The following is a 54,932-nucleotide window of genomic DNA, read 5'->3' on the forward strand; positions in this document are numbered from 1 at the left end:
ACCTCCGAACGTTGGCGAAGCGCGACAGACTAGGCCCCGGGGCGGCACGGGACAAGGCTATAGACCCTCGCCGCACCCCGTCGCGGCCTGGGGGCCGCTCCTACGGCGACTGGTCCGCCGGATGAACAAGGCCGCCCCCACCATCGCCAGTGCCAGCCCGATCGCCAGCCAGTTGCCGACCCACACGAAGGGGGTGGCTCCGGCGCGCGGCTGGACCGGGCCGCTGTAGACCCCGCGCACGAAGGGCGGGATCTGCCCGATCACCCGGCCGCGCCAGTCGATGATGGCGGAGATGCCGGTGTTGGTGGCCCGCACCAGGTCGCGGCCGGTCTCCAGCGCGCGCATTCGGGCCATTTCCAGGTGCTGGTGGGGGGCGAGCGAGTCACCGAACCAGGCGTCGTTACTCACGCTGATCAGGAACTGGGCCTCCGGCAGGGCCTGTGCGACCTCGCCCGGGAATATGTCTTCATAGCAGATAGAGGCCCCGGCGGTGTAACCGCCCACCTTGAGCAGTGGGCGCGCCGCCTTGCCTGCACTGAAATCGGACATCGGGATCTCGAACATCTTCACCAGCGGTCCCAGCCACGCCTTGAATGGCAGGAATTCACCGAAAGGTACCAGGTGACGCTTGGTGTAGAGGTCCTCGCGGCTGCCGATGGCGAGCAGTCCGTTGTAATAGGCGCGGGTCGTGGGGTCCAGGACCGGGATGCCGAGTACCATCTCAAAGCCCTTGGCCCGCGCTATCTCGGCCATGGGGTCGATCATCTCCTCGCGGACCTGGTCCAGGAAATCGGGGACGGCCGTCTCCGGCCAGACGATCAGCTTGGCGTCTGGGTGTTCCTTGGTGAGGTCCCAATAGGCCTGCACGATCCCGATCTTGGCCTCCGGGTCCCATTTGACCGACTGCGGGATGTTGGCCTGGAGCACGGCGGCCTTGAAGGGCGCGCCGTTGGCCTGGGTCCAGACGACCGGTTGCAGCGCCGTCCCGCCGAGCCAGATGATGGCGAGCCCCGTGCCCGCCGCCAGACGGCCGCGGCCGGGCCAGCGGATCAAGCCCCACAGGAGTCCGCCGGAGACGGCGGTCAGGAGGCTCAAGCCGTAGACGCCGCCGATGGGCGCGTAGCCGGAGAGCGGCCCGTCGATCTGGGAGTAACCGAGCTTGAGCCAGGCAAAGCCGGTAAAGAGCCAGCCGCGCAGCCACTCAAAGAGCACATAAAGTCCCGGCAGCAGGAACACCGGACCGGTCCAGGAGGGCGTGGGTTGCAGCCATCGGGCCAGCCAGCCGGCCAGGGCGTAATAGCTCGCCATCCACACGACGAAGGTGGCCATCAGTAGATCCGCCGCCCAGGCGTCCATGTTGCCGTACTGGCTCAGGCTGATGCGGATCCAGGCGATGCCAAAGCCCATCAGGCCCAGGCCAAAGGCCCAGCCGCGCCGCAGGCCGGCACCGGGCGAACCGGTGGCCAGGGACTGCGTCAACAGGGCCAGGGCGATGACCGCAAGCGGAAAGTACGAGAAGGGTGCAAAACCCAGGACCGTGAGCGCACCGGCCACGAGTGCGAGCAACGCGGGCAGGGCAGGGCGCAGGCGTAGGCCCAGACGGGAGAGGCTCGGATGCATGGGAGGATCGCCGTGACGCTGACTGGATAGGGGTGGGCGCCGTTCTAACAGTCCAGGGCGTCGCGGTCAATTCCGATCGGTGCCTGCGGGAGCGGCGTCCCGCCGCGACACGCCCGCGCGTCAGCGGCTAGCCGGCTTGCGTATACTCGCGCCCAAACCCGCCAACCTAACCCGCCCTGGGCCGCGAGCGCCGCCCCATGATCAGACACCTGCTGCTCTTTTTCTTTCTGTTCGGCCAGGCACCGCTGCTGTTCGCGCAGCTGTCGCAGCTGTCGCAGCTGTCGCTGCTGCCGGCGATCACTGAGTCTCAGCCGGAGGTCGCTGCGCCGTTGAAGGACATCAAGGCGGAGCGCGCGCGCGTCGCCGCGCATATCGAGGAGGCCACGAAACAGCTCACCGAGGCGAATCAGGCCCTCGCGGCGTCCGACGTGCAGCGCAACGCGGATGACGAGCAAGCGCTGCAAGAGCGGGTCAACCTCCTGCAGGCGCGCGTTCAGGTGGGTCGACGCCACCTCAAGATCGTCGATGAGGCACAGGCGGTGCGGGAAGAAAAGACCCAGCTCCAAGAGGAGTTCAACAGTTGGACCGGCTTTGCGACCCCGCCGCCATACCCGCTCGATGTGGTCGAGGCATTGGGGAGGCAACTGAAGGCGCGGCAGGCCGCCACCCAGACGGATGAGCTGCGGCGGTCTTCGTTTGCTTATGCGCAGGCCCGCACGGTCGCGCAGTTGGCGAGTGATCAGAAAGCCTTTCGTCAGACCCTCGAAGCACTGGAATCGGCCGGCACCGACGAGGTGAAACAGGACGCCCGCAAGAAGCACGCATTGCGCCAGATCGCATTGAGTCTGAGTGCGGAAGGTGTGGCCTTTGTGCAATCGAGCGAGCAAGCCCTCACCGAGAAGCTGGGCCTTGACCGCCTGCGCGAGGAATTCATACGAAAAAAGCTGACGGTGGCGCTGCCGCAGGTGCAATTGACCCCTGGTGAAGTGCAGACGAAGCTCGACGCGCTGGGCCAGGAGTTGCGTGGTGTCAATGACGACCTGACCAAGACCAGCGCCGCCGAGGCCCTGGCCAGCCGGCAATTGGAATCAGTCCGGGCGCGCCTGGAAGGACAGAAAGAGACGGGCGGCGTCGATCCATTACTGACGCTTGAGCAGCAGCTCATACAGGCGCAACGCGATGCGGTGCACGCCACCCTGGATGATGTGAATCTGCATATCGGCTACCTCCAGTTGCAGCAGATCGCCTGGAGAGACCGCTTGGAGCTGCATCAACACTGGGATTTCGCGAAGGCCAGGACCCAGTTGGCCGACCTCGCAGCCGTGCTGCCGACGCTCGAGCAAGGCATTGCCAGTCTGGAGCTCGCCCGCACCGCGTCCGACGGTTTCGAGGTCGAGCCCCGGTTCGCGATTGCGGAACTCGCCGCATCGCGCGATGCCCTGGTCAGCGCGATGAATGAACGCCGCGTGCAGTTGGGTCAAACCCTGCGCAGCGCACTGCAACTGCGCGATTTTCTGACGTTATGGCAGGACGAGATCAAGGTCCGTGTCGGCGAAACGGGGGCGGCCGCCGAGGCGCGCGGGTGGACCGATGTCGTGGTTGAGTACCTGCAGCGGTTATGGTCGTTTGAGCTCCTCTCCATCGAAGATACGCTCGTGGTGGACGGCGAGCGCGTGAGTGAGAAGCGACCCGTGACCATTGGTAAGGTGAGCGAGGCGCTCCTGATCCTGACGGTCGGTTTGCTGCTCGCTTCCGGATTGGCGCGGGTCATCAGTCGGATTCTGCTGCCCTTCGGGGCGGAAAAATGGCGGCGGCGCCTGCTCATTCAGAAGCTGCTGCGGGTGGGCATGACGCTGGCGGTCGTCGTCCTGGCCTTGGTCACGGTCAAGATACCGCTGGCGGTGTTCGCTTTTCTCGGTGGCGCCATTGCGCTGGGGATCGGTTTCGGCGCGAAGAATCTCCTCAATAATTTTATCAGCGGTTTCATTATCCTGGGGGAGGGTACCATCCGCGTCGGTGACCGGATCGAGATCGAAGGCACCCAAGGGATCGTGGCCAGGATCGGGGAGCGCTCCACCCGGGTGCGCCGTCTGGATGGGGTGGACATGCTGATTCCCAACAGCCATTTCCTCGAGAATCGGGTGACCAATATGACGCTCGCGGATCAACGCGCCCGGGTCACCATTGCGGTGGGTGTAGCCTATGGCTCGCCGACCCGCCAGGTTCACGCACTGCTGCTGGAAATCGCCAAGTCGCACCCCTTGGTGGTGGCCGATCCGGTGCCCGCCGTCGTCTTCGAGGATTTCGGAGATAGCGCGCTCATCTTCCGCGTCTATGTCTGGATCGATTTTGGCGCTCAGGATGATTACCGGGCGGTGGTGACCGAGTTGCGCCATACCATCAGTGAACGCTTCGCGCAGGAGGGCCATGAAATCGCTTTCCCGCAGCGCGATGTACATCTGGATGCCAAGAGTCCCATCCGGGTTCAGGTGCTTGCTCAGGCCGAATCAGACCAGGACGATCCGGCATGCAAAACTTAGCGCTGGTCCGTGTTCATGATGTTGAGTGCGACGCCGGTCGTGCGTTGCGTCAGTGCTGGCGCGTCAGTGACCAGGAGCGTGGTGCCTGGAACCAGGCTGTCATAGAGTGCTTTGGCGAAGCGTGGTGGCAGGTGAATGCGGAAAATTCGTAACATGGATATTAAACCTAAGCGACAGTGATTGTCGATTTTCATTCTGGATGCCAAGCGTCCCATGCTTGTGCCAGTGCCGAGCCCGTTGCCGGCCTCGGTGTCAGCAGCGCGGCATAGGGAAAGGAGTCATTGCCGACTTCCACCAGGTTGGCGAACAGTGTCCTTAGGTTGCCGGTGACGATCATGCCGACCACGGGTTCGGCGACTTCGCCGTGGCGAATCAGGTGCCGTTGAGGCCCTCGGAGAACTCGCCGGTGGTCGGGTCGGCGTTACCGCCGGCCCAGCTGGTGACCAGGATACCGTCGCCGACCGCGCGCAGGATCTCAGTCAGTCCGCGGTTGCCGAGTTAGACGATCTGATTGGAGGGCTGGCCGGTCGTGATCGGCGGCCTTGATCATCATTCCGGCCAAGCGGTCGGTCCGCACAGCGGATCCTAAGGTTTGCGCCGCGCCCCTAGGGTCCGCTGTGGGGACCAACGACTTCGCGGCTAGCGCGGTGGCCGGGATTATGACCGAGGCCCGCCGGCCCGGACCGCCAAAGGCAGGTCAGTACAGAATATGGATGGACTGACTGGGGAGCTGATAGATCACCCCCTTGGACCCCAGACCGGATTTCCGAATGACCTTCTCCTTGGTCCCATCGTTGATGTAGGTCCCAGGTTTGTTGCCGACCGGCGAGAACGAAAACTCGCCGGAGTCGGCCAGCACGATATGGACGGCCCCCTGGCGTTGGGTATAGGAGCAGCGTTGCTCATAGCTCAGTGTCTTGCCGGTATAGATTTGGCAGCGGTAGGGTAAATTGGCATTGCTCCCACCGCTAGGGGCCGGCGTATGGCTGGTGGTCGTCGCGGGCTTGTTCATCGCGTTGATCGCCATCCCCCCACCGATCAAGGCGGCGGCACCCAGCGCCGCTGTCTGCGTGGTGGTCAGACCCTTGGGCTTGGGACCGTTATACTCGGCGGTGGTCACATGGCGGTTCTTGACCTCGCAGCTCCAGGGGTGCCGGTCGCCGTCCACCTTGGTGCTGCCTTGCACCTTATAATGATGCTCGGCGTTGTCCATCACATGCGTGGCCGTTGCATCGCGCAGGTCGGTGAGCTTGTACTCGCTGCGGATGCGGTTCTCGCAGTCGCTAATGGCCTCCTTGTCGCCATAGGCGAAGGCGATACCAGGGGCAGCGACCGCCAGTGCGATTAAGGTGGCGAGCGGGGTGCGGATGGTATTGATGTGCTGCATCGTCGAGTCACTCCAGATGGATAGGCGTTGAGACGGATTGAAAGCAGTTCAAGAAAACGAGAGGGCAATCGGGCTACGGCTGATGGGTCGCCTCGCGCAGGTAACGCCCGGCGACCCACCCCTTGGCGCGTGCATCGTTCGGCCGCGCGATCTGGCACCACCGTTGCCCGCGCGCCATCTTGCAGCCGAGGTTGCGCATGACCGTGCCGTTGGCGAGTTCGGCCACCACGCGGCCCTTGGGCGAGGGGCCGGCTCGCAGGTTCAAGGTGTCGCCGCGCGCCACACCCGTGACCTCCCAGAAGTCCGGCCCACCGGCCAGCCCATCGGCAAAGTCACCGGCCTGTGCCACGACCGGCACGGCGGCCGTCATCCAAACGAGGAGCAGGAGCCCCAATTTTTTCATGTTGCTGATTCTCCGATAGCCCTGGTGATGGCGTTGCGGGACGGCGGAACCTTGCCGGGGCGGGGCAGCGTTGTGTTCGACGGGCGCTGCGCTCGACCCTGCGCTCGCCGATAATATCTTCGCACTGGGTTTTGCGGTAGAGCCAGCAGCCACTCCGGCCGAGGGCGCCAAAAAAAAACAGGGTTCCGTTGGCGTCTATAGCACGCACGGGCCCGCCAGTTTTCCTCAGCTGGATTAGGGCTAAGCAGCCAGGTCGGGGTCCTGCCATCCCAGGCTGGACCCCGCGTGGGGCGTCGGGTGACCGGTGCAGGGACTTCGCCCTTCGGGGCCTTGGCCCAAGAACCTGCCGGAGAGACTATGCGAGGGCAACCTGTACAGGCGGCGCCACAGGAATCGCTCCCGTTTAGGTTGGCGGGGATAGAACAGCGGCGGATACTTACGTTGCGCCGCGCTGGAAAAAGTTCTTGCAGCGCTTAAGTCGTCGGAGTGGGGGGTATGTAACTTGCTGTTCTTAAATGGCTCAGGCGTCAATATTAGCCCGTCCTGCGATCAGTTGGGCTGGCTCGGTTTAGTACCTCCTTGAACATCTTCAGCAACGGCAAGAACGTTTCCAATACCTCGCTGAGAGTTTTCATCAACCACAAGCACTTTTCATGGAGGATTAAGAAATGCCATGCGATCGATAATGGAAGGCAGAAAAAGACCTCACAGACCAATATATCTTGCCGGCCTTGATCATTGTTCCGGCCAACCGGTCCGCCTGCAACTGGAGGTCGAGGCTTTAGCCGGTGGCGGTTTCCCGCATACCCAAGAGAAATCAGTGGCGCTTGCGTGCCCACCGGCTAAAGCCTCGACCTCCAGTTGCCGGACCGATGACCAAGGCCATCTTGCCCTTAGACATGCTAGCGGAATATGCTATACCTATTGGTGATACAGGCTCGTACCGTGCCGGGTTGATACCTGAGCAATGCCTAACGGAGGATAATCATGTCTTCACAAGGCTATTTTCCACCCGCCGAGCCAAAGCGGGTCGACTGGCTCGGTGTCTACGGGACCAAGCTGCCGAAATTTGCCCCGCTCATCGGCATCGGCCCGGAGGAGGTCGCCACCACGAAGGCCATGCGGCGTCCGGAGTCGGTTACTTGACTCCGGCCGTATTCGTATCCTCAATGGCAGCGCTCTGGCCATCATTTGCACCAGGGGTGCGGTTCCTAAATGCTGAAGCTATGGACTCCAGGCACTAACTCGGCCTTGATCATCGTCCCGGTCACCGGCGCTCCCGGCGCAGAGCGCCTGACACATGCGTGACACCGCCGCAGCGGTGTCACGAGAGCACTCCAGGCGCTAACCCCTGGCCGGATGGCCGCCATCGGCCTTGGCCGAAGCGGCGCTCAGCGCCCGGCGCAGGTCGCCTTCCAGGCGCTCCAGTTCCTGGCTGGCCAGGGCGCGGGCGCGCTTGCCCTCGTCGGCAATCTTCAGACCCTCCTCAATGGTCGCAATCAGGGTCTGATTGGCCTGGCGGACCACTTCGATATCGAATACGCCGCGCTCGATCTCGCGGCGTGCCTGTGTGTTGGCGGTCTTGAGGTTCTCGGCGTTGGCGCGCAGCAGGTCGTTAGTGAGATCGGTGGCCGCGCGCAGGGTGTCGGCGGCCTGCCCGGAGCGGTAGATGGTGACCGCTTGGGCCAATTGTTGGCGCCACAGTGGCACGGTGTTGACCAGGGTGGAGTTGATCTTGTTGATCAGGCCCTTGTCGTTCTCCTGCACGAGCCGGATGCTGGGCAGGCCCTGCATGGTCACCTGACGGGTCAGCTTCAGGTCGTGGACACGGCGCTCCAGGTCGTCGCGGGCGCCACGCAGGTCCCGCAACTGCTGAGCCATGACCATGTCGCCGCTGGACTCCACCCGCGCCGTCTGGGCCGGGATGATCGACGCGTCGACCTCGCGCAGTTTCGCCTCACCGGCGGCGATGTACTGCTCCAGTGCGCGGAAATAGTCGAGGTTGGCCTGGTAGAGCCGGTCGAGTGCGGTGACATCGGTCAGTAGCTGGGTCTTGTGACGCTCCAGGGTCCGGCCGATGACCTCGATCTGGTCGCGCACCGCCTCGTATTCCTCCAGAAAGCGGGCGATCGGTCGGCCCTGGCCCATGAGCCGGGAGAGTAGCCCGGGTTTGCGGTTGGGATTCAGCGCGGCGACGTCGAAGCCCTTGAGCGTGGTGACCATCTCGCTCAGGGCCGCGCCGGCGGGGCCGACGTCCTTGGCACGCACCCCCTCCAGCATCCGATCCGAGACCTGCGTCAACTGCTCCTGGGCCTTGGCGCCGAAGAACAGCACCGACTGGCTGTCGGTGAGGTCGAGTTCCTTGAGCAGCGCAGTGACCGCAGGGTCCAATTCGGTGCCGGCGGCTGGGGTCAGGGTGGTGGGACTGGTCTGCACCAAGTCGGTGTGTTCGGTCACGTCAGGGTCTCCGGGATGGGTTGCGATGTTCTTTGCTAAGAGCGATTTCCCGACGAATGGCTATCAAAGGAGCGGGGACGTCTAACCCCGACTCTGTGCCCTCATGTCGCTCAGGGAAATCGCCTAGACGATGCCTTCGCGTTCCAGCTGCTTCTTGAGCACCTCGATCTGGATGTCCAGGTCCAGAACGTCGGTCTCCAGCAGGCGCTGGCGCTGCTCCTCGAAGACCTCCTCCACCGTCACCAGGACGTTGCGGAAATTCTGCTCCAGTTCGCGGGACTCGGCGCGGCGGTGGGTGCTGGCATAACCCGCGGCGACCTGCTGGACGCCTTCGAGATACACGTTTAGAAACTTACGTGCCCGGTAGAGGTCGGTCGGTCGGTCCGCAATCTGGTCGAGGATGCCGCGCCCCTGGGCACCAAGGCGCGTGAGCCGCGCCTTGAGTTCAGGATTGGTCAGGGATTGCGCGGTCTGCTCCAGGTCGAGGAGCCGGCCCTCGGCCTCGGCCAGGGCCTCGGCCACCCGGCGCGAGGGTTCATCACCGCTGCGCAAGCTGCGCGGCCGTCCCAGGGGCTCCAAACCGTAGGCCAGATGGAACCCGATGGCAGACACCGCCGCGAAGGCAAGGCTGATGCCCGGTCCGTGACCGGCGGCGAAGTGTGCGGTGACACCGGCGCCTATGGCCGTCAGCACCCCGCCCAAAGTCTTGAGCGGCCAGCGAGCCAGGCGGGCAAAGCGCGGCTGAGGTCCGGCATAGTCGGCGCGGATGCCGCGTTTGGTCAGCCAGGCGGCGGCCATGAAGAGCGCAAACCCGCCGGCATCCGCCAGGAAGCTGTCGAGGTGCCCGCGCCCCAGGGCGATCACGGCACCCAGCAGCAGTGGCGCGGGCAGGACCCACAATAGGGCGCCTTTGCGCCGCGGGACCTGCCCGGGCCGGGGCTGCAACAGGGTCCGGAGACGGCCCGGCAGGGGGATCGACCGGTGCGCCGATGCCGCCAACGGCGATGCGCCCGGCCGCGCGGCGCCGATCAATGAACGCACGAGCGGCGGCAGGTCGTGCAGACGCAAGTTCCGGGATGGTTCAGGGGGAATGGTCACCGCGCGATCCTCGTGCGACTCAGTGGCCGAACAGGGCCTGGCAGGAAACCAGGCCGACGCTCGCCACCAGCAGGACGGTGCCCAGGAGGCGCCAACCGAACGCGCGTCGTGGTGTCTGGTCGGGGATGGGTTGCAGGTTGGACATGATGTCGCTCTGGGCAAAGAAATATCAGATGGTTAGGTTGATGGCGCGGGGCAGCATCGGGCGGGCCTTGATCGTCGCTTCGGCCACCGGAGGTCGAGGCTTTAGCCGGTCCGGCGCGCAGGCGCCACTCATTTCTCTTGCATAGGCAGGGAACCGCCACCGGCTAAAGCCTCGACCTCCAGTTGCCGACGGATCGTCGCTGACCGGGACGATGACCAAGGCTGTCGGCGGTGCGGGTGCCAATGCCCCCGAATAGTGGGGGTGGTGCGGCCCCAATCCAATACGCGCAGGCGCAGGCCGGGGGATCTGCTGTTTGGCCGACAAAATGTCGCCGCTTCCCCGCGCGCTCTTCCCGTTTCCCGCCGTCGGGGGTACCCTCCCGTTTCGCGCGCCGCAGTGCCCACGACCAGCGTATCCATTTCCGGAGGCTCTCAGTTTGAACATCGACGCATTCAATGCCGAATTCGGGATCGACGGCACCCTGCGCATCGTGGCGGGGCGCGGCGGTCTCGCGATGATCGAGGTCTACAATCGCCTGGCTAACGCCACGATCTCGCCCTATGCGGGACAGGTCTTGTCGTACTGCCCGGTGGCGGCGGCCGATGACCTGTTGTTCGTCAGCGAACGGGCCTTTTTTGCGCCCGGCAAGGGGATCAAGGGCGGGGTGCCGATCTGCTGGCCCTGGTTCGGTGCGGGAGGGCAGGGTGGACCCGCCCATGGGTTCGCACGCCAGCTTCCCTGGTCCATCCTGGCCACCGCCAGCCTGCCGAGCGGGGCGACCCGGGTCACCCTGGGCCTGGCGGACGACGCGGATACTCAGGGTCTCTGGCCCTATCACTTCAACCTGTTGGTTGAGATCACCGTGGGCGCCACCCTCACCGTGGAGTTGATCAGCCGCAACGCCGGCGACCAGGCCTTCCAGATCACCCAGGGCCTGCACACCTATTTTCGGGTCGGCGATGCCACCCGGGTGCGGGTCCTGGGATTGGACGGCTGCACCTATATCGACAAGGCCGCCGGGGCCAATGACGCCATCGTTACGCAGCGGGGGCCGGTGACGGTGGCCGCCGAGGTCAATCGGATCTATGAGTCGGTGCCCGCGGTCCTGACGATCGAAGACCCGGTGATGGAGCGCCGCATCCGCATCACGAACCGCCACAGCGCCACCTGCGTGGTGTGGAACCCCTGGGTCGAGACCGCCCGCGCCATGGCCGACCTGGACGACCGGGACTATCGCATCATGCTGTGTGTGGAGACCGTCAACACCGCCTCCGAGGTGATCGGCGTGCCGGGCGGCGGCGAGGCGCGCCTGGCGGCCGAGTACGCCATCGAGCCCCTGTGACGGCCACGGTAACCGCCGCGCTGCACGCCCTGACGCAGGCGCCTGAGCGCTGCTGGCAGGTGTGGCTGGCATGGGCGCAGGCGCAGGGCCGGGCGGTGCCGCTCGCGGCCGACCTGGCGGCCATCCGGGCGCGGGTGTGGGAGGGCAGCGAGTATGTTGCCCAGGCGGCCGCCCGCCATCCAGCGGACTTCGCCGCGCTCCTTGACTCCGGCGACCTGGGGCACGCCGATCGTCCCGGAGCTCTTGCCTGCCGGCTGGACGCGGCGTTGGCCGGCGTCACGGACGAGCCCGCCCTGCACCGCGTCCTGCGGTCTGTGCGCCGCCGCGAGATGACCCGCATCATCTGGCGCGACCTCGGGGGGCTGGCGGGGCTCGAAGAGACCCTGGAAGACCTCTCTGAACTGGCCGACTGCTGCGTGCGCGCCGCCCTGGACCGCCTCCACGCCTGGACCAGTGCGGAACTGGGCATCCCGCGCGACGACCTGGGGCGCGAGCAGCGCCTGCTGGTCATCGGCATGGGCAAGCTCGGGGCGCGGGAGCTCAACCTCTCATCGGATATCGACCTGATCTTCGCCTTCCCCGCCCCGGGCCAGGTGGTGGGTGGGCCGCGCCCGCTCGACAATCAGCAGTTTTTCATGCGTCTGGCCCAGCGTCTGGTGCAGGCACTCAATGCCCAGACCGCCGACGGCTTCGTCTTCCGCGTCGATACCCGATTGCGGCCCTTCGGTGACTCGGGGCCACTGGTCGCGAGCTTCGACGCGCTGGAGGACTATTACCAATCCCAGGCGCGGGACTGGGAGCGCTACGCCATGATCAAGGCGCGGGTGCTGACTGGTGAGCCGGAAGACCGCGCGGTCCTTCAGGCGCTGCTGCGGCCCTTCGTCTATCGCCGCTATCTGGACTTCGGCGCCATCGACTCCCTGCGCGAGATGAAGCAGATGATCGCCAAGGAGCTCTACACCAAGGGCATGGACGCCAATATCAAGCTCGGCCCCGGCGGTATCCGGGAGATCGAATTCATCGGCCAGGCGCTCCAGTTGGTGCGCGGCGGGCGCGACCCGGCGCTCCAGGTCCGCCCGATCCGGCAGGTGCTGGCCCTGCTTGAGGCGCGCGACTTGCTGCCGCCCGCGGCGCTGCCGGCGCTGGACGACGCCTATTGCTTCCTGCGCCAGGTGGAGAACCGCATCCAGGCTCATAAGGATAAACAGACCCACCTGCTGCCGTCTGACGACCTGGGTCGGCTGCGGCTGGCGCGCTCCATGGGTTGTGCCGACTGGAACGTCTTTGCGCCGTTGCTGGACGGGCATCGGTGGCGCGTCCAAGCGCTGTTCGATCAGGTCTTCACCGCCCGTGCGGCGCAGCCCGCGGGTCAGGACCAGGACCTGGTGGCGCTCTGGCAAGGGACCCTGGACGTGGAGCGTGCCCGGGAGATCCTCCTTGCACACCGCTTCACCGACCCCGGGACGGCGGTGGCGCGCCTGGCCGCCTTCCGCGAGGCCAGTGCCCGCAAAGGCCTGAGCGCCAAGGGCGCGGAGCGACTCCATCAGGTGCTGCCCCAGGCGCTCCAGGTGATCGCTGACAGCGAATCTCCGGATTTGGCCCTGGAGCGGGTGCTCAAGGTGCTGGAGTCGGTGGTGCGGCGCACCGCCTATCTGGCGATGCTGATCGAGCGGCCCATGGCCCTGGCCCAACTCGCCCGACTCACCGGCATGAGCCCCTGGATCGCGGAGCAGATCGCCCGCCAACCCCTGCTGCTCGATGAGCTGATCGACCCGGGTCGGCTCTATGCCCTGCGGCAACGCGCCGATCTTGAGACTGAACTGGATGCATTGCTTGCCCCCATCGACCCGGAGGACCTGGAGCAGCAGATGGAGCGGTTGCGCCAGTTTGCCCACGGCAATGTGCTGCGGGTGGCCGCCGCGGATCTCACCGGTGGCGTGCCACTGATGAAGATCAGCGACTACCTGACCGAGATTGCCGAGGTCGCGGTCGGGCGTACCCTGGCCCTGACCTTCGCCCACCTGAGCGAGCGCCACGGCCGGCCCGCCGGGCTCACCGGCACGGACACCGGGGTGCTGGTCCTGGGCTATGGCAAGCTGGGCGGGCTGGAGCTGGGCTATGGGTCCGATCTGGACCTGGTGTTTCTCCACGGCGCCGACCAACCCGCGGCCGAGACTGCCGGCCCCAAGGCCATCAGCGCCGAGCAGTTCTACAACCGGCTCGGCCAGCGCCTGATCCACATGATGACCACCCACACGCCCTCGGGCATCCTCTACGAGCTGGACATGCGCCTGCGCCCGGACGGCAACAAGGGCATGCTGGTGCGCTCCATTGGCGCCTTTGCGGACTATCAGTCGAACGCGGCCTGGACCTGGGAGCACCAGGCACTGATCCGCGCCCGACCCGTCGCTGGGGACGCCGCGTTGGCGGAGCGTTTCGCCGTGATCCGCCGCGCTACCATCTGCCGCCCGCGCGACCCGCAGCGGTTGCGCGAGGAGGTGCGCGCCATGCGCACCCGGATGCGCGAGACCCTGGACAAGAGCGGGCACGGGCGTTTCGACCTCAAACAGGGGCGCGGCGGTATTGCCGATATCGAGTTTATGGTTCAATACTCTGTCCTGCGCTGGGCGGCCGAGCACCCGGACCTGGCGGTGTGGACGGACAACATCCGTCAGCTCGAGACCCTGGCCCGCCTGGACCTGCTGCCCGGCGCGGCGGCGGTGGACCTCACGGAGGCCTACAAGCGGCTCCGTGGTGCCTATCACCGCAGTGCCCTACAGGATCAGCCCAAGACCGTGGCGGACGTTGAGCTGCTCCCGGAGCGCGAGCGGGTCCGTACACTCTGGCGGGAATTGATGGGGGACTAGAGTCCCTGGCGAATCATTTTTAGATCAATCAGGGCGGGGCACCAGGCCCCGCCCTTCGGAGTAACACATGGCAACGATGGCGGACCGTGACGGTCTGATTTGGCTGGACGGCGAGATGGTGCCCTGGCGCGAGGCCAAGGTCCATGTCCTCACCCACTCCCTGCACTATGGCATGGGCGTCTTCGAGGGGGTCCGCGCCTACCAGACCGAGCGTGGCGCGGCCATCTTCCGCCTGAAGGAACATACTGACCGGCTGTTCAACTCTGCGCATATCTTCGGTATGCCCATCCCCTGGGATCGGGAAGCGCTCGCCGCCGCCCAGTGCGCGGTGGTGCGCGAGAACACGCTCGCCTCGGCCTACATCCGCCCACTGTGCTTCTATGGCGCCGAGGGCATGGGCATCCGCGCGGACAACCTCAGAGTCCACTGCATGGTCGCCGCCTGGGAGTGGGGTTCCTACCTGGGCGAGGACAACATGAAGAACGGTATCCGTATCCGGGTCTCGTCCTTCACCCGCCACCATGTGAATGTCACTATGTGTCGGGCCAAGGCCACCGGCAGCTATACCAACTCCATGCTGGCCCTGCAGGAGGCCGTGCGCGACGGCTATGACGAGGCCCTACTGCTCGACGCCGCCGGCTATGTGATGGAAGGCAGCGGTGAGAACGTCTTTATCGTGCGCGACGGCGTCCTGCACACACCCGATCTGACCTCTGCCCTGGACGGCGTGACGCGGCGCACCGTCATGGCACTGTGTGATGAGCTGGGTCTCAAGGTGGTGGAGCGGCGCATCACCCGCGATGAGGTCTATATTGCCGACGAGGCCTTCTTCACCGGCACCGCCGCCGAGGTGACGCCGATCCGCGAGGTCGATGGTCGCACCATCGGCAAGGGCGGGCGCGGCCCCATCACCGAGCGGCTCCAGGCGCTCTATTTCGACCAGGTCCACGGCCGCCGGGACACCCATCCGGAGTGGCTGACGCTCGCCTGACACTATGCGCTCGCGCGACATCGCTCAATCGGTGTCACGCCAGTGGTCGGCGCGATGATCGAGGCCCACACCAGCACCAGACAACGGAGGCCCCATGTCTCAGACCCCAGTCCCGACTCCGGTCAGGACCGATTCACCCGGCGCCATTCCGGTCAGCCGCGCCGCCCTGCCGCTCGCCTGTCCGGGCAGGGGCGAGACTCTCTGGAATATGCACCCCCGGGTCTATCTGCCAATCGCGGATGAGCCCGATGGCGAGGCGATGTGCCCTTATTGTGGGGCGCGCTATCGGCTGAGCGATTGAGCAGATTGCACGCGCGGCCCGCCGGTTGGCAGGCCAGCGTTGCGGGGCCTATTGCAACAGATCAGCGGCGTCAGTCGCTTTCGTCTTGCGGCTGGCAGTCCCGCGGTGGGTGGATGCTCGCACTGGGTTAAGCCGTGGCTCGGAGTTTAACCAGGGCTGCATCGACTTGATGACGCATCGGCGTCGGTCATGTTCCCACTCTGGCGTGATGGCGATGGCCTGTTGCCGTGTCCAGTACCGTGTCGTTGCGTGATAATACAGCAGGGACAGCACCAGGAAGGCCCCGAACTGCAGGTATTCGGGTACGTGCAACCACCGTGCAGCGGCGCCCACGGCGCCCGTGATCAGGGCGATCGCCAGCAGGATCGCGGTCACCTTGGCATCCGACAGGCCGGTCGTGAGCAGCAGATGATGCAGGTGCTGGCGGTCGGCGGCGAATGCACTGCGTCCGGCGCGCAGACGCCGGATCATTACCGCCACCGTATCCAGCAGCGGCAGGGCCAGAATCCAGATGGCCGTGATTGGGGCCATCACGGCCCGCTCGCCTTGGGAGAGATCGACCAGGAACCAACTCAGCGCAAAGCCCAGTAGCGTACTGCCGGCGTCGCCCATGAAGACGCTGGCCCGTTGCCGCCAGGGATGACGCAGGTTCCAGGCCAGGAACCCGGCCAGGACCGCGGCCAGTGCCAGTAGCGTGATGGCGGCCTTGAGATCCGGCACCGGCGCGGTGAGACAGAGGACCGCCAGCCAGCCGGCGGCGATCAGGGCCAGCCCACCGGCCAGGCCGTCGAGTCCGTCGACCAGGTTGAAGGCGTTGATGATTCCCACCATTCCAAACAGGGTGAACGGCAGCGCGAAACTGGCCAGCGCGATGGCGCCATAGCCCATCAGATCACCCAGGTTGGTTAACCACCGGTCGCCCCAGACCATGGCCAACAGGACCACGGCGGCCTGCAACACCAGCCGGATCGACGGGCGGATGTGGCGCAGGTCATCGTAGGCGCCGATCAGGGCGAGCGCGACCATACCGGTCAGCAGGGCCAGATAGCCCGCGGGTTTGTCCGGCAGCAGCCACAGGGTCCCGCAGAAGGCGGCGCACATGGCAACCCCGCCGACCAGCGGCACCGGGTGGGAATGGTGTTTGCGGGTGGTGGGTTGGTCCACCCAGCCTAAGGCCCGCGCTGGTGTGATCAGCAGACCGGTCAGGACGGTACTGAACATAAAGGCGTACAGCAGCGTCCAATAGATACTCATGGCGCTCATTTAACCAGCTTCGCGTGTGTCTTCAAGTTCTGGGCGGCCTTAGACAGCGTCTTGGTCGCTCCGTTTATGGCGAGGTCGGTGGTCCGCCTGAGGGGAACTGGGGCGTGACCTCGCGGCCTTCGGGTCCGCTGGGAGGACCGCTCGCCTGGCCGGAGCGATGATCAAAGCCGTCCTTGGGTCTCATGATGAGGTCCGGACAGGGCATTTTTCTTGTGCGCTAGTTTACTACGTAATCAATATGTTAAGCCAGCTTAACAATGTGACGGACCGCGCATCCTGCAAACAATTGCTGATCGTTCCTGGCCGCCGTCGCCGGTGCATCGGGCGCGCCGGCACGCGGCTGGATCGGCGCCGCTGCCCTAACCCGGCGATCAGTGCACCTGGACCTGCCGGATGACAAACTGTACCCGTTGCCAGGCCACGGCCCGCATATCGAGGCGCGTGAGCTGACCGAGCAGCGGCTGCGCGGCATCAAGCCGCCGGGCGATGTCGGCATTGAGCTGGCGCGGAACATAGCCGATGCGCTCGCCACGCCAGCACAGGGCCACCGCCGCAGGATCGTGCGGATTGTCCGGTTCACGCACTAATTCCAGTGCATCGCCCACGCCCATGATGGGTTCCAACTCGGGTCCGGCGTGGTATTCATAACCGGCGACGAAATCGCGCAGCAACTCCCCTGGGGCGGCGTCCGGGCGCAGTTGCGTCAGCACCGCCGTGAGTTCGCGCTCGCTGGCCGGGTCGAGCCGCCGCGGCGGATGATGGCGGCGATAGATGCGGCCGGCTGCGAACGACGCGGCCAGGGCGGTGCGTACCTCGGTGCGCCCGGGCGCATTGAGTGCGTCCTGGACGGACAGTGCGAACGCCATCATCGCCTCACTGGCCTCCTCATTATAGGGTCCGCGCAGTTGCGCGAGTGAAAAACGTGCCGCGCCCAGCGTGAAGCGGTACTCCGCGGTCGCCCGCTCGGTTGCCATGGCGAGCGCAAAGACCCGGGTGCCGGCCTCAAGGCACTGGTCCCAGTATTGGGCGACGCAGTGGTGCATGGTCTCGCCCTCGTGCGCCAGGTCCGCCGCCGTGCACAGCTCCCGCCCATGGGCCTCGCCGGCGCGGTGCTCGCCCAGGATCGCCGCCACCCGGGTCTGGTCATGCGCGTCCCCCGCCCGGTCCCGCGGGAGTGCATGCCAGCGCCGCGAGGCCGCCAGGAGCGAGCGAAAACCGCGGCTCTCGATCCAGGCCAGCTGCAGCCGCCGCGGCGTCAATCCGGGTGGACAGGGTTGCGTCTGGACCGCGTGGTCAACGGCCGCGCGGATGAAGTCGCCGCAGTCCGCCACCGCGGGACCCAGCGGCGCGAACCGCGTCTGCAAAGGCGCGCAGACCGCCGCGAAACCCTCGCGAAAGACGCGATTGCCCAGGTGCGCCAGATCCGTCTTGTCGTCGGCGAGCAGATTGATGACGACCAACAGGTCCATCGCCGGCACGAAGTCCGCGGGTGCGCGCGGGCGGCGATGGGCCGGGATACCGTCCAGGAGCCGCAGCAGTCGGCGGTGGGCGAGTCCGGTCGGGCCCCACATCTCCCGGCAGATGGGGGAGCGCGCCAATCCCTTGGAAATCCCGTAATGGCGCCCCAGTGCGCCGGCGAGGTCGCGCCCGTGGTCGATCGCCTCGAGGATGCCGTCGTCGTGGTCGCGCCAGGCATGGCGCTTGCCGCCCGCGAAGTCCAGACGCTGATGGGCGCTGAGCAGCACCGGCGCGGCCAGCAGCGGGAAGCGGGTGACGGCCTGCAGGCGCCGCTCACGCAGCTCCGGGTCGAGCGCGGCCAGACGGTTATAGTTGCGCAGCGAGTCCCATTGACGGTGGCGGTTGAGGCTCGCCAACAGGCTCAAGACCTCCTGATCGAGTCGCTGCGCAAAGTCCCGTGCGGCGTGATGTCTGGGATCTCCCCAGGGCAGTGCCGGGAGCGGCGCGGGGGGCGCGGCATAGAGTGGGATGGCAACACCGTCCCCGAACCGGGCCTCCAACAGGGTGCCGCGCTGGTCCTGGGCGAACTGCTCCGCCAGTTCGCCAATGGGTTCATCGTTCTCGAAGTCCGCCGTCGGCAGGCGAAAGGCCAGCACCCGGCCGTCGTTCAGATGCAGCCACAGCAACGACTGCTCATTGCGCTGGCCGAGCCAATCGCCGCGCAGCCACAGGCGCGCGCGCACCGCGGATGGGAGGCACGCGATGGCTCCTCGGGTGGCAGGAAGATCGCTGCCGTGTGCAGATCCGTTCGTGGAAAATCCTCGCCTTTGAATGACCGCGGCTCTTGGCCAGTGTAGGGGCGGGTTTCAAACCCGCCCCTACGGAGTCATCGTACTCCCCCAGCGCCGGCCCGTGAGCCGGACGGGGCATTCGCCCCGTCCCGCCGCCCATAAAATAGCCCCACCCTCGTCACTGCCTGACCTGTACCTGCCAACTCAGGTTGACGGCGCCCTCGGCCGGGACCTGAACCAGCCAGGAGGCCAGGTTTGACGCCTCCTTGGTGTGCGGTTGGCTTTCCTGGACCATCTTCCAGTCACCTGGAATGGGTTCCACCACCTTGACGGTCACCGGATCGGCCTTGGCGTTCTTCAACTCCAGGGCAAAGGCGGCCTCAAAGGCATAGTTGTAGGGGCCGGTGCCGGACAGCTTGTTGAACTCGGTCTGCTTGCGGCGGGCCGTGACATCGAAGCTCTCCCCGAGCTTCAGGGTGACGGTCTCGTGCTTGGGGGTATGCTCGATCCGGTCCGCGCCGATGAACTGGGCGTTGCCGCGGCGGTCCTTGGCGTAGACCCATACTATGCCCTTGGGCAGTGGGATGCCCAGGCTCCCGTCCGAATTCGTGAAGCTCAGGGTGGATTCGACGGTCAGCTTTGTCCAGCCGTCGCTCGACTGGTTCCGATAGGAATAGGAATCGCCGCGAACCACCAACTCCCGCGTCACCGGCACCCGTGGTGCCGAGAGGAGCGCCACCTGTTTGGTCTGGTTGTTGAGGATATCGGTGGGCCGCTGGAGGGTGTAGAGGTGGTACTCGTCCAGGCTTTCTTCCTCTGGCGATGCACCCATCGAGTACACCCTTTCGGGTTCTTCACACAAGAAATCGCCAGTATCCATTTCGACCTGGTTGACCTCACCCGCCACCAGTTGCACCCGCGCCTGACGGTAGGCCACCCCGCTCTGGTTGGTGAGGGTGACCCAGCCGCTCAGGTCCATGACCTTGCAGTCGGCCGACAGGTCAGCGACATAATCGGCCTCCCACTTCAGACCACAAGTGAGATAAGACAGCTCGAAGTCCCCGGGCCCGGCTTGGCCCGCCTCCAGATGCAAGACCAGGGTGGGCTGATCGCGCAGGTCCGGCGGCAGGTCGGGGAACGCGAGGTGTCCGACGGGGCCAGTCTCGATGCGATCGGCATAGCGCAGGATCACGCCCTCGTTGGTGGCGAGGACGGTGGCCTCCTGTAGCCAGCCGCCAAAAATGCGACGAACTGACAGATGATTTGCGACACTGTAACGGGGGTGTTATGCCGTCGCAAATCATCTGTCACACCGACAGATCGTAGCCCGGCATCGTCGGTGCAGCACCCTCGACCCGAGCCCATCTGACCCACACCCACGCACCCGCGCTACCGGACCCACGGACCCGCAGCTGACCGCCGCTCGCCGTGACGCATGAGACCGTCCCGTCCCCGTGATCACTGGCGATCTGGGCCAGGATGCGCGGCGATTGGGGCAGCAACCCCAGCAGCCGTTGGTACTCGTTGGACGTCTCACCCAGCCCCAGTGTCTGCCGCACGCGGGTACCGTTCGCATCCCCACCCACCGCGATGTCGATACTCGTACAGGGCGCGATCTGCAACTCGTCGACATTGAGCCGGATCAAGTCCCCCAAAGCCGCAACCGGAAAGTCTGCCCGCTCGTCAACCGCCATCGTGACTCTAGCCACCCCGGGCGGCTGCGCCCGCGCTGCGAGCAAGCGCCCGCCCAGCGCTCGCGCACCATCCACGTGAGTGATCAGAGCGTCGTTCGCGTCCGGCGCGAACCCGCTCCCCGTCCCATCGCTGCGGGAGACCAATGCCTGGATGCCGCCCACATCCCCGCCGCTGACATGCACCACATCCGCCTGAGTCGGCCACCGATAGCGCCGCCCCAGCGGCCCGAGCAGCGCCGCCGTGGGGATCTGGATGTCCCACACGCTGGTGTTAGCCTGCCACGGCAGGATCGGGTAGACCGGCCGCAGCGTGATCTCCTGGCTATCCCGCGCCGGACAAACCAGCCCCCCCGCGGCCGCAGCCAGGCGCGCAATGGCCTGGATCGGCGACAACTGCTGATAACTCCACGCACCAGCAGGTACCGCCCAATCCGCCAGCCAACGGTTTGCATCCGTCTGCTCCCACGAGATCGTCCAGTCCGTGCCAGGGCGCTCCTGCTCAGCCAGTTGGGCCATCGTGCGCGCGCTGGTCTCCGCGTAGTCCCGCGGCCGACGGTACCGCCCGCTCAACAGCGCCGACAGGCTGCGCCCGGTCACCCGCGTGACCGTCGCCGCGCCAAAGTTGCTGGCCTCCTCCCAGTCCTCTGCCAACAACACCCACACAGCGCCGTTGATCCCGATCTCGATGCGCACCGGATCGTTGCCCTCGGGAGTGACCAGCCCGGCAGCGTCCCGCCCCTTCAGGTCCAGTGACATCTGCCACGCCCAAGTACTCGCATCGCAGCGCAGCGACAGCGCCGTCCAGGGCAACGGGGTACGGTCCGGCAGGCGGACGCAGTGCAGGGCGTGAACGATCATATAAGCATACCTGGTCGGGACGATGCGCGACGGGCGGGCCTCCCACGGTGGCACCACCCCACCACCAGCCCCGGGCGCGCCAGGGCCGCCATAGATGACTGCCAGGTGCGCCCACTGCGGGCGCAGTCCCGTCTGCTGCGGCGTCGCCTCCACCCATGGCTGGCGGCCCCAGGTGGTCAGCGCGCGCGACGAATAACTCGGCGTCGGGATGGAAGTGTAATCGACGATCAGCGGCAGTCCGCGCAGACTGGTACCGAGCCAGACCGGCGAGACGATCAGCGGCAGGGTCGGCGCATAGGATGATGGTGGTGGTGGCGGCGGCCGGAAGTCACAGGCGAAGACGACCCCCGCCCAACGGGCCGGCCCGATCGCATCTTGGGACGGGCGATCAGTGTAGGGACCTCGCGCGACCCGCAGGGCACTGTGCGACACACCGCACCGAGCACGGGCACGGCTCGTGGCATCGGCGTGGAGTATAACCAGCTGGCGTGCCGCCGCGGCGGCAGTCACCCCAGGCACGGGGCCGAAGCGTCCGACCGTCCCCGCGGTGACTGGCGCCGCCGGCGCCGCGCGCACCAACGCCCCCTGTGACTGATGGCTGCCAGGCGCGTCCACGGCCCGCACAACGGCATCCGCGGCCACCGCCACCCGCCAGGCCGCGCCGCCAGGCCGATCGGTAAGGGTGCCCCGGGACCAGCGCGCGCCGGTGCAGGATTCGGGCATGGACTACGCCAGCCCCGGCACAAAGGGACCGTCGATCTGCGGTGTGAAGCCGGCCGGGGGGACCGTCTGCACCCAATACCGATAGGTCGTCGGCAGATACGGCCACGACCACTCACCGGTCACCGCATTCGGTGTCCCTGTGGCCCAGGGCGCCGTCTCGATCACCCCGCCGGCCTCTTTGTAAAGTCGGATCTGGGTAGTGCTCCGATCCACGCCCGCGGGCAGGATCACTTGCCCATACACCTGGTAGGCCCGCAGATCCCACTCGCCGGTGCCCGTATTGCACAGCCAGGAGCCGAAGCCGGCGCCGTAACCCACGGTCTCCGTGGTCACTGCGTCGATCGACAGCGGCGACGGCGCCTGGCCGCCGGTGTAGATGGAGATCGCGTTGGCGCCCCGCCACTTACTCACCTGCAGACTCCACCCATCGTAGCCGTTCAACCAGAAGGTGCGCGATCCGGCATAGGTGTTGGTGCAGTTCGAGATCAGCAGCCGACTACTGGCCTGGCTCCCGTAACCGAGAGGGCCGCCAGTGAACACACATCGGTTAAATTTCCACGTCAGCCAATTCACCCCGGTGGAGAACGCGCTGTCGCTGAATGTCAGCCCCTCCAGCAGCATCACCCCCGACCCGTCCAGCTGCATCCCGCTAGAGGAGCCCCCCAAGGAGTAGACCCGCACCGGATTCCCGATCGGGTCCTCCGTCAGCGCCTTGAACCTCACCTGCTTGGTCACTGCGGCCCCAGCATGCACCGCCCCCCCCGCCAGCGGCGAGATCAGGATAGTATCCCCCGGACTGGCGGCCGCGATCGCCGCCGTGATCGTCGCGTACGGCGACGGTACCGCCCGCACCTGCGCGACCATCAGTCCGCCCCCACCCGATGCCGCAGCCGCACCGCGTCCACCGTCACCGACGGCGCACCCGGTCGCACGGTCCGCAGCGCCCACATCGGCCCCTGCGCCGAGTAGGTCTCAAACTGGATAAAGTTCCCGGTCACCCAGTTGGCGCCCAGCCCCGCCGCGTAGAGCACAAAATAGGGGTACGCCTGGGAGCTGGAACGCACCGCATTCAGCGTCCCCGTACCGGGCCACACCTGGATCACGCCCAACGTCTCCCCCACCACATCCCAGGCCCCATCCGAGCGCTTGCGCAGCTGCCAGCGCTCGCGGATCGCCCCCTTGTTGGTCACCGCCACCGGATAGCCGGTCCAGTCATAGCGCGCCCCGCCGGTGGGTGCCGAGCCGCTCAGATAGTCCAGCCAGGTGCCGCCAAAGGTGTGCTGCTCAAACCCGTTCGCCACCCGCGCCACCAGGTTTCCGTGCAGCAGCATCGCCGAGATCCCCGCCGCCGTGGTGTAGTCATGGGTCAGGGCCGACTGCAGCGTGATGGTCCCGGTGGTCTGCGCCTCCACCACCAGCGTCAGGTCATGAATGCGCCAGCGCGCCTTCAGGGGCTGGGTATAGCCCGCCGTATGGGTGGATAGGGCCGAGACCATAGTGACATGCCCCGCCGTGCGGTCCACGGTGTAGGCGTTCGGGCTCACCAACGGCAGAAAGCGCGCCACAAAGGGCTGATCGTACCCCTCCGCGCTAAAGGTCGCCGGCAGCGTAATCTGCCACAGCGTCAAATCGGCCTGGTACAGCGCCCCCGCGATCGGCCGCGCCTTGGCATCCTCCAGCACCGCATACTCCAGCGGCCCCGTACGGCTCGCGCGCGGGATCTGGATCACCTGCAGGGCCGCCAACCCACCCGGGCAGGTGTAGGACTGCTCCCCCGCGCCGTCTTCCAGGTAAGCGAAGGCCAGCCCCTGCGGCGGCAGGCTGTAGGTCTCCCCGGCCACCACCGGGTTCGCCATCGTCGTCACCCCGTCCTCGTAGACCACCGCATAGTCACCGGCGCGGATCTTCGGTACCCGCCCGTCCGGCGGCAGCCGCACCGGGTCCAGGCCGATGATCGCCGGGTCCAGCGGGACCACCGTGAAGGCCGAGGCGGAATAGGTGATGGACGCGGGATACACCGGAGTGTCGAACGAGCACGCCACCACCCCGATAGCGTGCTCCACCGTCCCGCCGGTCACGATCCCGGTCCCGGTCAAGGCCCCATCCGTGCCGCCGCTCCCCGTGACCGCCGTGCCGCTCTCAGCGGTCGCGCTCAGGGACAGCGATCCGGGCGCCAGCGGCGCCGCGGCCGTGCGGAAGGCCAGCTCCTTGCACGTGAACTGGCCCCAGGTAGAGATCAAGGACGTGATGGCAATCGAGGGCGTCGCCCCCGCCCAGTTGGTCACCGACACACACCGCGCGTTGTAGTCCACGCTCCCGACCACCGTCCCATCAGCCCAATACAGCAGCCCTCCGGCACCGTCGCGATCACTGTAGGCCCGCCCCCCCAGGCTGAAGCGCAGCGTCCCCGGCACCAGCTGATCCTGGCTACTCTGGCCCAGCAGCTCGACCTCCAGCGGCGGCACCGACACCGAGCCGTTGATGACCTCCCCGGGGGCCGACGCCGCCAGGGCATAGCGCACAGTCACCGCCCCCTCCAGCGTCTCAAGCTGCGAACTGGCGCCCCAACTGCCGGTCTCATAGGTCCCGGGCTCGGGGCTGCCAATACCGTAGGACTGGGTGTCGATCGTGTAACTGTTCGCGCTATAGCTGCTGAGCAGCGGCAGAGCGACCGCGCCGGTGGTGTAGCTCACCGTGCCAGTGGTGAGGATCGCCCCGGCCCCATCATCGGCGGCCGATTTCGTCAGTAGCACCTCAGTCGCGCTGCTGCTGGTGCTCCCCAAGGCCAGCGGGATGACAGCCCAGCCGTCCGTATTGTCGGCGACATAGACATACTGATCCTTGTTCGTCGCCGAGGTGACCCGCCGCACCGTCCAGGTCACCGTCAGCGACCCCGCCCGCGGCAGTGCCGCCAGCGTCACGGTCCCCACGCCGCCGGACACCGTCGGGGTGAGCGACTCCGTGACGGTACTCACCGGCTGATAGCTGTAGAGCACTGTCGCATTGGCGTCGGGCAGGTACGTGGACAGGATCAGCACCACCTGGGTACCCACCCGCCAGCCCGTAGCGTGCCCTGAGAGCCCCCCGGGCGTCGCCTCGGTGGCGGTGCGCGTCACCCCGCCGCTGGTCCACGTCAGGGTCAGCGTGCCGGTCTCCGGCACGCTCGGCAGCGTGATCTGCAGCCGCAGCGGATGCACCGCCGTGGTCCCCGCCCGGTCCGTAAAATGGATGCCGCTCGGCCATTCCCAGATGACCCAAGTCCCAGCGTCGGGCAGGGCCGTCAGGGCCAGGAGCGAGGACCCATCAGTGCGGTTCACCGTCAGGCTCCCGACCGTATTCGACTCCCCCTCCACCACGCTATACCAGCGGTCGAGTATCCGGACGTACGCCCGGGCTGCGCCGCCCGTGGCCGGGATCGGCCACAGCGGGCGCGTCCACAGCGTGCGCCGATTGCCGGTCGTCACCGCCACCCGCCCGGTATGCACCGGCCCCGACACGCTGAACGACTGCCCACCACTCATGATGGTCTGAGCCCCGGCCGCAAGCGCATCCAGCGCCACCAGGGCACGCTCGCCGCGCGCGCAGGGTGCCACCTGGGCATAGATGCTGGCCACCTGCACCGCGCTGGCACCCGCGCTCACCGCCGCCGCCAGCGCGCTGCGGCCGTAATAGCGCGACCCATCGGCCACCATCGTCTCGCGGATCAACACCAAGCCAGTGGTCGCTTGCCCGACCTCTGGCCCGGTAAAATCGGCGGTGAGTCCACTGGTGAGCGTCAGATAGATGATCCGGCGCGTATACAGCACATCCACGCCGTTGTTGGTCGAGGACAAAAAGCTCTGAGTCTCGTAGCGGAAGTCGGCGATCTGCACATACTGCCCATAGGCGTTACTGGCGCCCTCGTTGGCCGACAGGTACAGCGTCGACCCCACCTCGGGCAATCGGACCGCCTCCAGGCACCACAGCACGAGATGAGACATCCCCTGCACGTGACGCCCGCGCAGATACCAGGGCGCCTGGCCCGACGCGATCTGATATCCCTCCACATAGGCGCGCGTGTCCGCGCGGGTATTGGTGTGTCCGGAGCGCACCCCCACCCCGACCGGGCGCAGCAACACACAATCCACCAACGGGTCCGCCGGCGACTGATCCAGATAGCTGTAACAGTCGTCCCCCTGCTCCGCCCCGGCGGATTCGATCGACAAAAAGCACTTGGTCAGGTCCACCCGCCCGCCGGCATGGTCCACCTCCGTCAGCTTAGGAAACAGGCTCCCGACCTGGTTGTGCTCCACATAGGCCGTGGGATGGATGCGCCCGCCGGAGTTGTCATATTGGTCCGCCACCGCCGCCTGGCGGGTCTTGATGTCGGCGCTGTAGATTGGCATTAGGTCGCCCCCGCCTGGGTTTGTAAGGTTTTCAACAACGATTCCGCCGAGGGCGGGAAGGTCCCCACGGTGGACTGGCCATTAGGCAGGACAAACTTCACCTCCAGCGTCGGGCGGGGGGTGGCTGCCGGCGCTGTGGGGGCCGGCGGCACGGGCGCAGCCGCGGGCTCGGCGGCCTTCGGCGCGGCCGGCACCGCCACGGACTCACCATACATGCTGTCCGCGCCCGGCGCGGCCAGCGCCTCCTTGGCCGCCCCCGTGGGGGTCGGGGCGCCGCCGGCCTGGAGGCGCAGCCACTCCTTATAGGCCGCCACCATCTGCGGCACATAGTCCGGGTTCCCGCTCGCCCTGTAGGTGCGCTGCATACTCACCTGATAGCGGCCGAGGTCGGTCCCGTAGGTCTTGAACACCGCCTCCCAATCCGTCTGGAACGTCACCGGCTTGACCTGTCCGCGCAGCACGTCCTGCTTCTTCTTGATCTCATCGAGCGCCGCCTGGTAGTCCGCTGCCGCCAGGGCGCCGCGGTCAAAGGCGGCCTTGAGCGCGGAGCCCAGCGCCTCCAGGTCCCCGCCGCTGGTCACCGCACCGATGGCCGAGCGCACGTCTGACATGGACTTGACGCCCTGCACGCCGGCCGCGGCAAACGCCGCATTCAACACCTGCGTGGCCCGCGCCGCCTCCTCGGCCGCCACGGCCATGGCCTGCTCATTGCGCACCACCTCCTTAGCGGTGTCGGCCTGCAACTGCATAGCCTGCGCCGACAGTTCGGCCTCCCGCACCGCCTTGAGCGCGGCCGGGGCCGTCTCTTGTTCCATGCGGGCCTTCTCCGCCAACGCGTCGGCAAACGCACGCGCCGCGTCCGCCTCCTGTTGGGTCGCCTCCGCCACCAACTTAGCCGAGGCGATCGACTCCCGCGTCACCGCCAGTCCCAGGCGCTCCGCCTCGCTCGCTTGCCCGCGGGTCAGCGCCTCCGCCTGCAGGTTCTGTAGATGGGTCACCCGCGCCTGGCCCTGGGCGGTGATCAGCGCCGTGGTCTTGGCCAGGATATCCATCTCGGCCGTCTGCTTCTGGATCGTCTGGTTCAGGGCCTCCAGCTGCTCTGCGGCCTTCGCTTTGGCCTCAGCCTTGGCGGCGTTTTGCGCCTTCAGCGCCACGGTGCTCTGGTTTGTGGCGGCGGTGCCGGCCTGGGTCTTCTGCGTCCCCTGCTCAACGGCGGCCATCTCAGCTTGGCTCGCCGCCAACGCCACCGCCCCCTCCGAGGTCTTAGCCCGCTGCGCATCCGTCAGCTTGGCCTGCGCGGCGGCGGCCTCGTCGGTCGCCATCACCCACTGCTTGGTGGCCGCGTCCCACGTCCGCACCGCCCCGACGCTCATCTCCAGTGCTTGGCCCTGGCCTTGGATGGCGGCGGTGTGCGCCTGGCCCGTCGCCGTCGCACTCGCCGACCGCGCTTCCAGCGCCGCGACTGCCGCTTGGGCGTTGCGGTACGCCGCGGCCGTTGCCTCAACATTCGCCGTCCCCGCCGCCTGTTCGGCGTGCAGCTGCAGCTCCACGCTGGCCAGGTGCTGCTTCATCGCGGCCAGCTCGGTGACCTGCCGGCCCTGTTGGCCCAGCGCCGTCGTCTGGACCTCGGCCACACCGGTCCCCGCCCTGGCCGCGGCCGCCAGGTCCTTAGTAGCCGCGGCAGCCGCGGCGGCGGAGGCGGAAAACGCCTGTGTCTTCGCGTCGAACCCAGTCAGCCCGGCGCCCAGTGCGTCCAGCTGGTCGGCCGTCAGGCCCAGCGCCAGGGCTTGATTCAGGGCGCCTTGCACCACCTTCTTGGACCCATCATCGGCCGCCGCACCCGCCGCGGCGGCCCCCGTCTTCTGCTCGGCAAACAGCCGCGCCCATGCCGCTTTGGTATCCGCAATCCCCTGGTCGACCGCCTTGCCGGCGTCGGCATAGGCGCGTTTGTACTCCTCCGCCGTCTTACGCGCGGCGGCCGCCTCCTCGCGGGTCGCGGTGCCCACCTTGACGCGCAGCTCCAACAGCTTGGAGTAGGCATACATGACATTCGCGGCCAGCCCGTTATAGGTCTGGTCCACTTTCAGTATCACGGTCATCGCACCAGACCACAGGAGATCGATCTCCGCCAGGATGCGCTGGGTCACATCCCGCACCCGCCCGATATTGGCCGTCCAATCGTTGAAGACCGTCTTGGAGTCCTGACCCCAGCTCGCCAGGCGCCCGGTCAACGCCTTCAGGTCGAACTCCGCAATGAACACCTTGACCGCCGCCGTGGCCGCCTCAAAGGCCGCCACCAGCCCGGCGCGGATCTGCTCCAGTTGCCCGGAATCGATCCAGGCGCGCAGCTGCGCGGACAGTGAGCGCACCTCACGCTCCAACACCGGCAGGAAGCCCTCGCCGAACTTCTGCTTGATCACATCCCAGGTCGATCCGAGATCGCCAAGGGCGCCCTTCAGGTTCGTCTGCATCGCCGCCGCGGCATCCTCCGCGGCGGTGGTGGCCCCCTCCAGCTTCAGGCGCAGGTCATCCACCCCCTTGGTGCCGGACGCGATCAAGGTGCGCAACGCCGGCCCCGCCTCCTGCCCAAAGGCCACGATGGCCCGCTCTGCCATCGGCGATCCGGTCGCGAGCAGCCCCAGCACCTTGCCCAGATCGCGGGTGGTAATCCCCATATTGCCGAGCGCCGCGCTGGCCGCACTCGCCGGGTCCTGGAGCTGCGAGAGGATCGAGTTCAGCGCCGTGCCGGCGCGGCTGGCATCCACGCCGCCGTCGGCCAGCTTGCCGATCATCGCCACCACGCGCTCCAGCGAATACCCGGCCGCGTAGGCCATCGGCCCGGCGTAGCTCAGTGCCTCACTGAGCCCCTGCACGCTGGTCTGGCTGGCGTTGGCCCCGGCCACCAGGGTGTTGGCCACCCGCGCCGCGTCCTCTGCCGGCAGCTTGAAGGCGGCCAGCGCCGTGGTCATGATCCCGGCCGACTGCGCCACCTCCATCTGCCCGGCGCTCGCCATGGCAAGCACCGGCGGCAGGGAGGCCAGCAACTGTTTCGTCGTCTGCCCCGCCTTCGCCAGCTCAATCAGGCCGCCCGCGGCCTGGCTGGCGGTATAGGGCAAGGGCGAGTTCGCCGCCGCCTCCGCCGCGGCCTTGAGCTGCGCCAACTCCTCCGCGGTGGTCCCGGCCACCTGATTGAGCACCGTCAGCTGCTGCTGCAGGTCCGCCGCGCCACTGACCGCGCCGCGGAAGAAATCCACCATGGCGGACACGCTGAACCACGCGGCCATCGCCGCCGCCAGCTGGGCCACCCGGCCGGTCAGCGCCCCGAGCACGCCACTGGCTTGGTCCCGGGCGGTGATCAGTAAGCGGACAACGATATCGCTACTGGACATCAGGCGTTCCCCGGCACAACGCCACTGAGGACTGTGCTGGCGCGCCCGCCCGCCTTATCGAGGATGAGGATGTCGTGCTCGGCCACCGCGCACTGGATAGACCAGGTCCCGTCGGGCGCCGATGTGGTCCACCGCGGCGCCACCCGTTAGCGCTCGCCTGCGGCTGGTAGTCGTGGTGGGACAGGGCCAGGGCGTTCGCCATGCCCAGGGGGACCGGGAGCAACGGGACGGTGGCGGTCGCCGCCATTACGATACCGCTCGCGCCGCCTCAAACCAGGCGTCGATGGCGGCATCGTCCATGCCCAACAGTGCGCCCAGGGTCGCCACCATCAGATCGTTACGGCGCCAGGTCTTGGCGCCCCGGTAACGCTCCTGGTCTGATGCGGTCAGGTTGACGGCCACAAATAGATCAATCTGGGCCAGGACATTGGCCGCCGGGTACGCCGCAAGCGGGCCGTCGGTCACTGGCTCCTTCGCGGATAGAATGTAGCGGCCTTGCCAGGCGTCGATGGCGGATGCTGCACGCGCCATCCGTAGTGATTCAACTGCACGTTCCTCGGCGGTGCCGACGCGCCAGCCGCCGGGTATCGCGGGATCGGCGATGGCCGCATACCAGGTATCGTCCACCCAGCACCACCCTGGCCCCACTGCCATCGGCGGGGCTGGGATGGCGCGTAGCGGCGGGGCCGCGTAGCCTTCCGGCGGTACCCAGTCGGCGGGGCGATCGGCTTCCACGGACTGGCACAGGCCAGCGGCATCGATCAGCGCGACGCGCATCACCAGCACCTCAAGAGTATCAGCCCAGTGCCCCCCGGCCCTCCCTGTCCGCCGCGATAGGCACCTCCGATGCCCGCCCCGCCCCCGCCGCCTGAACCGCCAGGATTACCTCCCGCCCCCCCAGCGCCGCCATACCCAGCCGCATTACCGCCGCCACCGCCGCCGCCACCGCCGCAGAGCATAGGGTCGACGATGGCCGACGACGCATCAGTCGCGCTACCACCCGAGCCCCCCGCTGTGCCGCCGGCAGCACCCGCCACGCCGCCATCCAGATTGACTATCCCTCGTGTATATCCTCCTGTGCCTCCCGCATATGCGGTACCGGCAGCGCTCACGGCGCCCCCAGAGGCGCCGGACGGTCCACCCCAGGTATTATTGATGGATATGCCCGGGAGCCCACCCGTAGTGGCTGACGCTACTCCAGCCACACCGAGATATTGAGAATTGGTTGGCGCGGCCGCGGGCGCTGCCGGCGCGTTTATGGCGCCGCTAGCGCCCCCAGCGCCAGACCATGCGGTGATAGTCCATCCCCTAGTCAGGTCTTGCACCTGACCTGACCGGTTGCCCGTGCCCGTCGATCCAAACTGGGGGTGTCCCCCGTAGCCGGCAGGCTGCAGCCAATACGTGAGCGTATCGGACACCAGCGACCGCGGCATCACCGCGCGAGCGACGGACGCCCCAGCGCCACTGCCGCCGCCGGTGACGAGGGTACCAACGGATGTGGTCGACTTCCCGGCGCCGCCGCCAGCACCGGGAGCGACGACGATGATCTCGACCCACCGATAGCCAGCAGTGGGCAGGGTGACGGACCCCTCCAAGGTAGTAGCGTCCTCAGCGGTGGCTCCATCCAGGCGCCATACCCATAGCGGGGCGCCACCACCGGCTTCGCCCTGGACACCCTGGGCGCCCTGCGGCCCCTGGATACCCTGGTCGCCCTGCGGCCCCTGGATACCCTGGGCGCCCTGCGGCCCCTGGATACCCTGATCGCCCTGCGGCCCCTGGATACCCTGGGCGCCCTGCGGCCCCTGGATACCCTGATCGCCCTGCGGCCCCTGAATACCCTGGTCGCCCTGCGGCCCCTGCGGTCCAGTCGCGCCTGTCGCGCCTGTCGCGCCCTGCGCTCCCGGGGTGCCGCCGCCGCCGATGGCATCGGCGCCGGTGAGGATGCGATTAGCGGCACTGGGCGGCAGCGTGGCCGCATCCAGCGCCGCGCGCTCATCGGCGGTCAGCACCCGCCCCGCCGTCAGGCTCGCGGGCGGGATCAACTCGGCGCCGATCAGGTCGGCCAACTCCTGCACCGCGGCGGATTCCGGCACGCGGATGAACCGCACATCCGGATGCCCGGGCGCGCCATAGGCCACCCGATACCAGGTCGGCGCCCCCAGCACCGTCCCAATCTGCCGCTGTGGCACCAGGTCCACCAGCACCCCGGCCGCCGTGGTCACCATCACGGCGCGGGCCTCAGCCAAAAATGACAGGCCATGGAGACCGACCACCGGCGTCCGCTGATCCTCGCCCACCAAGGACCACGTGACCCGCGCGGCCACCACCGCCCCTGTGCCATCCAACTGCGCAGGCAATCGCACCATCGTCATGCCGGGATCTCCAGCAGCCGCAGCAACTCGATGCTATAGGCCGCACCGGCGCTCGGATTGGCCGCCCCGGAGTCACCCACCACCGGCCAGGGGAGCGCCTTCAGCCAGCCGTCACCATCGCGCCGCGGGGTCACGCGGAAGGTGCGGCCGTCGTGGTGGGTCAGGGTCAAGACCACCCCGGCCGGAGCGCCCAGCGCCTGCAGCGCCAGGAGCGCCGTGCGGGTCAGTTGCACCCACGGCAGGCCGCCGCGGTAGCTAATGGGCCGCCCCGCCGCGCGCGTAAATTCCTCCACCAGCACCGCGCCGGATAGCGTCTGCTCCACCACCTGGGAACACGGGTCCCACGCCAGCTCGTCCTCCCAGAGCAGGTTGCCCGGGAGCGTGATGGTAGTGGTGCCGTTGGAGAGCGAGAGCGACATCAGAAGGCCGAGGCCCAATCGCTGTAGACATACGACCAGGGGCTGGTGCGGTCGCTGGGGGTCAGCAGATCGCCCTTCACCGAACCCTTGAGCGCGCCGCCGGCGGCCGGGTCGAACTTACCCTCGGGCGCCAGCACCGCGCGTTCCACGATGATGGAGCAGCGCTTCTTGGTGGTCTGCTCAGTGCCGGTGCCGACCAGATAGATATCCTGGCTCAGCGCCTGGCCGGCGTGGTACGACTCGCCCGCCGTCACCTTCACGTTGTAGGTCGCCGCCTTGCTGCCGACCGCATCGGCATGGGTCGCCTTCACAAAGCCGTTGACCGCGTCCAGTTCGTACTTGGTGCTGGCGATGGCCACGTCCGGGGTGCCGGCCGTCTCCAGGACAAAGGTAGTCGCATCGATCCAGGCGTCCGGCAGCTTGACCCACATCCCCAACACCGTCGTCACCGCCTCATTGGTGACCGTCTTGGCACTCACCGCCAGCTCCGCCACCGTGGCGCCCAAGGCCAGGGCCAGGAAACCCACCGGCGCGGCGTCGAACTCCGCGGTGAGCACGCCGGGCTCGCCGGTAGGACGCTGCAGCGAGCCCAGGGCCTGGCCGATGGAGCCCTCCATCCGGGAGGTGATACGTTCGGTCTTCTGCGGCGGCGGCGTAAATTCCAGCTTGGTGAAGTTGGTGGCATCAAACAGGCTGGTCGGGCGGGTAGCGCCGCTGAAGGCGCCATACTTCATGGCCACGTCCAGGAACATGAACCGCCGCTGCGTGAGGTCTAAGGCCATCAAGGCTCTCCCAGTGCGCCGCGCGAGAGCACGCGGCAGGTGAAGGTCAAGGGCAGATAGACCGCCCCCTCTTTGCTGTAGATCGGTGCCGGCGCGGGTTGCCGGCGCAGGCGGCCCAGGCCGCCCTCGGGGCCGCGCGGCAGCCAGCCTTGCAGCTGTGCGATCACCGCCGCCGCCAGCTCCCCGACGCTGACCCGCCCGGCCTCGGGCTCGCGCAGATCCCGGTGTGAGACCACCACGCCCCAGCGCTGCACGGCGCCCACCAACTGGTCTTTGCCGTCGGTGGACTCCACCGAGGCATCCCCCCCGTAGAGCACGCACAGGGCGGGTAAGCGCTGATCCTTGGCGAGTACTCCGGCCACATCGCGCGCGGCATCGATCCGCAGGGTGGGCCAGTCCGCCTTGAGCGGTTCCAGCCGCGCCAGGATCAGCGGCTCCAACTCCAAATAGTTCGGCTTGCCCATCAGCCCATCCCCGCCAGCGTGTCCGCCGTCAACAGCCGGTCAGCGGCCTGATAACGCACCGTTGCCGGGGTGCTGACGCTCGCCGTGCCCAGGGTCAGCGTGCCGTCGCGCAGTGCCACCAAGGTCGCCCGCGCCGTCTTGGCCCGCCGGATGATCCCGGAGTAAGGCCCGTCCGGCGCCGCCGTGCGTGCGCCCAACAGATCCTCCAACGCCAACCCGACCGCCGCCGATCGCACGATGGCCGGTACCGGCGAGAGCCCGCCCGGCCAGCGGCTGGCCAGGTGCGCATCCACCTGGTCCCCGCCCTCGGCACAGGCCCGCACCAACCGGGCCAAGGCCCCCGCCGCGGCCTCCTCCTGCTCCCCGCCGATCGCGCCGCCCGCCACCGCCAGGCGCAACAGCGCCCCGGATACCGGCGGCTGATCGGTGGGTGCGGCCAACTCCGCAATCAGGTCCGTATCGGACTCGGCCGCCAGCAGGTCAGCGGGGGTGCACCACTCCATCAGGTGATCTCGCCCAGGGTGTACTTGGCCAGCACGTACTGAATGAACTCCTCGGTATCGTTGCGGATGCGCACGATGTCGGCGCGCCGGGTCTCGTCGCGATAGGTCTCCACCGTCAGGATCTGCGGTGCACCGCCGGTCCACAGGATCGTCCGACCAAAGCAGGGCTCCAAGACGTTGGAACTGCCGGCGCTGACGCGCAGCAGATGGACCTTGGTGGCGTCCCACACATCGGCCAGCACCGCCGCCTTGCCCTTCTGCGCGCTGTCCTTCTGCGCGCCGGCCACCAACACCTGGTCGATCCCGAAATAGGCGGCCACCGCCTGGCGTTGCGCCTCGAACCCGCCCATCTGGATGGGGCTGGTGTACTGGAGCGCAGTCTTGATCTCGGCGGTATTCACTACCGCCCAGAAGGCGGTAAGGCTCATGGCCAGCGCATTGGGCAACAGCCCGGAGCGGCCCCGGAAGGCCGCCTTGGCGGTGTCGACATCGCCCTTGGGGGTGGCTGTGGCACTGGTGGACCAGGGCACCGTCACATTGGCATCGGCCCCGCCGGCCTCCACCTTGGCGGCGATCCGGCGCTCCAGGTTCAGCAGGACGCCATCCGTCACCGTGTCCGCGGTCGCCTGCTCCACCTCGATCACCGAGCTGTAGAGCGCGCGCAGTCGATCATCGATCCGTCCGGTCAGCCCACGGTCTTCGGTGGAGAAGGCACCCATCTCAAAGCGCCAATCGATCTCGTTGTAACTGCCATCGGCGGCGCGGGCATCGTCCACCAGTTTCAGGCCCACATCCTTGGGAATGATGGGGAACCGCGCGGACGAGATGCCGGACTCGAACAGCGGCAGCACCTGCAGGCCGATGTGGCCCTCGGCGCCCGAGCCGCGCATCCGCTCATAGGCCACGCGCCCGAGGTCCTGGCGCAGTTCGGCCGCGGTGGCCGTGGTTTGGGGAGAGGCGGGCATGGAATGCTCCTATCGATAGAGTGGGCGATCAGGCGGCCAGGACCTTGCGGGTGTACTCCACCCAGGCCCCGTACAGATAGACGGCATCGCCATCGTTGGTCCCGCCCAGGGTGAGGATGGCGGTGAGCGTGGCCGGGGCCGCGATCAGGCCCGCCGCGGCGGCGGCGAAGGTCAGCTCAGTGACCGCCTGGGGCCAAGCCTGGGCGGCGGTGGTGCAGGCATCGGCATTGCCGGTATCGCCCGGGCCCGCCAGATAGACCTCGCAATCGAGCGTCAGGGTGTCCAGGTTGCCGCCCTTACCCACCAGGGCATGGACATGCAGATCCCCGGCCTCGTCGTAGTCCTGCGGCAGCGGCAGGCAGAAGGCCAGGGCCTCACCCGCCGTGCAGTCCACCGGGATCTCGATCCGCTGTTCCTTGTTGGCGGCTTGCGCCAGGCCGGCCACCGTGGTCGCCTGCTTGGTGAGTGCCGTTCCGTCCTCCATCGTGATCGCGGCGAGCGGGATGGGTAGGGTGGCCTGAGCGGTCTGCCGGTCGACATACAACTCGGCCAGGGCCGCCTCCACCGTGGCGGCAGCGGTATGCCCGCCGGCATCCGCCAGTGAGACCGTGGCCGCCGTGGTGCTCAACACGCCGAACTCCACCACCTCGACAATGGCCCCGCCGGAACCCGCCGCCTCGATCGCCTGGGCGAGTGCCGAGCCGTTGGCCGAGTCGGACACCTTGCCGTCCGCCGCGCCATAGAGCACGGCACCGCTGGCAAAGCTGTCCGCCGCCTCGATCTCGACCGTCCCGGAGACCGTGCGCAGCCGGGCATTGGTGAAGCTGCCACTGGCCGCGGCCTGGGTGGTCACCCCGATGTGCTGCTCGCCCGCATCGGCATAGACCACCGTGGGGGGCATGGTGCTGGAGGCATCCGCGATCCGGACCCGGCGCGAGACGGCCAGCGCCTCACCCGCCAGAAAGGCCCGATAGCCTGCGTTTTCGCTCATGTCTGGACTCCTTACGCGCGCTGCGTCTGGGGCTGGGTGGACTCGATCCAGGCGCGGTGCGCCTCGGGGTGGGCACGGGCGATCGCCATCATGGCGGTGCCGCGGCTGACCTTGTCGCTGGCCATGGTGGCGGTCACCAGGGACTCGTAATCACTGCCGGCGGGGTCGGTGCCCGGGGTCTGGTCGGTGCGGCTGAGCAGGATCGGGGTGCAGCCCTTGAGATAGTCACGGAAGCCCTGCGGGTCCCGCTTGGCATAGCCCTGCGCCCAGTCCCGCTTGGCGGGTTCGATCAGCCGCTCGCGCAGCGCTTGGGCCACCGTCTCAGTGGCGTCGCGTTCGGCCAGGGTATTGGTGAGATCCGTGATGCGGGCGTGCGCCGCCATCAGCACCTGGTGCGTCTCCACCTCCGGGGCCACCGCGCACAGTTCGCGCAGACCGGACAGGCCGCGGCCCATCTGCGTCATTAGCACGATCCTGTCGGCCGGCGTGGCACTGGCCGAGACCAACCCCGCCGCCGCAGCCGGTTCGCCCTCGGCCTTCAGCCGCTCGGTAAGGATTTGCAGTTGCGCACCAATCTCGGCCGTGGTGGCCAGGGTGGGCAGGTTGAAGAGGTAGCGCAGCCGCTCCAGCAGTTCGTCGGCATCCATCTGGGGCTCCAGGTGTGGGGGCAAGGCGCGATGGGAGAGCGCCCGCAGGTAGAGGTTCGGCCGGTGAGTCAGCCCGGCGCCGGACAGACCGACGATGGCATTGCTCTCGGGGTCCACCAGCAGTTCAGGGGAGAGGTAGCGGTACTCACGCGCCGCGATGTGCGCCCGGGCGCGCTCGGTCCATTCGATGCGCCCCTCGATCCCGCCGTTGCCGGACAGGCGCAGCTCCGCCAGCCAGCCGGCCGCGGGGGGCAGATCGGCACCCGGCGTGCGCTTCAGGTCCGCGTGGTCGTAATCGACCGGGGCCGCCTGGTCAGAGCCGGGCGGGAAGTCGATGGCAAAGGCCGCCACCACGGCAGCAGCAGCGGCGAGCGTATACGGGCCGCGACCGTCACGGGTCAGGCACTCGCCGGGGGGGATCAGTTCGCACCAGTCGGTAGGCAGTGCCGCCAGGGCCACACCGGCCCCCTGGCAGGACAGATAGCCCGCGGCGGGAACTCCCGCCGCGGGGCCTCGATCCGCAAAGACTGCGGGCTGCGCGCGCTTCGACGATGGGTGGGGTGCGTTTGGCATGGGGTGCAGTGTGCGCACGCCAGGCCAATCAGGGGACGGGGAAAGCTTTCCCCCGCGGGGTTACGGGGGGGGGATCGGGCGGGATCAGGCTACGCCCGCCGGGCGGTTTCGGCAAGGCGGCGAAGGGGGTCTCACAGGGGGCTCACAGGGGGCGGTGTAAATGGTGTAAATACCCCGTCAATTCGCCCGCCACGGCGTTGGGCTGCAGGGGTCAGTACGGTAGCCGCACCCGGGGCGTCCGGCGCGTCAGGCGGCAGGGTTCAAGAGGCGGGTCAGGATATCCAGCACCCGCTGGGTATCCTCCGCCCCCAGGGTACCGGCGTCCGGGTCCGCCGACAGCAGACCGCGCCGCGCCATGTGCTCGGTGCCCCACTCGTGATAGGCGGCATAGGGCACGCCAAAGCCGATGGTGGCGGTGTCTGCGGTGGCACTGGAGTTGAGGCTATCGAGCATATCGCCGTAGCGGTCCAGCAGGGTGCGGTTGCCGGCGGCCGGGTAGTTCTGCTCAGTGGATGGCTTCCAGGCCGCCCAGGCGTTGCCGGCCGGGTCGGTCTTGGTCTCGAAGCGGCCGGAGACCGCCGCCCCCAGCTCGGTGGCAATCCCGGCCATGGCGGGGCTGAGGTCGCCCAACTGGTGCAGGAGACGGTTGAGGTAATCCGTGACCTGCTGGTCTTGGACGGTGATGTTGATCATGGCTATACTCTACCTAACCCGCGAAGTCGTTTCGGACGTTTAGAGAAGGGGGCGCAAGCCAGCATGCACTCGTCGCGGGTGTTACCCCTCACTTCTGCCACATCCCCATTTTCTTCCGCAGCGAATCCAGCGCGACCAAACGGGCACGCGGTCTGATCTCTTCGACGTAACGATACCCCACGCCGTCGATCACCTTAACGAACACGATCACATCCCGACCGATGGCGTTTTTGCCGTCCAAAAACACGCGATCCCAAGCACTGGTGATCAGTTCGACCAACGCGAAGTCGTGCTCAGACACGGCGATCTGACCGCGGGCGGCTTCGCGCGCGGGGTTGCCATGTTGCTTCAACGTGTGGCGGACCCCGTAGTTATCCATTGCGCGAGCATAGCCGGTCAGGTCTAAACCGGTCTCGCGCAGGATTGCCTCCACACCGGTGACCGGGCCGAAATCGATTTGCATCTGCCGGTCTGCCACCGAGCGGGCATCAGCCACAAAGGCGGCGACATCCGGGGTCGGAAGCGTCACGACGGCCTTGTTTGCCGCTGCGGCTAGCACCGGTGGGACCGCCGCCAGCTTGGCCTCCACCTGCTTGGCCAACTCAGCGGCCCGTTGGGCCGCGATGCCGACATTGTAACCAAACCCCGGATCGATCCCGGCCGGCACGTCGCGGGTCTCACCGGTGCGCTTGTCCTTCCAGGCCACCCACTCGACCTTCGGCGCGGTCTTGTCCAATTGAGCCATGCGCAGTTCACCCGTCTCGCGATCGCGGTACGGGACCTGGCCGGCCTCGTATTGGGCCTGACTCACCGCCATGGCCCGGCAGCGGCAGTGCCAGCCGCAGGGTGGATAGTGGGTCTTCCAGACGGGGTGCCCGATGGGCAGGGTGACGTTGTGCCAGGCCGCGTGGCTCGCGCGTACCCGCTCATCGCCCTTGGTGATGTAGCGCAGGTAAGGATGGGTGCCGGCCGACTGCTCGAACCGCTGCCAGCGCCCGGCGCTGTGCGCCATGCGGGTGTTCACGTCATAGATCAGCTTGACCCGGTTGGGGTCGAAGCGGGTGTTGAGTACCTCCCCGGTGTTGGGGTCTACCACCTCGACCTTACCCCACCACCCGGACTCCTGGAGCAGCTTGGTGGTGCTGCGCTCAAAGTCCCGCCGGGTCAGGTCCCCGCCCACGCTCTTGGTGATGCCGTCTTGGATGGCGGCCAGCAGGTCCAGGCGGGCCAGGCGGGAGACGGTGAACTGGTGGGCGTGTTCCTCCTGCCACAACTCGCGCCAGTCATAGGTCTGCGTCAGGCGCTTGCGGCCTTCCAGGTAGGTGGCCGCGCCCTCTGGCGTCTGCACGAACAGCCGCGCGAACTCGGCCGGGGTCAGGTCCTCCGGGACCGGTGTCGTGGGCGGTGCGCCCGGGCCGGTGGCGAGCGGCATCAGTCGGGCTCAATCCCCGCGGCACCGGCCAGGCGCGCGGTATAGGCCAGTTGGGTGAGCCGCGCGGCCAAGGGGTCCGCGTCCATCCTGGCCAGCAGACCAGGCAGCATGGCAATGGCATCGGCCGCGGTGGCGTCCGGTCCCAGTGCCGCCATCGCGGCGCGCAAGGGCTCATGCAGCGGGGCCAGGTCCGCCTCCCAATCGGCCAGCGCCGCATCCACCAGGGCGTCAATCCCGTCGGGAGCAGGGGCGTCCCGCCCCTGTGCTTGCAGCGCCCGTTGCGGGACCGGCACCACCGGTACAGCAGGCACCGCGGGATCAGGCCCCGGCGCCGCCGCCGGCGCCCCCAACACCGCCTCCCCCTGCATGGGCTCCGGCACCGCCCACTTGCGCCGCACCCAGGACAGCGGCGCATCCAACCCCAGCGGGGTCAGCTTCTCCAAGGCCGTGGCCAGGGCCACCAGGTCCTCCGGCCACTCCACCGGCATCTCAATCTGCGGATACACCGGTTGCGGCCCAAAGTTCAGGTCCACCCAGGGGCGCACCACCTGGCGGTTGATGGTCCGCGTGAGCGCCCGGGCATCCGCGCTCAGGATGTCCAACCGCACCTCGTTGTGCACCTTGGCCTGGCTCAGACTCGCCCCGTTGTCCGCCGTCATGGTCTGGCCGACCACACACTTGCTCACCTGCTCATCCAGATACCGACACAGCCGCTCCTGGATGTCGGTCCCGTTGGCACCCTTGGGCGCGATGACATCGAGCATCATCGAGGCCGGGAACACCGCCGACCCATCCAACCCGATGGCCGCCACCGCGGCCTTGAGGATATCGATATCCTCATCCGGCGTGCCGGCCGGGTAGCGGCCGGTGCGGAACACCCCGGACAACTCACCGGCGATGGACCAGCGCCTGAGCGCGAGCATCTTCAAGAGATAGGCCCAACCGGCGGCACGCGCCAGCCCCGCCCGGATCGGCAGCCCGGCCTTGAGCGCGGGTTCATGCACCACAAAGCCGTACGGCTGTAGGTCCAGCCCGCGCAGGGTCCCGTCTTCCAGCCGCAGGGTGCGCCCATCGTCGCGGTCATAACGGAACCAGCGCTGGGGCCGCAAAATGACTTCACCGGGGCGCCATTCGGAGCCGCTGGTGTCCCACAAGACCTCGGCGACGCCGTAGCCCTTGGCGATGCCGTCGGACAGGGCCGTGAGGTCACCCCACCAATCGCTGCGGGTCATCTCCTCCAGACCCTGGGACAGGCGCCGCGCCATACCGCGATCCCCGGCCGGCGCCACCCGCACCTCCAGCCCTTCCAGCGCCAGGCGCCGGGTCTGGATCTGGGAGCGGTAATGCAGGTCCGCCTCTTCCATCCGTTCGGCCAGTTCCAGATAGTCCCGGGCATTGGAGTAGATGGCGGAGCGCAACAGCGAGGTGAGGCGCGCCGGGGTCAAGCCGTCCAGACTGCCGGTGGGCAGCACCGGGCGTTGCGCGCTGGGCACGGCCTTGGGCTCGCGCAACAGACGGGCCAGGCCGGACTGGGCGGCATTGAGCACGCGGGTCAACATAAGCGGGCCTCATAGAGTGGTGCGTTATCCGCCCCGCACGGCTGCCCGGCACTGATGGCGGTCTTCCAGGCCACCGGCAACTTGTTCACCGGATGGATGCACCAGGGCTCCTGGTGCTGGATGCGGTAGTGCTTGCAGGTGTAGCACCCCCGGTGGTGGTGATCCGGGACCACAAAGGCGCGCATGGCCCGGAGCGCGTCCATCCTGAGAACCGCGCGCTCAGTCATGGCCCTCGCCTTCCATAAACTGCAGCGCGGCCACCGGCCCGCGGTCACCGAGATGCAGCGGCCCCGGGTATTGAATGGACTGGTCAGACATCAAAAGGCTCCCGGGCCAAACAGGCCCTCGGTGGCAGGATTGGGGGTGCGGTGCAAGGCGTAGCTCTGCGCCCGGCTCGCCGCCAGGCCCCAGAGCATGTAGAGACAGCACAGCGCCTCATAGTCGTGGTGCGGCTGCGCCTCGGGCCAGGTCTCAAGCTCAGAGACCAGCGCGGCACAGGCCGGGTGGATCAGGATGGAGGGCGCAACCGGGTCGGTCAGGTAGGGCTCAAGCGATTCGATGCGCACCACGCGGTCCTCGATCGCCGTCACACCCACCAGCGGCAGCGGGCAGCCTTGTTCCAGTCCGTACTGGATGGAGGTCCGGCGGCTGTCCTCTTGCGCCTGGTTGTTCTCCCAGGCGATGTGCCGCGCGTGGTGGCGGCGCTGGCCGGCGACCAGATCGGAGCGCAGCTTCGACGGCGCCCGGCGCTTGACGCTGTCCTCGCGCACATGCAGGGTCTTGTGCGTCGGGTTCCAGTAGCCCCAGAGGATGCCGCTGGGGTGATTGCGCGGGCCGCCGATGCTCATGTCCACGGCACCGAGCGCGATCCACCCGGCCCCGGGCTCGCCGTTCCACCAGGTCCAGGAGGCAAAGACGCGGTCTTCGGTCTGGCCGTCGCCCTGCATCTCGGTGGCGAAGGCGCGGGGGGCGCGCACCCGCTTGGCGATCAGCTCATATAAGGAACGCACACCCGGCCAGGAGACCCGGGCGCCCTGGTCCATCTGCTTTTGATGGCGGATGTAATAGCGGTGGCTGGGCAGCTCAGCGACGGGCAGTTTACGGCCCGCGTCCGCGGCGACCAGCTCCGCGCGCCGGTCCTCATTGCGCATCAACTCTTCGCACTTGCCCCACAGGTCCTTGCGGATGGGCTCCTGCTCCAGGGCGCGGAAGTGGTGCACCAGGTGCCCGGGGGTCTTCTTGGCGCGGCTGATGGGGTCATCCTGGTGCAGGATGGTCCCCACGCCCAAGACCTTCACGCTGCCGTCGGGCGGCCCCAAATACTCCACTGCACGAGTGACCCAGGTCCAACGGTTCTCCCGTTCGGTCGGGCTCTTGGCCTCGCTGTCGGTGATCAGGTCATCGGGCAACAGCAGCTTGGGCCGGGCGGCACCGTGGGCGGAACCGCGTACCGCCTGTTCGGCGCCGAAGGGTTCGATCTTCACCCCGCTGGCGGTGAGCACCTCCGCCACGCGCCAGATGCGGCCCTGGCCGCAGACCTCGGGCCAGTCCAGGGCCAGGCTGGCGTTGCAGGTGAGTTCCGTCTTGATCGCATCCAGGGCCTTGGTGGGCAGGCGCGTCTCGGCGGAGAGTAAGAGGATGTAGTCAATCGGGGGCGGGACGCCCCCGCTCCAGCCGACCTCCGCGCGCACGTCCGGCTGTTGCAACAGGATGTCGATGGCGCACCAGAGGGGCAGCAGCTTGGTGGCGAGGCTGGTCTTGGCCTCGCCGCGCGGCGCGATCCACCATTCCACGCAGCCAGCCGAGCCGCGCAGCAACTGCGGCGCACGCTGGGCAAAGTGGCGCTGAAAGCTGGACCCCTCCCCGCGCAGGTAGTGCGGAAAGTAGGTGGTGGCCCACCACCAATAGTCTTGGTCTACCAGCACCCGGCGGCGCCGCGCGGTGCGGGCCTCAGGGCTCGGGTCCAGATCGAGCCGCCGCGCCTCGATGTCGCGCTGCAACCGGGCGCGGTCGTCGGCCAGCTCACGCAGGAAGGCGCGGGCGGTGAGGCTCATGCGGTGCCCCGCGCCAGCTCCAGATAGAGCTGCAAGGTGTGCGCCGCTTTGGCCAGATCCTCATCACCGCCCACCTGGTGCCCGAGTGCGGGCGCATCACTCACCGGCCTCTGGCTCCCACGCTCCAGCGTGGGAGCAAGTCCCGACGCTCCAGCGTCGCGTAGCCCGCTCATCCGTAGAGCTCCACGGCACTCTGACAATCCACGCACCGGATCGCCCCAGGCATGGCGTTGAGCCGGCGCGGGCTTAGCACCTCCCCGCAGTCCAGACACAGCCGGCGCCCCTGCTCATCCTCCCACGGGGTACCCAGCGGCACCTCGGTACGGGCATGGTGCGCCGCCAGGTCGGCCGCCAGGTCCTGGTCAATGCGCTCTTGGGCGCGGTCGGCGTCATCCATGATCGGGTACCTCTCGGATCAGCCGCCACTGATAGTCGCGCATAGCGATCCAGCGCCACGGATGCCGCCACCACCGGACCGGCGCCCAGTGATTACCATGCGGGCCGCAGTCGCCATGGGGTAACCGCAAGTCCTCGCAATCGGGGAGCGGCATGACAAAAGCGGAACCGTCGATGGGCGAGTACCGCGGTTGCGGAATCACGCGAGCGCACGCGGTCGTAAGCAGTCGCTCAGGCCCCCGATGATCGCAGTGGATGCACAAGTTGAACGGTCGCTTAGGCACGGGCCAAAGTCTCCGTAAGACGGGCACCGAACCCTTCCAACAGCTCCGCGAACACCGGGAGACTGTCGGGCCGTTCGGCGCCGATGTATTTGGCCAGTTCGCGCAGCGTCTCCAGCGCCACCGCCAGGCGGCTGATGGGGGTCGCCACCTTGGCGGCGCTGGACATCATCTTGGTGTAGCTGTCTGACAGGCGGGCAAGGATCTCCGCGCGCTCGATCGGCCCCAGTTGGGTATTGCCCTTCAGCCCCTCCAAGGTTGATCGGAACTGCAACACAAACTGTTCCAGCACCATGGACGCGACGGCCAGTTGGCCCTCGCGTGACAGGCTGGCGGCGGTGCGGCAGGCGTCCCAGTCATCGCCATCCTGGCGGCTGCAGCGCATCCAGGTGCGCGCAGTGCCCTCCGCCACACCGGCGGCGGCAGCGGCATCGGTCAGCGGCAGGCGCTGGTAGATGTAGGCGGCACGCACCGCCGCGCGGGTCTCTGGGGGGTAGGCCATGGGGTATCAGATGGGCGGCCAGCGCTTGGCCATCTCCACCACCACGGCAATCCCCCCGGCGGCCAGGGTGCCCATCAAGGCCCCCGCCCGCCCGCTGGCGCCCACATGCCCATCGAGCCGGGCGTTCACGGCGCCCACCCCGGCCTTGGCCTCCGCCACGCCCTGCTCGATGCCGGCCAGGGTGCCCTCGATCCGCCCCAGGGCGCGCAGGATCTCGGGGCCGTCCACGTCATAGCCACGGCGGCCGGTGGGGGTGGTCATGCCGCACCATCCTTGGGCTTCCAGAGCCCGGAGAGTTCCGGCCGGGCCTTGGTGCCCCAAATGGCCAGGCCAAAGCCGAGCAGGTCAGCGCCATGCCCGGCCAGCACCTCCACCTGGGAGGCGTCGACGGTGGGCCAAATGGTTTGGGCCGCGGTGGTCAGGGCCAGGATCAGCAGGCCCCAGACGGTACGGGATTGGAGATAGCCTTTGGGATTCACACATGCCTCCGGGTCGGATAGACGGACCGGGTGGTCCGCGACACGGAGAGTGTGGGGGGAGGGGGCGCAGCGGGGGACGGGGAAAGCTTTCCCCCGTTCAGTCGGGGGGCTCAGGGCTTAGGGTGCGACCTGCGGCGGCGGGCGTCAAGTCACAGAAGCACGAGGTAGGCGATGAGCGAACAGCAAGGCGATTTCTGGCAGGACCATAAGCCCGCGGTTGGGTGGCAGACCACGATGACAGACAACGGCGACCAGTCACAGCGCACGGTCACTTTCACCTTTCCGGCCCCTGAGCGGCCGGCTACCTTCACCCTCTCGCGGGAGGAAGCCGAGACCCTCGCGAAACAGCTGCGGGCGACCAAAGAAGAACACGATCAGCGGCAGGCGGATCGAGCGCCGGATGCGTTCATCCTGCACTACCCAGGCTACCCCCGTGGGTACCGACGCGGCTTTTTGCGCCGCGCGGTACGTGCCGTGCGCGACGCGTGGGGGTGGCCGCGCCGGGTGATTATCGAGATCAATCTAGCCGGGTACGCATTGATCAAAGATAACCCGCAGGCGCTCCACGACGCCCTGGACGCATTGACCCGGCAAGCCCCGACCGTGTTCACGCAAGGGCTCACGGAGGCAGACGCCAAACGGCTGGGGTTGGTTGAGCCTTATCCCGACTCATTGGGAGATGCCGAAATACAGGCTCAACAGATGCTTAAGGATCAAAAGCAGCGCGCCAGAAATCAGCGCAATGCCAATCATCCCAATTGGCTTTTTGTGCCAGCCGTCATCTTTTACAGCGTGTTCGGATCGCTGTTCCTGTGGTGGCTGCTGTCCCTTACCGGCCTGGTCAAGTTTTAGCCGCAACGCTTCGGCGAAGTCCAGACCGTTGGCCGTGGTGCGCTGCCACACCAGGGCCAGGATGTCGCCCTTCGAGCCTTCCATGTTGGAGCGGCGGCAGTCGCCATGGCCGTAACCCTTCTCGATCAGGTAGGCCGCAGCCGGCCAGTCGTCCTGGCTGGGCCGGCCAGTGGTGAGGACGCGTAAGAGTTGGGCGTCGCGGGTTTCGTCGGTCATGGCTTGATCCCCCATCGTGCTCTCCACTCTGCGATTTTTTTCTTTCGCTCTGCCTTCACCAGCGGACTGACCTCGGCCCGAATCGCCTGTTGCTCGTTCGCCAGTGCGGCAAAGCGCGCGGCATCTTCCACGCGCTTCTCGCGTCGGCAGGCCAATGCCATCTTGTCGTAGATCTGCATCAAGTGAGTGGCCTTGGACGCGCGTCGGCCGTTGGGCGTCGCGTGGGCCAAAGACCTGTTGACCGTGGGCTCCACCGCCTCGACCAGTCCGCGGAACTCCCGCATGGACTCATCAAAGCGCCCGGCCTGCTGGAGATAGAGCGCCAGCCGCACGGACGAGGGCTCACCCCGACGGGCGTTCACCTTGCGCAAACAGGTGATTGCGCGGTCCCAATCCTTGGCCTTCTTGGCGGCCGTTGCCTCGCGGTCGAGCGCGGCGGCGACCGCGTCATATTTGTAGATCGCTGACAGAAACAGGTCTCTGAGCCGGTGGAAGAAGGCGACAAGCATGGTCTCTCCTGCTGTGCGGCGCGCGGGGAATAACCCCGCGCGGCTTGGTACCATGCGCAGCGCGCTGCGCATGGTACCAATTTTTTTAAGGTAATCGGCGGGTGTCACGCGCGACGCTGTTCGTCCATCTGCTCAAGCCTCCGCTCTAGTTCCGCGAGCCGTTGAGCCGCCTCAGCGCGGGATAGGCATTCGGAGAGCACCGCGTCTTGCGCCTCGGGTGACAGGGCCGCGACCACGCCCAACAGCGCGGCCACCCGTGGCTGACGGCCAGCCATTTGCGCCGGGTCGTCGGGTAGCTGGGTCGCGGTTACAGGCACGTCGTCATGGATTGGCCGCCGCGCCCCCGCATCCGGCGCTGCGACGCCTGTCGTCAACCAATCGAGACTCACCATTCGGGAGCCAGCGAGAGGGATCACCCGATCCCAGGGTATCTTTCCGCGCTTCTTCCGCTGGGCAAAGTCGCCCGTGGATAGTCCAAGCATCCGCGCCAGTGCTGCATCGGTCCCTGCACCAGTGGCGTCCGCAAGCCTGCCCATCACCGCCTCCCATTCGGGCGCCCCGTCACTCATAAATCGTATGTCACCCTCTTGCGCGCTCCCGTTTCGTGAGTCACAATGCATTCATCGTAACCAACACCTGTTGGCCAACAAATCAGAGGATACCGCAACCGATGTCAGACGACGCCTACCGCGATGCAACCGGGTCGCCAGCCCAGCGGGTGCTCGATGCCCTGCACGAGCGCGGCACCACGGTGTACGCCTGGGCCAAGGCGAACCGCTACGAGGTCGAGACGGTGTACCGCACGATCCACCGCTGGGCCGGGCGGACCGACCGCGCGCCGCAAGGCGTGCTCGCACACGAAATCATGCGCAAGCTCAGGCGAACCCTGGGCACGCGTGTCCTGCCGACCCCGCTGCCAGTGCAGCGCAAGGCGGCTTAACCGAGGGGAGACGAGACGATGGGTTTTGATTCCTTTCTTTTGCTGTTGACGGCCGTCTCTGTGATGGCGCCTGACCTGTTGGCGTGGCTGGCCGGTGAGTGGCAGGGGGGTGCGCAATGAGTGCGATGACCCTGGGACGCAATAGCTTTTGGTGGTTCGACCTGCCGCGTGCCGAGCGCACGCCGGACCCGCGGGCGAAGAGTGCCCGACCGACGGGCGGTTGGCCGCTGGGCGTGACGGTGGAGAGCGCCTCGGCGCGGTACCTGATGGACAACGGCAGCGGGTTGCTGGTGCGGCCCACGCTGACCATGGCGATGGACCAGACCACGCGCCGCGTCTTGGCCGCCCGGCTGGGGGGTGCGTGATGGGCTCACAGGCAAAGGGGCGGTGCATCAAGCCGCAGGCCAAGCCGGCCGGTGCGCGCTTTGTGCTGGTGATCGAGGACCATCCCCTGCCGACCGACCTCCCGGGCATCGGGAACGTGAGCATCAGCCTGGAGGACGGCCAGGACATGCTGCGGGCGCGGACCCCGGCGGCGTTCCTGATAAAGCGGCTGAGTGACTGGCTGGACGATCAGCAACAGATGGCGGCCCATCTGAACGACCAGTTGAAGGCACTGTCATGAGCGCCCCGGCAGTGAGTGGCCCGATGATCACCGCGAACGACTACATCGGGCTGATCGCGGCCATCTGTGCCGCGGGGCCGGTGGCCCATCAACAGGTGCGGGTGGGGGCGGACATGGCCATCGTGGCCAGTGGGCGGCCCCAAGCCCGGGACCTTGGCGCCTCCTGGGGCTCCGCTGTGTCCTGGCTGCGCGGGTCCGGGCGTCTGGTCGACGATGGGGTGACCTGGCATTACGTGGGCACTGGCATCGATACCGGAGAGTGGCCGCGGTGGCTGGGGGGCTATCGGTCCCCCGTGCGCATTGAATGGGACTGGCTCAAGCTGCCGTTCTGCGGACTGATCGGCGGAGTGAACCCAGACGATTGCCTGCTCACTGAACTGGTGAGCGGCATGGCGAGCCTGGTGCAGTTGCAGCGGAAGCTGCAACGGGCCTTGGCGGTGGCGGTGAAGGTACAACAGGGGGATGAGGCATGAGCAAGGCAACTCGGCGGATGGTATGGGCGCACCTGGGGGATCACGGGGTCTCGCCCGCTGAGCCCCCGGCGGCGAATGAGGGGCTGATGGACCTGGGGGCGGAGTATTTCGAGGCGGAGCAGCCGCACCCGGATAGCGTGGTGATGGCGCATCACATGCTCGGGTTCCTGGATGGGTTCTGCGCGGGGCATGGGGTGCAGATCCGGGAACTGGCGGATGCGTTGGAGGAGGCGCTGTGGCAGGAGCGGTTGCGGGTGGAGGATGGGCGCGGGGGCACGCTCTATGGGCTCACCGTGGTGCCGGGGGTGCGTCGCGGCCTGGGGGCCGCTCCTACGGCGGCGGCGGCGGGGCTCAAGGAGGAGGTGGTCAGCCGCTATGCGGGGCTGGCGGCGCTGTGCGATGCGTGGTCGGCGCAGGTGGCGGAGCCGCTGCGCACGGTGCTGGAGGTGCAGTCCGCCCAGCTGCGGTGCGGCCTGAACACGCTGCTGAAGGCGTTCCAGCAGTCGGTACCGGGGGCGCAGTCCAGTCTGGTGGATGACCTGGCGGTGTGTTACGGCAACCTGGCCCATCTGCACATGACGGCGGCGCGCCAGGCCAGGCGCACCGGGACGCTGGGGGCGACGGTGCACGCCGAGCAGGTGCGGGTGTTGTTGGATATGTGGGAGGTGGTGGAGGCGACGCTCACGGGCTGTGCCGAGGAGCCGTCGCGGGCGGGGGCCGCTCCGACGGGGTGCGGGGCATGCTCCTGCGGGCGGCACGCCGCCGGGGGTGCCTGATGTTCATGGAAGCGCCGAAACCCCAGCCGGTGCATTCGCCGGCAGAACTCGCGCTGGTGCGGGTGATCCCGCCGGGGGTCTGTGGGCAGACCGCGGACCGGCACCGGCGGGCGCCGACGCTCAAGCCGGGATCGGACGTGCCGGCGCAACGGGCGCGGCGGGCGCGTGAGGTGGGCGTGTTCACCGAGAAGCTGCTGGCCTTTGTGCGCCAGGCCGGGCGGCCGGTGACCTATGCGGAGGTGAAGCTGGCCATGGGCCGGGAGGTCGGCGAGCCGCTGGCACACCTGACCGAGCAGGAGGTGTTGCAGACGCGGCGGGTCCGCGAGGCACGCACCAGCCGCACGCATCTGGAGTGGTTGCCGGCCGACGCGGTGTGGCCGGCGGTGGCCGCGGGGTTGGTGTTGGTGCAGACGGAGGCGGTGCCGGGAAGACTGTCAAAGAGGGCAGCGTCATGCGGTGCGTAATCATCTTTGAGGATATCGAGGGCGCCCCGAGGATGCACCGGACGTGGCGGTACGGGTGAAGTTCACCCGGGCCGTGGCGGAGGCCGATCGGACGCACGCGGAACTGATGGCCATCGGGGTGATGGAGATGCTGGAAGTAATGGAGCGACGCAATGAGCAAATCAACTGAATTGGCAACAACGGCAACGGCAGAGCCGTTGCCGTGGGACCTGCGCATCGCCGCTGAGCGCCTGGCGCTGGTGGCGGAGTCCGTGGACTGGGAGCTGCCGCAGTCCAACGGGCAGCCGCTGCAAGGGGAGGCGCTGCGCTTCTGGTGCGCGGACCGCAACGCGGGGGTGAGTCAACGCCTCTCGGAGCTGGGCCTGGGGCTGTGGATGCTCAAGCGCGAGATGGGCCAGGGGGCCTATGTGGGTTGGTGCCAGGAGGCGGGTATCCCGGCCCGCACCGCACAGGATGCGATGCAAATGGCGCGGCTGATCTTCGGTGCGCCGGATGCGGCGGTGCCGGTATTGACGCAATTGCCCCGGCGCAATCTCCAGGCGCTGGCCCCCGGCGGTCAGCAGTTGATCGAGGCCCTGGTGCAGGACGGCACCATGGCCGAGGTGCCGGCGATGGATCGGGATTCGATCCGGGCCTTGGTCCGTGAGCGGATGGAGACCGCGGAACTGCGGGCACAGCGCGATGAGATCGCGGCGCAGCGTGATGCGGCACTGGAGAGCAACAAGCGCCTGGCCGCGCTGCCGGCCCCGAGTCGACGCCTGTCGGCCCTGCGGCTGGCGGCGTTGGAGGAGGTGGAACGGCTGCGCAGCGTGGGGCTGGCGATGCAGCGCATCGTCACGGAGCTGACGAACTTCCCGGCCAGTCTGGATGACCTGGGCTATGACGAGGCCTGTCACGCCATCGTCTATGGGCTGCAAGGGCTGCAGTCGCTGGTGGACCGGGGTATCCAAGACGGCTATGAACTGCGGGAGCATTACACGCCAGGGGACCGGGTACCGGCGCCTCTGATGTCGCCCCAGGAGGAGGCGCGGGTGCGCGACTGGGCGGCGCAGTTCCTGGCGGATGCGGACCTGCGCCACGCCGCCCGGGTGGCGGACGCGAGTCTGGATGACGTGCGGCCGGGACGGCGGGCGGCGGCGAAGCGGAGGGAGCGGAAATGAGCCAACTTGATCTGGTGATGGATGCCAAGGAGTTGCTCGCGCAGTTGTCCGCTGAGTTGCTTGATCTGAACACGGGGGAGACCTGTGAATGGGCCATCGCGGAGATTGATGGGGCGCAGGTTCAGTTGGTAGTGACGATGGACCCGGACCGGCGACTGGATACCCCCGATGGCGATCTGATCAGGATCGAATCATGAGCCGGTTATCCACAAAGCAGCGCCAGGCCCGGCGGCGGGGCAGGCTGGGGTTGTACCTCTGCCTCCTGCTGTGCGGTGAGAGGCTCGCGGCGGCGTGTGAGTTGAACACGCTCAAGGCATCCGTCAAGCGGCTGAGCAGGGGGCGTACATGAGCCGACAGATATCCCCCAGAGCGCAGCACCAGGTGCGCTGCGACCACTGCGGCGCGGTGGCCAAGGTGTTGGACGTAACCGACCTCCCCAACGATTGGGGCGCGCGGGTCGTGAGCGACATCGTCAAGCACTTCTGCCCGCTCTGTGATGACCGTAGGGGCGGGTTTGAAACCCGCCCCTACGCCCGGAACGCCCGCGCTCCCACCGGAGGCTAGCCGTGGCCAAGGTTGCCGCCATCCGCCCCCCCATGCATCTGGTCACTGCCGATTCAACCGCCGCCCGGCTGGTGTCCCCCAAGGCGGGGGCCAAGCGGCGGGTGTGTGAGCACCTGCTGGGGTTGGCGGGGCGGGCGGGCTCGGAGGCGGCAGCCGCGGGGATTGCACTTTTTGAGGCGGCCTGGACGGCGGGCACGCTGCCCACGGATGTGGCGGCGGCCTGTCGGTTGATCCGGCCGAATCACGCGGACTGCCCGGACCGGGCGACGCTGTATCGGTGGCTGACGCAGTACCGGGAGATGCGGGAATCGGGTTCGGTGGCCGCCTTGGATACGAAGCATCGGGGACGGGAACGGGCGGTGACGGGCTGGGAGGCGCGGGCGCTGCATCTGTATCAGCAGCCGTCCAAGCGGGCGGCGGCGGAGGTGGCCAATCAACTGCGCGAGGAGGGGCAGTCGACGGCGACGGAACAGCGGGTGCGGCGCTATCTGGCGAGCCTGCCCAGTACGGTGCTGACCGATGGGCGCATGGGTCCGCGGCTGCGTAAGGCGGTGCATGGGGACTATGTGCGGCGCACCACGGAGGGGATGCGGGCGGGTGACTGCTATGTGGGGGACGGGCACACGATCGATGTCTATCTGCAGCACCCGACGGGCCACAAGGTGTGGCGGGCGGAGATGACGGTGTGGCTGGACTGGCGCTCGCGCTGTGTGGCGGGGTGGTGGATCAGTGAGAACGAGTCTGGCCTGACGACGCTGTTTTCGCTCAGCCACGCGATCAAGGAGCACGACCATGTGCCGGCGATGATCCATGTGGATAACGGCTCGGGCTTTAAGGCGCAGATGCACACGGATGAGGCGACGGGCTTTTTCGCCCGGCTGGGCATTACGCCGATGTTTGCCCTGCCCTACAACGCGCGGGCCAAGGTGGTGGAGCGGTTCTTCAAGACGCTGGAGGAGAGTTTCGGGCGGCGCTGGTGGAGTTATTGCGGCTATTCGATGGACCCGGAGGCGAAGGATGCGCTGCTGAAGAAGTTCGAGAAGGACCCGTCGGCGCTGCCGACCCTGGAGCAGTACAAGGAGGGGCTGCGGTCCTGGTTGGTGGGTTACCACCAGGGGGAGCACCCGGAGGTGAAGGGGAAGAGCCGGGGGGAGGTGTGGGCGGAGTCGTTCGTGCGCACGCCGCTGGGGCCGGGCGAGGGGCTGTGGTGGCCGCGCGAGGAGCGAGTGGTGAACCGCCAGGCGGTGAGCCTGAAAGGCCGCGAGTACAAGCACACGGCCTTGGCGCCCTACAACAAGACGGCCCTGCGCGACGGCAAGGTGTGGGTGGAGTACGACGTGAACGATGACCGTTCAGTGCGGGTGCTGACGCCGGACGGACGTTGGATCTGTGACGCCTTGCTGGTGCATCGCCGGGCGGCGCTGAAGACGAGTGTGCTGGAGGACGTGCGGGCGAATCGGGAGAAGGGGGCGTTGAAGCGCCTGGAGGTGCATGTGCAGGAGGTGAAGGACCGTGCGGCGGTGATGGTCGACGCCGCGCAGTCGCTCCTGGCGATCGAGGATCAGACCGGGGAGGTCTCGCTGTTGGCTGACGAGTTGGCCCGCGGGGAGATCGGGGTTTCTAAGACCAGTCCAGATGAGCTGGACTTGGATATTTGGGGGGATGACTGATGGTTTAGAACGAGCGGTTTACGCCACGGCACCGCGCGCTGTTGGCGCAGTTGGAGCAGCGGCGGGAGAACGGGGTCAAGGTCGGGATGTTCGTCGTTGGCACGGATTACACGGCGGCAGAGGACTTGGCGGCGGCGGGGTTGGTCTTGATGGAGATGAGGGATCGCAGGACACGCACCGCGAAAATCTCGCTGATCGGGAAGATTGAGGACCTGGCCGACGCAACCGGCCAGGCCCTCTGAGCACAGCCGGCGTAAGCCGGCCCAAACCAAACGAACCGGAGAATATCACATGGCACAGGCGGCAACAGTGACTGATCTACACCCGAACAACGGCCCGTCAGCACGCACGTGGGCGGCCCATTACACCCCGGAGGACCAGGCGGCGGCGCAGCGTATCGCGCTGTGGCTGGAGGCGTCGCCGGAGCGCTCCATCACCAGTCTGGCCCGGCTGGCGGGGGTGGTGCGCGGGACGCTCAGCATGTGTCTGTCCGGCACCTACACCAGTAGCCCGACGGAGCAACTGCGCCTGGCGTTGGCGGCGATCGAGAGCGCGACGGATCGGGAGTCTGAGGTGGTGGCGGTGCCCTATGTGGCGGGCAGTGTGCATCAGATGCTGGGGGTAGCGATCCGCCGGGCGCGCACCTATCGCAGCGTGGTGGTGTTTGCGGGGGATGTGGGCACGGGCAAGACCCGGGCGGCGCGGGAGCTGGCCCGCTCCACGGCGCAACTGACGCTGATCGAGGCGACGGGGGAGATGTCGACCAGCGATCTGCTGGCGGAGATCGGCACCTCCTTGGAGCTGTCGCTGGCGCCGGGGGCCTCGGCGGCGGCGCGGTTGTCGGCAATCGTGCGCAAGCTGAAGGGGTCGGTGCATGTGCTGATGATCGATGAGGCGGATACGCTGGCGGCGCCGCATCGCCGGGACCGCGGGGTGCGGTCGCTGGAGGCGCTGCGGCGTATCCGCGATCTGGCGGAGGTGGGTCTGGTGTTGATCGGGACTCCGGCCATTGATGACGTGATCGGCCGCGGGGTGTTCGACCAGTTGCGCAGCCGCACCAATCTGCGCCCGGAGACGGTGCGCGGGGTGCCGCGGGAGGATATCGAGGCCGTCGCCCGCGCGGCCCTGGCGGATCAGGGGGAGGCGGTGACGCTGGATGTGCTGAACGCGCTGTGGCGGGCGGCCGGGGGGCGGCAGCATAAGGACACGGGGGCGCAGACGCGGGGGGCGTCCATGCGGGTGTTGGTGGAGGGGCTGTTGCCGGGGTTGCGGGACTTTGGGCTGGCACGGGGGAAGGATCTGTCGCCGGCCTTGGTGCGGGCGGTGGCGAAGCAGGCGCTTGGGCTGAGTGTGGAGGATTAGTCATGGCCTTCACCATTGCTCAGGCGCACGCGACTAACACGCTAATACTGTGGCTTGCTGGGGATGCCAGTCGTGATGCCGGAGAAGCGCACCGCGCATGCAATGTCCTGGTCGAACATGCCTCCCGGGCGCTGTCGGCGGGGTTGTCTGTGGAGTCGATGGACACGCTGTTTCCGCGCATCAAAGCCCGTCTGGATGGCGAGACTGAATCTCGCGCCCCGCACTCCGCCCCCGCGAACGAAAGAGAAGAACGGCTGGCCGATGCGATCCAATCGCTGCTGGCGTATGTCCTCGATCAACCGGGGGCGTCTGATGTGGCTGCGAAGGATGCGGCCTTGGTGCTGGCCCAGCGGGCAGCAGAGACGCTGGGGACTGCGGGGCTGTCGGTGCGTGAGGTGAATGCCTACTGGACGGTTGAGATGCCGGCCGGCGCGGCGGATCGGCTGCGGCGGGTGCGGGACGTGCTGGTGGATCTGAGTGCGGAGGTCGACCGGGCG

55 protein-coding genes and 3 pseudogenes (1 of these 58 running past the window's edge) are annotated in these 54,932 nt (G+C 67.6%); 21 read left to right on the forward strand and 37 right to left on the reverse strand.

The features are described 5' to 3' along the window. Nucleotides 1-57: 57 nt before the first annotated feature. Complete coding sequence (lnt, locus tag QZY44_RS21335) at nucleotides 58-1,620, reverse strand: apolipoprotein N-acyltransferase (RefSeq protein ID WP_295451796.1); 1,563 nt, start codon at nucleotides 1,618-1,620, stop codon at nucleotides 58-60. A gap of 197 nt (nucleotides 1,621-1,817) precedes the next feature. On the opposite strand from lnt, the gene QZY44_RS21340 reads away from it, so the two are divergent. After that, nucleotides 1,818-4,160 (forward strand): mechanosensitive ion channel domain-containing protein, encoded by a 2,343-nt coding sequence (locus QZY44_RS21340; RefSeq protein ID WP_295451801.1) that lies wholly within the window; start codon nucleotides 1,818-1,820, stop codon nucleotides 4,158-4,160. Here QZY44_RS21340 and QZY44_RS21345 read toward each other — a convergent pair. The 4 genes and pseudogenes from QZY44_RS21345 to QZY44_RS21360 form a co-directional block, all read right to left on the reverse strand. After that, the gene (locus QZY44_RS21345; RefSeq protein WP_295451806.1) at nucleotides 4,157-4,315 is read right to left on the reverse strand and encodes a hypothetical protein; all 159 of its coding nucleotides are present in this window, start codon (nucleotides 4,313-4,315) and stop codon (nucleotides 4,157-4,159) included. The two genes, QZY44_RS21340 and QZY44_RS21345, sit on opposite strands and share 4 nt — an antisense overlap. Before the next feature lie 35 nt (nucleotides 4,316-4,350). Continuing rightward, nucleotides 4,351-4,643: pseudogene (locus QZY44_RS21350) on the reverse strand (metallopeptidase TldD-related protein). 214 nt (nucleotides 4,644-4,857) lie between these two features. Continuing rightward, the gene (locus tag QZY44_RS21355; RefSeq protein WP_295451811.1) at nucleotides 4,858-5,547 is read right to left on the reverse strand and encodes a hypothetical protein; all 690 of its coding nucleotides are present in this window, start codon (nucleotides 5,545-5,547) and stop codon (nucleotides 4,858-4,860) included. Nucleotides 5,548-5,620: 73 nt separating this feature from the next. Next, nucleotides 5,621-5,950, reverse strand: a complete 330-nt coding sequence (locus QZY44_RS21360) for an SH3 domain-containing protein (RefSeq protein WP_295451816.1) — start codon at nucleotides 5,948-5,950, stop codon at nucleotides 5,621-5,623. A gap of 987 nt (nucleotides 5,951-6,937) precedes the next feature. On the opposite strand from QZY44_RS21360, the gene QZY44_RS21365 reads away from it, so the two are divergent. After that, nucleotides 6,938-7,096, forward strand: coding sequence for a hypothetical protein (locus tag QZY44_RS21365; RefSeq protein WP_295451822.1), 159 nt, complete (start codon nucleotides 6,938-6,940; stop codon nucleotides 7,094-7,096). 198 nt (nucleotides 7,097-7,294) lie between these two features. Here QZY44_RS21365 and QZY44_RS21370 read toward each other — a convergent pair whose 3' ends face one another. From QZY44_RS21370 to QZY44_RS21380, 3 genes are all read right to left on the reverse strand, one after another. Beyond that, the gene (locus QZY44_RS21370; RefSeq protein ID WP_295451827.1) at nucleotides 7,295-8,407 is read right to left on the reverse strand and encodes a toxic anion resistance protein; all 1,113 of its coding nucleotides are present in this window, start codon (nucleotides 8,405-8,407) and stop codon (nucleotides 7,295-7,297) included. Between the two features lie 123 nt (nucleotides 8,408-8,530). After that, nucleotides 8,531-9,505, reverse strand: coding sequence for a 5-bromo-4-chloroindolyl phosphate hydrolysis family protein (locus QZY44_RS21375; RefSeq protein WP_295451831.1), 975 nt, complete (start codon nucleotides 9,503-9,505; stop codon nucleotides 8,531-8,533). 19 nt (nucleotides 9,506-9,524) lie between these two features. Further along, nucleotides 9,525-9,650 (reverse strand): hypothetical protein, encoded by a 126-nt coding sequence (locus QZY44_RS21380; RefSeq protein WP_295451835.1) that lies wholly within the window; start codon nucleotides 9,648-9,650, stop codon nucleotides 9,525-9,527. 436 nt (nucleotides 9,651-10,086) lie between these two features. Between QZY44_RS21380 and QZY44_RS21385 the strand changes: the two genes are divergently transcribed. From QZY44_RS21385 to QZY44_RS21400, 4 genes and pseudogenes are all read left to right on the forward strand, one after another. Next, on the forward strand, nucleotides 10,087-10,992 hold the full coding sequence (locus QZY44_RS21385; protein WP_295451838.1) for a D-hexose-6-phosphate mutarotase: 906 nt from the start codon (nucleotides 10,087-10,089) through the stop codon (nucleotides 10,990-10,992). Then, nucleotides 10,989-13,856, forward strand: a pseudogene (gene glnE / locus QZY44_RS21390) (bifunctional [glutamate--ammonia ligase]-adenylyl-L-tyrosine phosphorylase/[glutamate--ammonia-ligase] adenylyltransferase); the annotation flags it as partial. The gene QZY44_RS21385 and the pseudogene glnE, both read left to right, overlap by 4 nt. Before the next feature lie 70 nt (nucleotides 13,857-13,926). Further along, complete coding sequence (locus QZY44_RS21395; protein ID WP_295451842.1) at nucleotides 13,927-14,850, forward strand: branched-chain amino acid transaminase; 924 nt, start codon at nucleotides 13,927-13,929, stop codon at nucleotides 14,848-14,850. Between the two features lie 94 nt (nucleotides 14,851-14,944). Continuing rightward, the gene (locus QZY44_RS21400; RefSeq protein ID WP_295451846.1) at nucleotides 14,945-15,151 is read left to right on the forward strand and encodes a zinc-finger domain-containing protein; all 207 of its coding nucleotides are present in this window, start codon (nucleotides 14,945-14,947) and stop codon (nucleotides 15,149-15,151) included. A 48-nt stretch (nucleotides 15,152-15,199) separates the two neighbouring features. Here the strand turns inward: QZY44_RS21400 and QZY44_RS21405 are convergent, their stop codons facing one another. From QZY44_RS21405 to QZY44_RS21530, 26 genes are all read right to left on the reverse strand, one after another. Further along, the gene (locus QZY44_RS21405) at nucleotides 15,200-16,414 is read right to left on the reverse strand and encodes an MraY family glycosyltransferase (RefSeq protein WP_295451854.1); all 1,215 of its coding nucleotides are present in this window, start codon (nucleotides 16,412-16,414) and stop codon (nucleotides 15,200-15,202) included. Nucleotides 16,415-16,785: 371 nt separating this feature from the next. After that, complete coding sequence (locus QZY44_RS21410) at nucleotides 16,786-18,615, reverse strand: HIRAN domain-containing protein (RefSeq protein ID WP_295451857.1); 1,830 nt, start codon at nucleotides 18,613-18,615, stop codon at nucleotides 16,786-16,788. Between the two features lie 226 nt (nucleotides 18,616-18,841). Next, nucleotides 18,842-19,855, reverse strand: a complete 1,014-nt coding sequence (locus QZY44_RS21415) for a DUF4139 domain-containing protein (protein ID WP_295451865.1) — start codon at nucleotides 19,853-19,855, stop codon at nucleotides 18,842-18,844. A 115-nt stretch (nucleotides 19,856-19,970) separates the two neighbouring features. Next, nucleotides 19,971-21,938: a hypothetical protein gene (locus QZY44_RS21420; protein ID WP_295451872.1), complete on the reverse strand. Its 1,968-nt coding sequence runs from the start codon at nucleotides 21,936-21,938 to the stop codon at nucleotides 19,971-19,973. Between the two features lie 3 nt (nucleotides 21,939-21,941). Beyond that, complete coding sequence (locus QZY44_RS21425) at nucleotides 21,942-22,802, reverse strand: hypothetical protein (RefSeq protein WP_295451875.1); 861 nt, start codon at nucleotides 22,800-22,802, stop codon at nucleotides 21,942-21,944. Next, complete coding sequence (locus QZY44_RS21430) at nucleotides 22,802-26,323, reverse strand: hypothetical protein (protein WP_295451882.1); 3,522 nt, start codon at nucleotides 26,321-26,323, stop codon at nucleotides 22,802-22,804. The genes QZY44_RS21425 and QZY44_RS21430 overlap by 1 nt, the downstream gene beginning before the upstream one ends. Beyond that, on the reverse strand, nucleotides 26,323-29,712 hold the full coding sequence (locus QZY44_RS21435; RefSeq protein ID WP_295451884.1) for a phage tail tape measure protein: 3,390 nt from the start codon (nucleotides 29,710-29,712) through the stop codon (nucleotides 26,323-26,325). The genes QZY44_RS21430 and QZY44_RS21435 overlap by 1 nt, the downstream gene beginning before the upstream one ends. A gap of 246 nt (nucleotides 29,713-29,958) precedes the next feature. After that, entirely contained in the window at nucleotides 29,959-30,489 is a 531-nt protein-coding gene (locus tag QZY44_RS21440; RefSeq protein WP_295451889.1) for a hypothetical protein, read from the reverse strand. After that, on the reverse strand, nucleotides 30,489-32,084 hold the full coding sequence (locus tag QZY44_RS21445; protein ID WP_295451892.1) for a hypothetical protein: 1,596 nt from the start codon (nucleotides 32,082-32,084) through the stop codon (nucleotides 30,489-30,491). Before QZY44_RS21445 ends, QZY44_RS21440 begins: the two co-directional genes overlap by 1 nt. Then, nucleotides 32,081-32,503 (reverse strand): hypothetical protein, encoded by a 423-nt coding sequence (locus tag QZY44_RS21450; protein ID WP_295451899.1) that lies wholly within the window; start codon nucleotides 32,501-32,503, stop codon nucleotides 32,081-32,083. The genes QZY44_RS21445 and QZY44_RS21450 overlap by 4 nt, the downstream gene beginning before the upstream one ends. Beyond that, nucleotides 32,503-33,285: a hypothetical protein gene (locus QZY44_RS21455; RefSeq protein WP_295451903.1), complete on the reverse strand. Its 783-nt coding sequence runs from the start codon at nucleotides 33,283-33,285 to the stop codon at nucleotides 32,503-32,505. The genes QZY44_RS21450 and QZY44_RS21455 overlap by 1 nt, the downstream gene beginning before the upstream one ends. After that, nucleotides 33,285-33,749, reverse strand: a complete 465-nt coding sequence (locus QZY44_RS21460; RefSeq protein ID WP_295451906.1) for a hypothetical protein — start codon at nucleotides 33,747-33,749, stop codon at nucleotides 33,285-33,287. The genes QZY44_RS21455 and QZY44_RS21460 overlap by 1 nt, the downstream gene beginning before the upstream one ends. Continuing rightward, the gene (locus QZY44_RS21465; RefSeq protein WP_295451908.1) at nucleotides 33,749-34,252 is read right to left on the reverse strand and encodes a phage protein Gp36 family protein; all 504 of its coding nucleotides are present in this window, start codon (nucleotides 34,250-34,252) and stop codon (nucleotides 33,749-33,751) included. The genes QZY44_RS21460 and QZY44_RS21465 overlap by 1 nt, the downstream gene beginning before the upstream one ends. Beyond that, the gene (locus tag QZY44_RS21470) at nucleotides 34,252-35,217 is read right to left on the reverse strand and encodes a major capsid protein (protein ID WP_295451912.1); all 966 of its coding nucleotides are present in this window, start codon (nucleotides 35,215-35,217) and stop codon (nucleotides 34,252-34,254) included. Before QZY44_RS21470 ends, QZY44_RS21465 begins: the two co-directional genes overlap by 1 nt. 28 nt (nucleotides 35,218-35,245) lie before the next feature. Next, nucleotides 35,246-36,208 carry a hypothetical protein gene (locus QZY44_RS21475; protein ID WP_295451915.1) on the reverse strand — a complete coding sequence of 321 codons (963 nt, stop codon included), beginning with the start codon at nucleotides 36,206-36,208 and terminating at the stop codon, nucleotides 35,246-35,248. 11 nt (nucleotides 36,209-36,219) lie between these two features. Continuing rightward, nucleotides 36,220-37,428, reverse strand: a complete 1,209-nt coding sequence (locus tag QZY44_RS21480) for a phage protease (RefSeq protein WP_295451925.1) — start codon at nucleotides 37,426-37,428, stop codon at nucleotides 36,220-36,222. A 246-nt stretch (nucleotides 37,429-37,674) separates the two neighbouring features. Beyond that, on the reverse strand, nucleotides 37,675-38,121 hold the full coding sequence (locus QZY44_RS21485; RefSeq protein WP_295451928.1) for a phage virion morphogenesis protein: 447 nt from the start codon (nucleotides 38,119-38,121) through the stop codon (nucleotides 37,675-37,677). A gap of 88 nt (nucleotides 38,122-38,209) precedes the next feature. Further along, nucleotides 38,210-39,553 carry a phage minor head protein gene (locus QZY44_RS21490; protein WP_295451933.1) on the reverse strand — a complete coding sequence of 448 codons (1,344 nt, stop codon included), beginning with the start codon at nucleotides 39,551-39,553 and terminating at the stop codon, nucleotides 38,210-38,212. Next, nucleotides 39,553-41,112, reverse strand: coding sequence for a DUF935 family protein (locus QZY44_RS21495; protein ID WP_295451935.1), 1,560 nt, complete (start codon nucleotides 41,110-41,112; stop codon nucleotides 39,553-39,555). The genes QZY44_RS21490 and QZY44_RS21495 overlap by 1 nt, the downstream gene beginning before the upstream one ends. Further along, nucleotides 41,106-41,339, reverse strand: a complete 234-nt coding sequence (locus QZY44_RS21500) for a hypothetical protein (RefSeq protein ID WP_295451938.1) — start codon at nucleotides 41,337-41,339, stop codon at nucleotides 41,106-41,108. The genes QZY44_RS21495 and QZY44_RS21500 overlap by 7 nt, the downstream gene beginning before the upstream one ends. A gap of 90 nt (nucleotides 41,340-41,429) precedes the next feature. Then, complete coding sequence (locus QZY44_RS21505) at nucleotides 41,430-43,166, reverse strand: hypothetical protein (RefSeq protein ID WP_295451940.1); 1,737 nt, start codon at nucleotides 43,164-43,166, stop codon at nucleotides 41,430-41,432. Beyond that, nucleotides 43,163-43,339, reverse strand: coding sequence for a hypothetical protein (locus tag QZY44_RS21510; RefSeq protein WP_295451944.1), 177 nt, complete (start codon nucleotides 43,337-43,339; stop codon nucleotides 43,163-43,165). Before QZY44_RS21510 ends, QZY44_RS21505 begins: the two co-directional genes overlap by 4 nt. Next, nucleotides 43,336-43,563 carry a TraR/DksA C4-type zinc finger protein gene (locus QZY44_RS21515; protein WP_295451948.1) on the reverse strand — a complete coding sequence of 76 codons (228 nt, stop codon included), beginning with the start codon at nucleotides 43,561-43,563 and terminating at the stop codon, nucleotides 43,336-43,338. The genes QZY44_RS21510 and QZY44_RS21515 overlap by 4 nt, the downstream gene beginning before the upstream one ends. Nucleotides 43,564-43,838: 275 nt before the next feature. Then, on the reverse strand, nucleotides 43,839-44,345 hold the full coding sequence (locus QZY44_RS21520; RefSeq protein ID WP_295451954.1) for a DUF1804 family protein: 507 nt from the start codon (nucleotides 44,343-44,345) through the stop codon (nucleotides 43,839-43,841). A gap of 6 nt (nucleotides 44,346-44,351) precedes the next feature. Beyond that, a complete protein-coding gene (locus QZY44_RS21525) occupies nucleotides 44,352-44,606 on the reverse strand; it encodes a hypothetical protein (RefSeq protein WP_295451961.1) in 255 nt (84 codons plus the stop codon). Then, a complete protein-coding gene (locus tag QZY44_RS21530; RefSeq protein ID WP_295451966.1) occupies nucleotides 44,603-44,824 on the reverse strand; it encodes a hypothetical protein in 222 nt (73 codons plus the stop codon). The genes QZY44_RS21525 and QZY44_RS21530 overlap by 4 nt, the downstream gene beginning before the upstream one ends. A 171-nt stretch (nucleotides 44,825-44,995) precedes the next feature. On the opposite strand from QZY44_RS21530, the gene QZY44_RS21535 reads away from it, so the two are divergent. Next, a complete protein-coding gene (locus QZY44_RS21535; protein WP_295451968.1) occupies nucleotides 44,996-45,676 on the forward strand; it encodes a hypothetical protein in 681 nt (226 codons plus the stop codon). Nucleotides 45,677-45,888: 212 nt separating this feature from the next. On the opposite strand, the gene QZY44_RS21540 is transcribed toward QZY44_RS21535, so the two are convergent. The 3 genes and pseudogenes from QZY44_RS21540 to QZY44_RS35925 all read right to left on the reverse strand — a co-directional run. After that, nucleotides 45,889-46,401: a hypothetical protein gene (locus tag QZY44_RS21540; RefSeq protein WP_295451972.1), complete on the reverse strand. Its 513-nt coding sequence runs from the start codon at nucleotides 46,399-46,401 to the stop codon at nucleotides 45,889-45,891. 104 nt (nucleotides 46,402-46,505) lie between these two features. After that, a complete protein-coding gene (locus tag QZY44_RS21545; RefSeq protein ID WP_295451976.1) occupies nucleotides 46,506-46,775 on the reverse strand; it encodes a hypothetical protein in 270 nt (89 codons plus the stop codon). After that, nucleotides 46,776-47,021: pseudogene (locus QZY44_RS35925) on the reverse strand (helix-turn-helix domain-containing protein); the annotation flags it as partial. Nucleotides 47,022-47,071: 50 nt separating this feature from the next. On the opposite strand from QZY44_RS35925, the gene QZY44_RS21550 reads away from it, so the two are divergent. The 14 genes from QZY44_RS21550 to QZY44_RS21615 form a co-directional block, all read left to right on the forward strand. Continuing rightward, nucleotides 47,072-47,341, forward strand: a complete 270-nt coding sequence (locus tag QZY44_RS21550) for a hypothetical protein (protein ID WP_295451981.1) — start codon at nucleotides 47,072-47,074, stop codon at nucleotides 47,339-47,341. A 116-nt stretch (nucleotides 47,342-47,457) separates the two neighbouring features. Beyond that, nucleotides 47,458-47,706, forward strand: coding sequence for a hypothetical protein (locus QZY44_RS21555; RefSeq protein WP_295451984.1), 249 nt, complete (start codon nucleotides 47,458-47,460; stop codon nucleotides 47,704-47,706). Further along, complete coding sequence (locus tag QZY44_RS21560) at nucleotides 47,706-47,966, forward strand: hypothetical protein (protein WP_295451986.1); 261 nt, start codon at nucleotides 47,706-47,708, stop codon at nucleotides 47,964-47,966. The genes QZY44_RS21555 and QZY44_RS21560 overlap by 1 nt, the downstream gene beginning before the upstream one ends. Beyond that, entirely contained in the window at nucleotides 47,963-48,439 is a 477-nt protein-coding gene (locus QZY44_RS21565; protein ID WP_295451989.1) for a hypothetical protein, read from the forward strand. Before QZY44_RS21560 ends, QZY44_RS21565 begins: the two co-directional genes overlap by 4 nt. Next, a complete protein-coding gene (locus tag QZY44_RS21570) occupies nucleotides 48,436-49,215 on the forward strand; it encodes a hypothetical protein (RefSeq protein WP_295451991.1) in 780 nt (259 codons plus the stop codon). The genes QZY44_RS21565 and QZY44_RS21570 overlap by 4 nt, the downstream gene beginning before the upstream one ends. Further along, entirely contained in the window at nucleotides 49,215-49,679 is a 465-nt protein-coding gene (locus tag QZY44_RS21575) for a hypothetical protein (RefSeq protein ID WP_295451995.1), read from the forward strand. The genes QZY44_RS21570 and QZY44_RS21575 overlap by 1 nt, the downstream gene beginning before the upstream one ends. Nucleotides 49,680-49,722: 43 nt before the next feature. Then, a complete protein-coding gene (locus QZY44_RS21580) occupies nucleotides 49,723-49,848 on the forward strand; it encodes a hypothetical protein (RefSeq protein WP_295452000.1) in 126 nt (41 codons plus the stop codon). After that, nucleotides 49,832-50,839 carry a hypothetical protein gene (locus tag QZY44_RS21585; protein ID WP_295452005.1) on the forward strand — a complete coding sequence of 336 codons (1,008 nt, stop codon included), beginning with the start codon at nucleotides 49,832-49,834 and terminating at the stop codon, nucleotides 50,837-50,839. The genes QZY44_RS21580 and QZY44_RS21585 overlap by 17 nt, the downstream gene beginning before the upstream one ends. Next, nucleotides 50,836-51,036 (forward strand): hypothetical protein, encoded by a 201-nt coding sequence (locus tag QZY44_RS21590; RefSeq protein WP_295452010.1) that lies wholly within the window; start codon nucleotides 50,836-50,838, stop codon nucleotides 51,034-51,036. Before QZY44_RS21585 ends, QZY44_RS21590 begins: the two co-directional genes overlap by 4 nt. A 148-nt stretch (nucleotides 51,037-51,184) precedes the next feature. Continuing rightward, nucleotides 51,185-51,403, forward strand: a complete 219-nt coding sequence (locus tag QZY44_RS21595; protein ID WP_295452015.1) for a hypothetical protein — start codon at nucleotides 51,185-51,187, stop codon at nucleotides 51,401-51,403. A gap of 2 nt (nucleotides 51,404-51,405) precedes the next feature. Then, entirely contained in the window at nucleotides 51,406-53,073 is a 1,668-nt protein-coding gene (locus tag QZY44_RS21600; RefSeq protein ID WP_295452019.1) for a Mu transposase C-terminal domain-containing protein, read from the forward strand. 41 nt (nucleotides 53,074-53,114) lie between these two features. Continuing rightward, nucleotides 53,115-53,315 carry a hypothetical protein gene (locus QZY44_RS21605; protein ID WP_295452024.1) on the forward strand — a complete coding sequence of 67 codons (201 nt, stop codon included), beginning with the start codon at nucleotides 53,115-53,117 and terminating at the stop codon, nucleotides 53,313-53,315. Between the two features lie 49 nt (nucleotides 53,316-53,364). Beyond that, nucleotides 53,365-54,435 carry an ATP-binding protein gene (locus tag QZY44_RS21610; RefSeq protein ID WP_295452030.1) on the forward strand — a complete coding sequence of 357 codons (1,071 nt, stop codon included), beginning with the start codon at nucleotides 53,365-53,367 and terminating at the stop codon, nucleotides 54,433-54,435. A gap of 2 nt (nucleotides 54,436-54,437) precedes the next feature. Beyond that, a protein-coding gene (locus tag QZY44_RS21615) for a hypothetical protein (RefSeq protein WP_295452035.1) crosses the window boundary here: on the forward strand, nucleotides 54,438-54,932 show its 5' portion. It continues 204 nt past the right edge of the window; only the first 495 of its 699 coding nucleotides appear in the window; the start codon lies at nucleotides 54,438-54,440; its stop codon lies off the right edge, out of view.

Source organism: uncultured Thiodictyon sp. (assembly GCA_903837595.1).
Classification (GTDB): Bacteria; Pseudomonadota; Gammaproteobacteria; order Chromatiales; family Chromatiaceae; genus Thiodictyon.

What these genes read in the sequence shown, in the direction of transcription:
- lnt (WP_295451796.1), bottom strand. Translation starts at nt 1,620, where the DNA reads ATGCATCCGAGCCTCTCCCGTCTGGGCCTACGCCTGCGCCCTGCCCTG.
- QZY44_RS21340 (WP_295451801.1), top strand. Translation starts at nt 1,818, where the DNA reads ATGATCAGACACCTGCTGCTCTTTTTCTTTCTGTTCGGCCAGGCACCG.
- QZY44_RS21345 (WP_295451806.1), bottom strand. Translation starts at nt 4,315, where the DNA reads ATGTTACGAATTTTCCGCATTCACCTGCCACCACGCTTCGCCAAAGCA.
- QZY44_RS21355 (WP_295451811.1), bottom strand. Translation starts at nt 5,547, where the DNA reads ATGCAGCACATCAATACCATCCGCACCCCGCTCGCCACCTTAATCGCA.
- QZY44_RS21360 (WP_295451816.1), bottom strand. Translation starts at nt 5,950, where the DNA reads ATGAAAAAATTGGGGCTCCTGCTCCTCGTTTGGATGACGGCCGCCGTG.
- QZY44_RS21365 (WP_295451822.1), top strand. Translation starts at nt 6,938, where the DNA reads ATGTCTTCACAAGGCTATTTTCCACCCGCCGAGCCAAAGCGGGTCGAC.
- QZY44_RS21380 (WP_295451835.1), bottom strand. Translation starts at nt 9,650, where the DNA reads ATGTCCAACCTGCAACCCATCCCCGACCAGACACCACGACGCGCGTTC.
- QZY44_RS21395 (WP_295451842.1), top strand. Translation starts at nt 13,927, where the DNA reads ATGGCAACGATGGCGGACCGTGACGGTCTGATTTGGCTGGACGGCGAG.
- QZY44_RS21400 (WP_295451846.1), top strand. Translation starts at nt 14,945, where the DNA reads ATGTCTCAGACCCCAGTCCCGACTCCGGTCAGGACCGATTCACCCGGC.
- QZY44_RS21405 (WP_295451854.1), bottom strand. Translation starts at nt 16,414, where the DNA reads ATGAGCGCCATGAGTATCTATTGGACGCTGCTGTACGCCTTTATGTTC.
- QZY44_RS21420 (WP_295451872.1), bottom strand. Translation starts at nt 21,938, where the DNA reads ATGCCCGAATCCTGCACCGGCGCGCGCTGGTCCCGGGGCACCCTTACC.
- QZY44_RS21425 (WP_295451875.1), bottom strand. Translation starts at nt 22,802, where the DNA reads ATGGTCGCGCAGGTGCGGGCGGTACCGTCGCCGTACGCGACGATCACG.
- QZY44_RS21430 (WP_295451882.1), bottom strand. Translation starts at nt 26,323, where the DNA reads ATGCCAATCTACAGCGCCGACATCAAGACCCGCCAGGCGGCGGTGGCG.
- QZY44_RS21435 (WP_295451884.1), bottom strand. Translation starts at nt 29,712, where the DNA reads ATGTCCAGTAGCGATATCGTTGTCCGCTTACTGATCACCGCCCGGGAC.
- QZY44_RS21440 (WP_295451889.1), bottom strand. Translation starts at nt 30,489, where the DNA reads ATGCGCGTCGCGCTGATCGATGCCGCTGGCCTGTGCCAGTCCGTGGAA.
- QZY44_RS21445 (WP_295451892.1), bottom strand. Translation starts at nt 32,084, where the DNA reads ATGACGATGGTGCGATTGCCTGCGCAGTTGGATGGCACAGGGGCGGTG.
- QZY44_RS21450 (WP_295451899.1), bottom strand. Translation starts at nt 32,503, where the DNA reads ATGTCGCTCTCGCTCTCCAACGGCACCACTACCATCACGCTCCCGGGC.
- QZY44_RS21455 (WP_295451903.1), bottom strand. Translation starts at nt 33,285, where the DNA reads ATGGCCTTAGACCTCACGCAGCGGCGGTTCATGTTCCTGGACGTGGCC.
- QZY44_RS21460 (WP_295451906.1), bottom strand. Translation starts at nt 33,749, where the DNA reads ATGGGCAAGCCGAACTATTTGGAGTTGGAGCCGCTGATCCTGGCGCGG.
- QZY44_RS21465 (WP_295451908.1), bottom strand. Translation starts at nt 34,252, where the DNA reads ATGGAGTGGTGCACCCCCGCTGACCTGCTGGCGGCCGAGTCCGATACG.
- QZY44_RS21470 (WP_295451912.1), bottom strand. Translation starts at nt 35,217, where the DNA reads ATGCCCGCCTCTCCCCAAACCACGGCCACCGCGGCCGAACTGCGCCAG.
- QZY44_RS21475 (WP_295451915.1), bottom strand. Translation starts at nt 36,208, where the DNA reads ATGAGCGAAAACGCAGGCTATCGGGCCTTTCTGGCGGGTGAGGCGCTG.
- QZY44_RS21480 (WP_295451925.1), bottom strand. Translation starts at nt 37,428, where the DNA reads ATGCCAAACGCACCCCACCCATCGTCGAAGCGCGCGCAGCCCGCAGTC.
- QZY44_RS21485 (WP_295451928.1), bottom strand. Translation starts at nt 38,121, where the DNA reads ATGATCAACATCACCGTCCAAGACCAGCAGGTCACGGATTACCTCAAC.
- QZY44_RS21490 (WP_295451933.1), bottom strand. Translation starts at nt 39,553, where the DNA reads ATGCCGCTCGCCACCGGCCCGGGCGCACCGCCCACGACACCGGTCCCG.
- QZY44_RS21495 (WP_295451935.1), bottom strand. Translation starts at nt 41,112, where the DNA reads ATGTTGACCCGCGTGCTCAATGCCGCCCAGTCCGGCCTGGCCCGTCTG.
- QZY44_RS21500 (WP_295451938.1), bottom strand. Translation starts at nt 41,339, where the DNA reads ATGACTGAGCGCGCGGTTCTCAGGATGGACGCGCTCCGGGCCATGCGC.
- QZY44_RS21505 (WP_295451940.1), bottom strand. Translation starts at nt 43,166, where the DNA reads ATGAGCCTCACCGCCCGCGCCTTCCTGCGTGAGCTGGCCGACGACCGC.
- QZY44_RS21510 (WP_295451944.1), bottom strand. Translation starts at nt 43,339, where the DNA reads ATGAGCGGGCTACGCGACGCTGGAGCGTCGGGACTTGCTCCCACGCTG.
- QZY44_RS21515 (WP_295451948.1), bottom strand. Translation starts at nt 43,563, where the DNA reads ATGGATGACGCCGACCGCGCCCAAGAGCGCATTGACCAGGACCTGGCG.
- QZY44_RS21520 (WP_295451954.1), bottom strand. Translation starts at nt 44,345, where the DNA reads ATGGCCTACCCCCCAGAGACCCGCGCGGCGGTGCGTGCCGCCTACATC.
- QZY44_RS21525 (WP_295451961.1), bottom strand. Translation starts at nt 44,606, where the DNA reads ATGACCACCCCCACCGGCCGCCGTGGCTATGACGTGGACGGCCCCGAG.
- QZY44_RS21535 (WP_295451968.1), top strand. Translation starts at nt 44,996, where the DNA reads ATGAGCGAACAGCAAGGCGATTTCTGGCAGGACCATAAGCCCGCGGTT.
- QZY44_RS21540 (WP_295451972.1), bottom strand. Translation starts at nt 46,401, where the DNA reads ATGCTTGTCGCCTTCTTCCACCGGCTCAGAGACCTGTTTCTGTCAGCG.
- QZY44_RS21550 (WP_295451981.1), top strand. Translation starts at nt 47,072, where the DNA reads ATGTCAGACGACGCCTACCGCGATGCAACCGGGTCGCCAGCCCAGCGG.
- QZY44_RS21555 (WP_295451984.1), top strand. Translation starts at nt 47,458, where the DNA reads ATGAGTGCGATGACCCTGGGACGCAATAGCTTTTGGTGGTTCGACCTG.
- QZY44_RS21560 (WP_295451986.1), top strand. Translation starts at nt 47,706, where the DNA reads ATGGGCTCACAGGCAAAGGGGCGGTGCATCAAGCCGCAGGCCAAGCCG.
- QZY44_RS21565 (WP_295451989.1), top strand. Translation starts at nt 47,963, where the DNA reads ATGAGCGCCCCGGCAGTGAGTGGCCCGATGATCACCGCGAACGACTAC.
- QZY44_RS21570 (WP_295451991.1), top strand. Translation starts at nt 48,436, where the DNA reads ATGAGCAAGGCAACTCGGCGGATGGTATGGGCGCACCTGGGGGATCAC.
- QZY44_RS21575 (WP_295451995.1), top strand. Translation starts at nt 49,215, where the DNA reads ATGTTCATGGAAGCGCCGAAACCCCAGCCGGTGCATTCGCCGGCAGAA.
- QZY44_RS21585 (WP_295452005.1), top strand. Translation starts at nt 49,832, where the DNA reads ATGAGCAAATCAACTGAATTGGCAACAACGGCAACGGCAGAGCCGTTG.
- QZY44_RS21590 (WP_295452010.1), top strand. Translation starts at nt 50,836, where the DNA reads ATGAGCCAACTTGATCTGGTGATGGATGCCAAGGAGTTGCTCGCGCAG.
- QZY44_RS21595 (WP_295452015.1), top strand. Translation starts at nt 51,185, where the DNA reads ATGAGCCGACAGATATCCCCCAGAGCGCAGCACCAGGTGCGCTGCGAC.
- QZY44_RS21610 (WP_295452030.1), top strand. Translation starts at nt 53,365, where the DNA reads ATGGCACAGGCGGCAACAGTGACTGATCTACACCCGAACAACGGCCCG.